This window comes from Rhodococcus sp. NPDC047139, from assembly GCF_040643435.1.
Lineage (GTDB): Bacteria > Actinomycetota > Actinomycetes > Mycobacteriales > Mycobacteriaceae > Rhodococcus.
Window position 1 is genome coordinate 343,356 of record NZ_JBEYUH010000001.1, and the last position, 56,232, is coordinate 399,587.

Sequence of the window (56,232 nt, forward strand, 5' to 3'; positions counted from 1 at the left end):
GTCAGCGCTGTGAGGAAGGAATTGGCCGAGACCGGTGCGAGTTCACCCCCCGCCGCGCGTCGGTGCAACTCCTCGATCGCCGCGCGCGGGTCGTCTCCCAGGGCGCAGTCGAGGTCGGCGCACTGCCGAGCGAATGCGTCGACCGCTGCCTCTGCGCCGCGGGCCTGCGACTCGGCCATGATCTCCGCGTCCGCGGTGGCGGGCGCGGGGGAGTCCAGGACGAGACGCCCCACCGCACCGGGATAGGCGGCGGCGTACGCGAGTGCCACCGTCGCGCCATTGCCCACTCCGAGGATGCCGATCCTGTCCACCTCCCAGACCTGCCGGAGACGTTCGATGTCGTCGGCGGCGTGAGAGGCGCCGAACATCAGCTGTTGCGGTTGAAGGTAGTCGGTACAGGAGATGGTCGCCTGGCGTCCCAGTTCCGCAACACGATCGGCTGCATCGCCGCTGCGGCCGAATTGGCCGAGATCGCCCAGGCCCCGTTGATCTGCGGGGAATATGCAGTCGATCGCGAGCGAGTTGCCGATGCCGCGGCGGTCCACGGCCACGATCGGCCGCATCGCCAGTGCACCGGACATCGGGCCGGTGGCCAGCCCGGTGAGGGCGCGCGTCGACGCGGTATCGGCGCCCGTGGTGAGGACGAGGGGAGCCGCGTCGCCGGGGGTGTCGGCCAGCCTGGCACGCATGACGGCGAGGGGGAAGGTGCCCGGCACGGTGCCGGCAACATCGATCGGGGTGACGACCTCGGCGCACTCGAGAACCAGGCCCGCGGGGCCGGGTGGGGCGTCGAAAGCGGAGATCGTCTCGGCCGTGCAGTCCCGCCAGGCGGGTTCGGTCGCCGGAGCCGGCAGCTCCGGCACGACGGTCTCGTCCTCGGTGGACCGGTCGCCGGAGACGCCCGGATCGTCGCGCACGACGGCGACTTCGGGACGTATCGACGGTCCTGCCCCGCACGCGGTCGACACCGCGGCAACTGCGATCCACACCGCGGCGAGCACACCCGTTCTGCGCATGCGCACAGCCTGCCAGGTTCGGCGGCGACGGCGCGCAGCCGGTGGCCGAAGACCCGCCGGAAGTGTCCTCCCTCCGCATGACGCACAGGTGACGGGCATGTGAAGTAGGTCGCATTCCGCATCCGAGTGAGGATCGAACCATCGCGCGGTCGTACGCTTGACGAATGCACGAACGTCTCGTCGACCGCAATCCGGTGGTGCCTGCAGACCAATTGGTGGCGCAGATGGTGCCTCCCGCGATGTTCGACGAGGTGAGTTTCGACTCGTACATTCCTGATCCGAACGAACCCAGCCAGGCGGCGGCGGTGAAGACCGCGGCGGAGTTCGTCGGCAAGATCGGGAAGATCCGCGGTGGTAAGCGCGGGCTGTTCGGACGCCGATCGCAGCAGCAGGGCGCCGGTCTGTATCTCGACGGCGGTTTCGGCGTGGGCAAGACCCACCTGCTCGCCTCGATCTTCCACAGTGCCCCCGCGCCCAAGGCATTCGGCACATTCGTCGAACTGACTCACGTGGTAGGCGCGCTCGGCTTCAACAAGGCAGTCGAGGAACTGTCGAACCACAGCGTGCTGTGTATCGACGAGTTCGAACTCGACGACCCGGGCGACACCATGCTCGTTTCACGTTTGCTGACCGAACTGTCGGCTCGCGGCGTCTCGATCGTCGCGACCTCCAATACCCTTCCCGGTCAGCTCGGTGAGGGCAGGTTCGCGGCTCAGGACTTCCTGCGGGAGATCAAGAAGCTCGCGTCGATCTTCGAGACCATCCGCGTCGACGGGCCCGACTATCGTCACCGCGACCTCCCGCCGGCCCCGGATCCGATCGACTCGGCCGAACTCGTCGAGCGTGCCGAGGCGACTCCGGGTGCGACACTCGACGATTTCGACGAGTTGTGCGCACATTTGAGCACCTTGCATCCCTCTCGCTACGGCAAGCTCGTCGAGGGCGTGAGCGCGGTCTTCCTCGACGGGGTTCATCCCGCGAAGGATCAGTCCGTAGCGCTGCGGCTGGTCGTTCTCGCCGACCGGATGTACGACGCAAGCATCCCGGTGACCGTTGCCGGCGCGAAGCTCGACGAGATCTTCACGCCCGAGATGCTCGCGGGCGGGTACCGCAAGAAGTACCTGCGGGCGACCTCCCGTCTGCTCGCGCTGTCGCGCTTCGAGGTCGCCGCCGGCTGATCGTCCCCGGCGTGCACGCACCCCGGTGCCGCCGACGGATCACAACGTGCGCTGCATGACGAAATCGTCGTGTGTCTGCGCGCCGACGACGAACGTGCGCACGCCCACCACTGTGAACCCGTGCTTCTCGTAGAAGCGCCGGGCGCGCGCGTTCTTCTGGTTGACGCCCAGCCACAGCCCCGCCCGCCCGAGTGAGGTGGCCCGGGCGATGATCGCTTCCATCAGTGCCGACGAGACGCCGGAACCCTGGTGGCCCGGCATCACGTACATCTTGCTGATCTCGATCGCCGGTCGTGCCGTGACCACTTCGGCCACCGCGGGATCCTCGGGGGCGGCATCCACCGCCATGAGGTACCCGACGATCTCGCCGCCCGTGCGGGCCTCGAGGACTGTGCGCTCGGGGGACGACAGGTACTCGGCGAACTTCTCGGCGCTGAGGGTGCGCTCGATGAAGTCGGCGATGTCGTCCTCACCGGCTTCCGGGGGACAGGCGAGTGGGAAGGTGGTCGCGGCAACCTGAGCGATCGCTTCGGCATCCCAGATGCCTGCCTCGTCGACGGTGACCGATTCATCGAGTGGTGGCATGGACATGCACACAAGTGAAGCACCGGACGAGACGAATCTCCGACCGGCCCCCGGTCGGGCGAGACCCGAAATGGTTGAACCCCAGCCTTGGATGGGGGGTCATGGCTGGGGTTCGACACCATCGGGGGGATGGCACCATTCACGCTACCCGAGGGATTCCTCAGGTTCCAGCCGCACCGGTCACGGTTCCGTCACGCGGCGCGCCGGCCGTGGCTTGCGTGAAACCTCCGTGCGTTGTACCGTCGCCGTCATGAAGCGCGTACTCGTAGTTCACCGCCGTAGCGGGGTCTGATTCGGACCGACCCCTCGCTGCGGGTCGTTGAGCTACGCGTCGGTCCTTCCTTCTCGCGGAAGACCATTACGAACGATGAACGCCTTCATTTCCTTCTCCGGTATCGCACCGATGTTTCCCTGCGGCACGGACGCCGCCGATCCCTTCTTCGCCCGTTACGGGCGCCCCCTTCCTCGTGGACTGCGTGAGGAAGCCGCAGGTATGACCTGGGCGGAATTCGAGTCGACCTACGGGGCCCAGCACGGCCCGGTGCGGCTCGGCGGCTGGACGGCGACAGCCCTGGGAGCAGGGCGCAGTGCATTCGAGGCGACCATCGCGATCGGAGACACCATCCACACTGCATCCGCGACCACCTGCGGGCCGATCGCCGCGATGACCGCGATGCTGTACGACCTCGGACTGAACATCGAAATCCTGTCGTTCCACCGGCACGAGATCGACGGAATGTCCGCAACCTTCCTGCGTTGCCGGTCCGGCGATCGCACGGATTGGGTGATGGGTACCGGCGCGACCGGCAACGAGTCGTCCTTGCGCGCGATGATTGCGGGGATCAACAAGCTCGGTGCGTGAAAGAGGACCCTGATCCGTCGCGGGGAGCCCCGCGACGGATCACCCTCCGCAGGCGAGGAACGCAAATCGCCACGCGAACGAGTGAAGGCCCCTTCGGATTTCCGAAGGGGCCTTCACTTTCTGTGCGCGATACTGGGATTGAACCAGTGACCTCTTCCGTGTCAGGGAAGCGCTCTCCCGCTGAGCTAATCGCGCCGGCATTGTCGTCGCCGGAGTGGAGCGGATGACGGGATTCGAACCCGCGACCCTCACCTTGGCAAGGTGATGCGCTACCAGCTGCGCTACATCCGCATGTGCACGTTGTTTCGGTGAACCGGTTCGACCCACGTGCAGGTCGAACCTGGTGCGCGATACTGGGATTGAACCAGTGACCTCTTCCGTGTCAGGGAAGCGCTCTCCCGCTGAGCTAATCGCGCGAGGTGGAGACGGGAATCGAACCCGTGTGCACGGCTTTGCAGGCCGTTGCCTCACCACTCGGCCACTCCACCGTAAAAGGTCGAGTCCAACCTCTCGAGCGGATGACGGGATTCGAACCCGCGACCCTCACCTTGGCAAGGTGATGCGCTACCAGCTGCGCTACATCCGCATTCGCACCGTTCGGCGTCTTGCTCTCCGTGGTGCGGTTCAAAACACTAGCCGAGCGTCCACGAAACACACAAATCTGCAGGTCAAGGCGGGAAAATCGACGGATCTCGCGAAGATCATCGGCGGGATGGCCCCGTGGTGAGGCCGAGCGCGACTCTCGTCGGAGCCCGCATGCACGCCGCACCGCCTCGCCGCCCCGCCGGAAGGACGGCATGGTGCTGCGCAGTCCTGTCGTGTGCACGCGTCTGGCGAAACGGTGTGGACCAGGGGATTCGTCTTCGTGGCGGGAGCGTGTTAATGTTCCATCTCGTTCGAGCCGCTGCGAAGCGGCCCGGTCCCGTGGCTCAGTGGAAGAGCGTCCCGTTCACACCGGGGAGGTCGCTGGTTCGATCCCAGCCGGGACCACCGAGAAACAACAGTGATGAAGGGCACCCCCACGGGGGTGCCTTTTTTCGTACCCTGATGAAATCGTCGAGCACATGCGTGGCGCCCGGTCGGGCGGGCTGCCCGCGAACGCATGTCTCCTTCGAACCGTAACGACTCCGGTCGGTGCAGGTGGCGTGTGCGCACAGCGGTGGTGCTTGTGGCCTAAGTGTGGGTAGTGATGGCAGGATCGTGGTCGTCGAGGAGGACACGTCCGGATGAGCGTTGCGGACAGCGAATGGCCGGTCGTGGGGGCGACCGGAGCGAGATTCGGATCCGGTCGGTCCCGTCGACGGCGGCAGCCGGCGGACAACGCCGTGCCGTCACGGCTTCACCACGAGTCGGATCCCGCCGAAGGCGAGGTCGCGGAGACCGCGGTGCACCGGCCCGCAATGGAGACAGCCGACCGGAGCGCGGGCGCCGGGACCAGTCTGGAAATCGAGGACATGAACCAGCCAGAGACGTCGTCGTTCGTGCGCCCGTTCGTGCGTAGTGGCGGACGCACCCGGGCCGAGGTCGAGCTGCCTCTCGAGGCGCTCGTATCGGCCGTGCCATCAGCCATGGGCAGTGAGTCCGGTCCGGCGGTGGAGGAGCACCGGATGGTCCTGGCCCTGTGTGTCCAGCCCAGGTCGATCATGGAGATCGCGGCACTCGCGCAGATTCCGTTGGGTGTCGCGCGGGTGCTCGTCGGCGATCTCGCGGCGACCGGTGAGATCACCGTGCACCGCACTGCCGATCGGGTCGGACCGAATGTCGAACTGCTCGAGCGGGTACTCACCGGCCTCAGTCACCTCTGAGCTTTCGATCGGCTCCCTGTGTTCGCCGCCGGGGCGGATGTCGATAGCATGATGAAGTTACCGTGCGCTGTGCGGTTGCTGACCGCAGCACGTGCCCGGCGACGACCCACACATCAGGCATCGAGCCGAGGAGCCCGCCACAGTGAGCACGCCCGCATCCGCGAAACCAGCCACGATCGTCCTGGTACCCGCGGGGACCACTGCGGGCGCGGCGGTCCGCGACGCAGGTCTGCCCACCAAGGGGCCTGAAACGATCGTGGTCGTCCGTGACTCGGAGGGCGCGCTGCGTGATCTGGCCTGGACGCCGGACGAGGATGTCGAGGTGGAGGCCGTCGGCGCCGACACCGAGGACGGGCGCAGCGTCATCCGCCACTCGGCCGCCCACGTGCTCGCGCAGGCCGTGCAACAGGAATTTCCCGAGGCGAAACTCGGCATCGGCCCGCCGATCCGCGACGGCTTCTACTACGACTTCCAGGTCGAGCGTCCCTTCACGCCGGAGGATCTCGCGAAGCTCGAGAAGCGGATGAAGAAGATCGTCAAGGATGCGCAGCGCTTCTCGCGTCGCGTCGTCGACAGTCTCGAGGATGCTCGTGAGGAACTCGAGAACGAGCCCTTCAAGCTCGAGCTGATCGATGACAAGTCCGGAATCGACGACCCCGAGGTGATGGAGGTCGGCGGCAAGGAACTGACGATCTACGACAATCTCAACCCTCGCACGGGTGAGGTCGTCTGGAAGGACCTGTGCCGCGGCCCTCACGTGCCCACCACCAAGTTCATCCCGGCCTTCAAGCTCACCCGCAGCTCTGCGGCGTACTGGCGCGGAGACCAGGACAACGCGGGCCTGCAGCGCATCTACGGCACGGCATGGGAATCTGCCGAGGCACTCGACGCGCACCTCGAACTTCTCGCCGAGGCCGAGCGTCGCGACCACCGTAAGCTCGGCACCGAGCTCGACCTGTTCTCCTTCCCCGACGAGCTCGGCTCGGGACTGCCGGTCTTCCACCCGAAGGGCGGGATCATCCGCCAGGAGATGGAGAACTACTCGCGTCAGAGGCACGTGGAGGCCGGATACGAGTTCGTGTACTCCCCGCACATCACCAAGGGACAGCTCTACGAGGTCTCGGGCCACCTCGACTGGTACCGCGACGGCATGTTCCCGGCGATGCACATCGACGAGGAGCTCAACGAGGACGGCACGGTCCGCAAGCCGGGGCAGGACTACTACCTCAAGCCGATGAACTGCCCCATGCACGACCTGATCTTCCGGTCGCGGGGGCGCTCGTACCGCGAACTGCCGTTGCGCATGTTCGAATTCGGCTCGGTCTACCGCTACGAGAAGTCGGGCGTGATCCACGGACTGACCCGTGTGCGTGGCATGACGCAGGACGATGCGCACATCTTCTGTACTCCGGAACAGATGCGCGACGAACTCGCCAGCGTCCTGAAGTTCATCCTCGATCTGCTGAAGGACTACGGCCTCGACGACTACTACCTCGAGCTGTCGACGAAGAACCCGAAGAAGTTCGTCGGCAGCGACGAACTGTGGGACATCGCGACCGACACCCTGCGCGAGGTCGCCGAGGGCTCGGGCCTGCACCTCGTCCCGGATCCGGGCGGCGCGGCCTTCTACGGACCGAAGATCTCGGTGCAGGTCAAGGACGCGCTCGGCCGGAACTGGCAGATGTCGACGATCCAGCTCGACTTCAACCTGCCCGAGCGCTTCGAACTCGAGTACACCGGACCCGACGGGGCGAAGCATCGGCCCGTCATGATCCACCGTGCGCTCTTCGGATCGATCGAGCGGTTCTTCGGCGTGCTCACCGAGCACTACGCCGGTGCCTTCCCCGCGTGGCTCTCGCCCGTCCAGGTCGTCGGCATCCCCGTCGCAGCCGACTTCGAAGACCACCTCTTCGACGTCGTGGGCAAGTTGAAGGCTCAGGGCATCCGCGCCGAGGTCGACGTCTCCGACGACCGCATGCAGAAGAAGATCCGGACCCACACCACGCAGAAGGTGCCGTTCATGCTGCTCGCCGGCGAGCGCGACGTCGCGGCCGGCGCGGTCAGCTTCCGATTCCGCGACGGTACCCAGATCAACGGTGTGCCGGTCGACGAGGCCGTGCGCCTCGTGACGGACTGGGTCCGACGCCGGGAGAATGCCTCACCCACCGCCGAACTGGTCGGCTCCGGTGGGGAAGGCGACCGGTCGTGACGGGCGATCGCACTCCGGGGCCGGCCGACATCCCGGCCACGGAGGACAATCCCGCATCGCTGGTCGACCGGGGTGTGGGAGAGTCCGACCACCTGCAGCGGCTGTGGTCGCCGCACCGGATGTCGTACATCACGGAGTCCCCGAGGGGGCGCGACGAGCCGTACGAACCCTTCACCGACATCCCCAAGATGTCCGATGAGGAGGGCCTCGTCGTCGCCCGCGGCGAACTGGTGTACGCGGTCCTGAATCTCTACCCGTACAACCCCGGGCATCTGATGATCGTGCCGTACCGCAGGGTCGCGAATCTCGAGGATCTCACGCCCGACGAGAGCGCCGAGCTCATGCAGTTCGCCCAGCGTGCACTTCGCGTGATCAAGCGCGTGTCGCGCCCGCACGGTTTCAATGTCGGTCTCAACCTCGGTGCCGCCGCGGGCGGCTCGCTGGCCGAGCACCTTCACCTGCACATCGTGCCGAGGTGGGGTGGCGACGCCAACTTCATCACGGTGCTCGGCGGGTCGAAGGTGATGGTGCAACTGCTGCGCGACACCCGTGCCCTGCTCGCCTCGGCATGGGAAGAGTGAGGACGCTTCCCGAGCTGCCGAGACCGCAGAGCGCCGTGCACGGTTCCCTCGCTTCCGGAGCCGCTGCCCACCACCCGCGCAATTGCGGCATGTCTCGTGGCAGGATCGGAGCCCGGACACATCGGTCGGACGGGAAGACAGGGGTCGCGGGATGCTGAGCTTCTTCGGGCGGGCGTCGGTGTCGAAGGCCACCGCGCCGCTCGGCAAGGCACTGATCCGTACCGGTCTCTCTCCGGATGCGGTCACCCTGATCGGCACGGTCGCCACGATCGCCGCCGCCCTGACCTTCTTCCCCTTCGGTCAGCTGTTCTGGGGAACCCTCGTCATCTGGCTGTTCGTGATGTTCGACATGCTCGACGGTGCGATGGCGCGGGCCCGCGGTGGGGGAACCCGATTCGGGGCCGTGCTCGACGCGACCTGCGACCGAGTGGCCGACGGTGCGATCTTCGCCGGACTGGCGTGGTGGGCGATCTACGACGAACAGAGCCGCCCGCTGCTCGTCGCCACACTGATCTGCCTCGTGTCGTCGCAGGTCATCTCGTACGCGAAGGCACGTGCGGAGGCCAGCGGGCTGTCCGCCGACGGCGGTCTGATCGAGCGACCGGATCGCCTGATCATCGTGCTGGTGGGTGCCGGCCTGACCGGGCTCGGACTCGACTGGGCGATCCACATCGCAATGTGGTTGCTTGCGGCAGGATCGGTGATCACGGTCTTCCAGCGCGTGCTCGCGGTCCGCAATTCCCCCGGCGCACGGGATCTGCTGCCACTCTCACCCGCCCCGCGCCCGGTCGACTCGGACGATGACGGGGGAGCGCGATGAGCATCGCCGAACGCGCCACCGATCTCGGCTACGCGGCGGGATGGCGGCTCGTGCGGGCGCTGCCGGAAGCGTTCGCACGCAGACTGTTCGACGCCGGGGCCGACTATGCGGCCCGTCGCGGGGGAGGACCTCGGCAACTCAGGTGCAATCTCGCGCGTGTCCTCGGCGTGGCACCGCACGAGGTGCCCGACGATCTGATCGTCCGGTCCGTGCGTTCCTATGCGCGCTACTGGCGTGAGGCCTTCCGCCTGCCGTCGATGGACCTCGACGCGACCGCCGCATCGATCGATTCCTCGATCGAAGGCCGCGAGAACATCGACCGGGCGCTCGCGGAGGGACGGGGTGCCATCCTCGCGTTGCCGCACAGCGGGAACTGGGACCTTGCCGGGGTGTGGTGTGTCCGCACCTACGGCGGCTTCACCACGGTCGCGGAGCGATTGCGGCCGGAATCTCTCTATCGGCGGTTCGTCGAATACCGCGAGGGCCTCGGCTTCGAGGTCTTCCCGGCGAGCGGCGCGGAGTCCTCCCCGTTCGACGTGCTGGCCGCCCGGCTGCAGGACAACAAGATCGTGTGCCTGCTCGGCGAACGTGATCTCGCACGCAAGGGAGTGCCCGTCACCTTCTTCGGCGAACCCACCCGTATGCCGGCCGGTCCCGCGAAGCTCGCGATCGACACCGGAGCCGCATTGCTACCGGTTCACTGCTGGTTCACGAGCACCGGCTGGGGATTTCGCGTCGATCCCGAGATCGATGTGAGCCTCGGACTCGACGCTGCCACGCAGGCGCTCGCCGACCGTTTCGCCACGAACATCGCCGCGCACCCCGAGGATTGGCACATGCTGCAGCCCCTGTGGCTCGACGATCTGTCCGAGACCCGCCGGGCCAGGATGGAGGCGTAGGTGAGGATCGGGATGGTCTGCCCGTACTCCTTCGATGTTCCCGGCGGAGTGCAGGCCCACGTAGTGGATCTCGCGGAGGTGCTCATCGCACGGGGGCACGAGGTGAGCGTGCTCGCGCCGGCCTCGGAGATCACGTCGTTGCCCGACTTCGTGGTCTCGGCCGGCCGCGCGGTCGCGATCCCGTACAACGGATCCGTCGCACGGCTGAGTTTCGGGCCGGTTTCCTACGCCCGGGTCCGCCGCTGGATCAACGACAACGACTTCGACGTCCTGCACATTCACGAACCGAATGCGCCCAGTCTGTCGATGCTCGCGTTGAAGGTGGCCGAAGGGCCGATCGTGGCGACCTTCCACACATCGACGACGAAATCCTTGGTGCTCAGCACCTTCCAGGGTGTCCTTCAGCCCTATCTCGAGAAGATCAGCGGGCGGATCGCGGTGTCCGAACTCGCACGACGCTGGCAGGTCACCTCTCTCGGCGCCGATGCCGTGGAAATCCCCAACGGCGTCGACGTGCCGTTCTTCCGGCACGCTCCGCTGCTGCCGGGCTATCCGCGACCTGGCCGCACGGTGCTGTTCCTCGGCCGGTACGACGAACCGCGCAAGGGCATGGACGTTCTGCTCGGTGCGCTGCCCGCCCTGGTCGCGCACCATCCCGATATCGAGATTCTCGTGGTCGGGCGCGGTGACGAGGACCGGTTGCGTAAGGAAGCCGGGCGGTATGCCGGACACATCCGCCTCCTCGGCCAGGTCGACGACGACGACAAGGCGTCGGCGATGCGCAGCGCCGATGTGTACTGCGCACCGAACCTCGGCGGTGAGAGTTTCGGCATAGTGCTCGTCGAGGCCATGGCGTCGGGGACGGCGGTCGTCGCGTCCCAGCTCGACGCGTTCCGGCGTGTGCTGCGAGACGGGCAGGCCGGTGTCCTCGTTCCCGTCGGCGACGCCGATGCGCTCGCGAGGGGCATTCTCGAGGTCCTCGGCGACGAGAGCCGGCGGCGAGCGCTGGTCGACTCCGGGTCCTCGGTGGTCGAGGCATACGACTGGCCGGTCGTCGCCGAGCAGATCCTGCGCGTCTACGAGACCGTCACGGTCGGTGCCGGCCGGGTGCGGGAGGTCCGGTCGTGACCCTCAGCGCCGTGACGATTCTGGTCCTGTCGCTGGTAGCCGCCATCGTGGTGGCAATCGGGGTGTGGGCCTACTCCACCGCGAACCGCCTCGACCGGCTCCACGTGCGTTCCGATCTGTCCTGGCAGGCACTCGATGCTGCCCTGGCTCGCCGTGCCGTGGTGGTGCGGAGTATCGCCGCGTCGCTCCCGATATCGGATGGACGTGCCCTCGCGCTGCTCGCCGACACCGCCGAGCGAGCCGATCGCGATCGGCGCGAGGAGGCCGAGAACGCGTTGTCGGCCGCGCTGACCCGACTCGACGCAGGGCGTCTGCGACCCCAGCTCGTGGCCGAACTCGCCGACGCGGAAGCTCGTGTCCTCATCGCCCGGCGCTTCCACAACGACGCGGTGCGCGACACACTGGCGTTGCGCACCCGCCGGTCGATCCGCTGGTTGCACCTCGGGGGCACCGCACCGTTGCCCACCTACTTCGAGATCGCCGAGCGTGCAGGAGGAACCGCCACCGCGGCTCCTGCCGCCCCGGTGCCGGACAGCACGCCGACGTCCCGTACCGGCCCGGTACCGGATCGGGCGCGCACGTCCGCGAGGGTGGTACTGCTCGACGAGCACGGCCGTGTTCTGCTTCTGCGCGGGCACGACCCGGCGGCGCCCCACAGGCACTTCTGGTTCACGGTCGGCGGCGCGGTCGAACCCGGTGAGGATCTGGTGACGGCCGCGCAACGGGAGATCGCCGAAGAGACCGGGCTCCGGATCGAGCGGGAACGTCTGTGCGGGCCGATGTGGCGCCGAGTGGCGGTCTTCCCGTTCAACGGCGAGGTACTTCATTCGGAGGAACTGTTCTTCGCCGTCCGGGTGCCGTCGTTCGAACCCGCATCCGACGGCTTCACCGACCTCGAACGGAGCATGCGCCTCGAACATCGATGGTTCGACGACGAGGAACTGCAGGCACTGGTCCGCTCCGACAGTGCGGTCTATCCACAGGACCTGCCGGAGTTGCTCGAAGAGGCCCGGCAGGTCGCGGCGCGGCAGCGTGAGCCGGAGATCCGCGCGATCCACTGAGTCCTCCCGCGAAGTGCCGGTGGACCCGGATGAGCAGTCCACTTTCTGTCAACTGGCTATCGGTTCGGCGTGGTCGTCCGTCCTAGTCTGAGGACTCGCCGCGTGCCCGCCCGTGCGTGCGCGGTGTTCGCCGACCATCCGCAGTGGAGGACAAATCATCGTGACCAGCACCGATACCTCATCCGTTACCGGTACCGCCCGCGTCAAGCGCGGTATGGCCGAAATGCTCAAGGGTGGGGTGATCATGGACGTGGTCACGCCCGAGCAGGCCAGAATCGCGGAGGACGCCGGAGCGGTGGCCGTCATGGCCCTCGAACGCGTGCCCGCCGATATCCGCGCGCAGGGCGGGGTGTCGCGCATGAGCGATCCCGACATGATCGACGGCATTATCGAGGCAGTCTCGATTCCCGTCATGGCGAAGGCTCGGATCGGCCACTTCGTGGAGGCTCAGATACTCCAGTCCCTCGGCGTCGACTACATCGACGAATCGGAGGTGCTCACGCCCGCCGACTACGAGAACCACATCGACAAGTTCGCATTCACGGTGCCGTTCGTATGCGGCGCCACCGACCTCGGTGAAGCACTGCGCCGCATCAACGAGGGTGCCGCGATGATCCGGTCCAAGGGGGAGGCCGGCACCGGCGACGTCTCCAACGCGACGACCCACATGCGTCGGATCCGCCAGCAGATCCGACGGCTGACCTCCCTCCCCGACGACGAGCTCTATGTCGCCGCGAAGGAACTGCAGGCACCCTACGACCTCGTCGTCGAGGTCGCCCGGGCCGGTAAACTGCCCGTTACCCTGTTCACCGCAGGTGGTATCGCCACCCCCGCCGACGCCGCGATGATGATGCAGCTCGGGGCGGAGGGCGTGTTCGTCGGATCCGGAATCTTCAAGTCGGGAAACCCGGCCCAGCGTGCCGCCGCGATCGTCAAGGCAACCACCTTCCACGACGATCCGGATGTGCTCGCGAAGGTCTCGCGCGGTCTCGGCGAAGCGATGGTGGGCATCAACGTCGACGAGATCGCTCAGCCCCACCGGCTCGCCGAACGCGGTTGGTGACCCTCCGGCCCCGCTGCGCGCTCGGGGGACCGCGTGGCGTTCATGTATCGAAGGGCGACCTCGGCCACCTGCCGACTTGCCGGGGACGTGGCGAGCAGTGCTCGTCCGTGCAGTTAGCCTTCTTCCGTACGGCGGACAGAAGGAGTTCCCATGGCGAAGATCGAGCAGATCCTGGCGCTCGAGCAGATCGAGAACGACATCTTCCGGGGTATCGCGACCGAGACGTTGCTGCCTCGGACGTTCGGTGGTCAGGTGGCAGCCCAGGCGCTCGTGTCGGCGGTGCGGACGGTCGCGCCCGATTACGGGGTGCACTCGCTGCACGGCTACTTCCTGCGTCCGGGAAACCCCACGATGCAGATCGTCTATCTCGTCGACCGCATCCGCGACGGCCGCTCCTTCTGCACCCGCCGGGTGACGGCTGTGCAGGACGGCAAGGCGATCTTCATGATGTCCGCCTCGTTCCACGTGCGCGACGAGGGCATCGAGCATCAGGACACGATGCCGCGAGTGCCCGCTCCGGAGGACCTTCCGGATCCGGAAACCATGATCGACGACGACACGATGGCCTGGGCCAAACGGGAATGGGCCGAATGGGACTTCCGTTTCGTCCCTCGCGACCGGATGGACGCCTCGCGCAGGATGGCAGCGCAGCAGCAGGTGTGGTTCCGCTCGCGCGAGGTGCTGCCCGACGACCCGGTCTTCCACGTCTGCACCCTCGCGTACATGAGCGACATGACGCTGCTCGGTTCGGCAAGCGTGGGACACGCCGACGAACGGACGCAGGGTGCTTCCCTGGACCACGCGATGTGGTTTCTACGGCCGTTCCGCGCCGACGACTGGCTGCTCTACGACCAGACGTCACCCTCGGCCGGGCTGGGCCGGGCACTGACCCAGGGGCGGATCTTCGATCGCCACGGCAACATGGTCGCGGCGGTGGTGCAGGAAGGACTCACGCGTTACCTGCGCGATTCCTGATCGGGAAGTTCTCGGACCGCACTGCCCGCACCGGCGACCCCCTTCGGACGGACAGGCAACGGTGACGGCTGTGACGGCTTCTTCTCCCACGATCGGCGTTCTGGCACTGCAGGGCGATGTCCGCGAACACCGGAGCGCGCTCGAAGCGGCGGGGGCGCGGACGATCACGGTTCGCCGCGAACGCGAACTCGACGAGGTGGACGGAATCCTCCTGCCGGGCGGCGAGTCCACCACGGTGAGCCGTCTGCTGCGCGTGTTCGACCTGCTCGAGCCGTTACGGACCCGGCTGAAGGCCGGGCTGCCCGCCTACGGTTCGTGCGCCGGGATGATCCTGCTCGCCTCACAGGTGCTCGACACCACCGACGACGCGGAACACCTCGACGCACTCGACATCGCTGTCCGCCGCAACGCTTTCGGCAGGCAGGTGGACTCCTTCGAGACCGACCTCCACATGGCCGGCATCGACGACGGCCCGGTCCGCGCGGTGTTCATCCGCGCCCCCTGGGTAGAACACGCCGGTCCCGGTGTCGAGATCCTCGCCAGGGTGCCGGACGGACCGGCGGCAGGCCGGGCGGTCGCGGTGCGCCAGGGCGTCGTGATCGCGACCTCCTTCCATCCCGAGATCACCGGTGACCATCGCGTGCACCGGTTGTTCGTGGAGATCGTGCGCTCGGCGACCGGCGGCCGCGCGGAATCCCACAGCAGAGGCGGGTAGAATCGGCGCTCCGACCTGTCGGTTGACGCCGACCACACTTCGCCGGAAGGGGCTCGAAGCGAATGAGCGGCCACTCCAAATGGGCCACCACCAAGCACAAGAAGGCGGTCATCGACGCCAAGCGCGGCAAGATGTTCGCGAAGCTGATCAAGAACATCGAGGTGGCGGCTCGGACCGGCGGTGGCGACCCGGCGGGTAACCCGACCTTGTTCGACGCCATCCAGAAGGCGAAGAAGAGCTCGGTTCCCAACGACAACATCGAGCGTGCGCGCAAGCGCGGCGCCGGCGAGGAAGCCGGTGGAGCCGACTGGCAGAACATCACCTACGAGGGCTACGGACCCAATGGTGTCGCGCTGCTCATCGAGTGCCTGACCGACAATCGCAACCGCGCTGCCGGCGAGGTACGCACCGCGATGACCCGTAACGGCGGCAACATGGCGGATCCGGGCTCGGTCGCCTACCTGTTCAGCCGCAAGGGCGTGGTCGTCCTCGAGAAGAACGGCCGCGGCGAGGACGAGATCCTCGAGGTCGTTCTCGAGGCGGGTGCCGAGGAGATCAACGACCTCGGTGACTCGTTCGAAATCGTCTCCGAGGCGGCCGACCTGGTTGCGGTGCGTACGGCACTGGTCGACGCCGGAATCGACTACGACTCCGCAGATCCGGACTTCCGGGCCTCCGTCGAGGTCCCTGTCGATGCCGAAGGTGCCCGCAAGGTCATGAAGCTGGTCGACGCGCTCGAGGACTGCGACGACGTGCAGAACGTCTACACGAACGTCGACATCTCCGACGACGTGCTCGCCGAGCTCGACGCCTGAGCGAACTCGCGTCGTACCCGTCTGCAGCGGCCGGGGTCGCGTGTCGGTGACCCGGCACCCGGCCCCGGCCGTTATGCTCTCGAACAGGCGTTCGCAAACCTGCGAAACAGGGCCGAGGTCCGTCCGGACCGGCTGTATTCGGGTGTCGAGAGGTGAGTCGGGTGCGCGTGATGGGTGTCGACCCCGGTCTGACCCGCTGCGGTCTGGGAATGGTGGACACCGGACGGGGACGCGACGTGCTCCCCGTGGCGGTCGGCGTCATCCGCACCACCCCCGATCTCGACCTGGCGCACCGCCTCCTCGAGGTGTCCGATTCGGTCGAGGAATGGATGGAGCGCTATCGGCCCGACGTCGTCGCGATCGAGCGGGTGTTCTCTCAGCACAACGTCCGTACGGCGATGGGTACCGCGCAGGCCGGTGGTGTCGTCGCGCTCGCCGCGGCACGTCGTTCGATTCCGGTCATGTTCCACACCCCGAGCGAGGTCAAGGCCGCGGTCACCGGCAACGGCACAGCCGACAAGAAGCAGGTGACCGCGATGATCACCAAGATCCTGAAGCTCGATGCCGCGCCGAAACCGGCCGATGCTGCCGATGCGCTCGCCCTGGCCGTCGCGCACTGCTGGCGGGCTCCGCTGATCGCCAGACTCGCGGCCGCCGAGGCTGCGGCTGCCCAGCAGAAGAAACGGTACGAGGAACGGCTGCGCGAACAGTCGGCCGCACGGAAGGCAGGTAGCCGGTGATCGCCTCGGTACACGGCGAGGTACTCGACATAGCCCTCGATCATGTGGTGATCGAGGCGGGTGGGATCGGTTATCGCATCAACACCACACCCGCGACGCTCGCCGGTCTCAGGCGCGGTGAGCAGGCGCGACTGGCGACGGCGATGATCGTGCGTGAGGACTCCATGACGCTCTACGGCTTCGTGGATTCGGAGGCACGCGAGCTGTTCGGTCTGCTGCAGACGGTCAGCGGTGTCGGTCCCCGGCTCGCGATGGCCACGCTCGCCGTCCTCGAACCCGATGCTCTGCGTGCCGCTCTCGCGGACGGCAACACCGCAGCCCTGACTCGGGTGCCCGGCATCGGCAAACGCGGCGCCGAACGGATGATCGTGGAACTGCGCGACAAGGTGGCAGCCGTCGGCGCGACGGGAGCTGTGCCCGCCGCGGCCGGCGCTTCGCCGCTGCGCGAGCAGATCGTCGAGGCGCTGGTCGGTCTCGGGTTCACTGCCCGTCAGGCCGAACCGGCCGCCGACAAGGTCCTCTCCGAGGATCCGGACGCCGACGTCTCGACGGCTCTTCGCTCCGCACTCAAACTGCTGGGCAGGTCGCGGTGACCGACGAGTACCGGGAGTTCGACGCTGCGGGAACCGACCGCGAGCGGTCACCGGTTACGGCCGAGCATCTGGCCTCCGACAGCGATATCGAGACGAGCCTGCGCCCCACCAGCCTCGACGACTTCATCGGGCAGCCGCGGGTCCGTGAGCAACTGCAGCTCGTCCTGCGAGGTGCCAAGCTCCGTGGCGGGACGCCCGATCACATTCTGCTGTCGGGCCCACCCGGCCTCGGTAAGACCTCGATGGCGATGATCATCGCCGCCGAACTCGGAACCTCGCTGAGGCTGACGTCGGGGCCCGCCCTCGAGCGCGCCGGCGATCTGGCCGCGATGCTGTCGAACCTGGCCGAGGGCGACGTGCTGTTCATCGACGAGATCCATCGCATCGCCCGGCCTGCCGAGGAGATGCTGTATCTCGCGATGGAGGACTTCCGGGTCGACGTGGTCGTGGGCAAGGGGCCCGGTGCCACCTCGATTCCTCTCGAGGTCGCCCCCTTCACCCTCGTCGGCGCGACCACCCGCTCCGGCGCCCTCACCGGTCCTCTTCGCGATCGCTTCGGTTTCACCGCGCACATGGACTTCTACGACCCGCCGGAACTGCAGCGCATTCTGCAGCGGTCCGCGTCGATCCTCGGTATCGATCTGCGCGACGACGCGGCTGCGGAGATCGCCGGACGCTCCCGCGGCACCCCGCGGATCGCCAACCGATTGCTTCGGCGTGTCCGCGACTATGCAGACGTTCGGGCCGACGGTGTCGTGACCCGCACCGTCGCGCAGGCAGCGCTCGAGGTGTACGACGTCGACCCGATCGGTCTCGACCGGCTCGACCGCGCGGTCCTCGGCGCACTCGTGCGCAGTTTCGGAGGTGGCCCGGTCGGCGTGTCCACGCTGGCCGTTGCAGTGGGGGAGGAGCCCGCCACCGTCGAGGAGGTGTGCGAGCCCTTCCTGGTCCGTGCCGGCATGGTCGCTCGCACACCCCGCGGCCGTGTCGCCACACAGGCCGCCTGGCTGCAACTCGGACTCACCCCACCTCCGGAGGCCGCGACCGGCGGCATCGAAGTGCGCGCGCGTGAACCGCAGCTCGATCTCTTCGACCCCGGACCCGACCCCGACACGGGCCTTCCGGACAGCCCCGATCCGTCCGACCCGGACGATCCGGACGCGCGGCGGTAGGACACTCGCCCCGGGAATGGCACACTGGTCTACTGCATCGGTCCATGGAGACCGATCCCGACGTCGTGGTGTCGCCTCCGTCATCACGACCCGCTGGTGTCGCATGCGTCACCACCACCGATAACGACCGAGGACTGACTTCAACGATGGAACTGCTCTTCCCTCTCCTGATCCTGGCCCTGCTCGTCCCGACCTTTCTCGGCGTGCGGCGTCAGAAGAAGGAGATGCAGAAGGTGTCGGAGCTGCAGGATTCCCTGCGCATCGGCGACCGCGTGATGACCACCGCGGGGCTGCACGCCACGGTGTCTGCGCTCTCCGACGACACCGTCGACCTCGAGATCGCCCCTGGCGTCGTGACGACCTGGTCGCGCCTGGTGATCCGGGAACGTGTCGAGCCGGTGACTCCCCAGGAGCCGGATCTGCTTCGCAAGGACGACGATGCGAACCCGCCGGAGGGACGTCCGACCGAGTACTGACAGTCGCCTTTCGGCGAGGTTGGCGGCATCGGGCATTCCCGGTGCCGACACCGAGTGCCGCGCGACTGCACCCGACCATCACTCACTCGCATCGAGGAGACTGACAGACCGTGGCACCTTCCAACGGATCGGTGCATCCCGTGCGCGCTCTCGCCCTGTTCGGGGTGATACTCGCCGCGTTGTATGCGCTGGTCTTCTTCACCGGGGACAAGTCGCCCACCCCGAAGCTGGGCATCGACCTGCAGGGCGGCACTCGTGTCACCCTCACCGCACGAACCCCCGACGGGAGCAGCCCGAGTCCGGACAGCCTCCGCCAGGCCCAGCAGATCATCGAGACCCGCGTCAACGGCCTCGGTGTGTCGGGTTCGGAAGTGATCATCGACGGCGACAACCTCGTGATCACGGTGCCCGGTGAGGACAGTGCCCAGGCCAGGACGCTGGGCCAGACGGCCCGCCTGTACATCCGGCCGGTGATCGGTGGCCCCATCGACGCCTCCCTCACTGCAGAAGATCTCGCAGAGCAGTCCGGTGGCACAGGTGAGCCCGATGCCGGTCTACCCGCCGAACCCGCACCGGAGGAAGTCGAACCGGCTCCGCCTGCGGAGGCTCCCGAGCCGCAGGGGCGCCCGTTCCCCGCGCAGGATCCCACCGCCCCGACCGACGTACCGGCACCGGCCGAAACCACCGAGGCGCCGGCGCCTGCTCCGGAGAACGACGAATCGCTCACCCCGCAGGAACAGGCAGCCGCGGACATCGCAGCAGCCAAGGCGGCGCGCCAGAGCGAGGACCCCGCAGTCCAGCAGCAGGCCGCACTCGCACTCGACTGCTCGGCAGCCGACCCGCTCGCGGGCAACGACGATCCGGCACTGCCGCTGGTCGCGTGTTCGACGGACGGCGCGGCGATCTACCTGCTCGGGCCGAGCATCATCGACGGTCAGCAGATCGAAGACGCGACCTCCGGCTTCAACCAGCAGCAGTCGCGCTACGAGGTCAGCCTGACCTTCGACAGCGAGGGCAGCACCACGTGGGCGCAGTTCACCGCCGCGAACATCGGTCAGCAGGCCGCCTTCGTCCTCGACTCGAAGGTCGTCAGCGCTCCCGTCATCCAGGGTGCGACCCCCGCGGGTAGCGCCACCTCGATCACCGGCCAGTTCACGAACACCCAGGCCGCCGAGCTCGCGAACACCCTCAAGTACGGTTCGCTGCCGCTGTCGTTCGTGGCATCCGAAGCCGAGACCGTCTCGGCGACTCTCGGTCTCGCCTCACTGGAAGCGGGCCTGATCGCCGGCGCGGTCGGTCTGTTCCTCGTGCTCCTGTTCTGCCTCGTGTACTACCGCATGCTGGGATTGCTCACCGCACTGTCGCTCGTGCTGTCGGGCCTGGCCGTGTACGCGATCATGGTGCTCCTCGGCAGATACATCGGATTCACCCTCGACCTCGCCGGCGTCGCAGGTCTCATCATCGGTATCGGCATGACGGCCGACTCGTTCGTCGTGTTCTTCGAACGGATCAAGGACGAGATCAGGGAGGGACGGAGCTTCCGCTCCGCGGTGCCACGTGGTTGGGCGCGTGCCCGGAGGACCATCCTCTCCGGTAACGCGGTGAGCTTCATCGCCGCCGCTGTGCTCTACGTCCTGGCCGTCGGTCAGGTCCGCGGCTTCGCATTCACCCTCGGTCTGACCACGATCCTCGACGTCGTCGTGGTGTTCCTCGTCACCTGGCCACTCGTGTTCCTGGCGTCGAAGTCGAAGTTCTGGTCCAGGCCGAGCATGAACGGTCTGGGCGCAATCCAGCAGGTGGCGGACGAGCGGCGCTTCGCTGCCGCGACCGCTGCGAAGGAGGCGTGACGATGACGGACACGACCACGACGACAGCGTCCGCACCACAGCACGGCCGCCTTTCCCGCCTGTACACCGGAACCGGTGCGTTCGAGATCGTCGGCCGGCGCAAGCGGTGGTACCTCGTGACCGCTGCGATCGTGCTGATCGCCCTGCTCGGCATGCTCTTGAGAGGATTCAGCTGGGGGATCGACTTCGAGGGCGGCACGCGCATCCAGATGCCGGCCGTGGCGGGCGTTTCCGTCGACGAGGTCGAGACGGTCTACAGCGACACGGTCGGCTTCGAACCCGAGGCGGTGCAGACGGTCGGCGCCGGCGACGGCGCCACGGTGCAGATCCGCTCGGAAACACTCGACCAGGCGCAGGTCGACGCGCTGCAGACCGCGCTGTTCGAGGAGTTCCAACCAGCCGGTCCGGACGGAGAACCGTCCCGGAACTCGATCAGCGTCGCGGACGTCAGCGAGACGTGGGGAAGTCAGATCACCAACAAGGCGCTCATCGCGCTGGTGGTGTTCCTGGTCATCGTGAGTATCTACATCACCGTCCGATACCAGCGGAGCATGGCGATCGCGGCGATCGCGGCGCTGTTCTTCGACATCATCGTGACGGCCGGTGTGTACGCGCTGGTCGGCTTCGAGGTCACTCCGGCCACCGTCATCGGCCTGCTCACGATCCTCGGTTTCTCGCTGTACGACACGGTCGTGGTCTTCGACAAGGTCGAGGAGAACACCCGAGGCATCCTGCACCTGCATCGCCGCACCTATGCGGAGCAGGCGAACCTCGCCGTGAATCAGACCCTGATGCGTTCGATCAACACGACCATCATCTCCGTATTGCCGGTGCTCGCACTCATGGTCGTCGCGGTGTGGCTCCTCGGTGTTGGCACGCTGAAGGATCTCGCGCTCGTCCAGCTGGTCGGCATCGTCGTCGGTGCCTTCTCGTCGATCTTCTTCGCGACCCCGTTGCTGGTTACCCTCGAGGAGTGGCGCGGTCCGGTGGCGAAGCACACTCGCAAGGTGCTCGCGAAGCGGCAAGAGGCTGCCGCCCGTGCATCGGGAGCGCAGTCCGCATCGCAGGTGACCGATACGGATACGCGCGGGAGCAGGGCGGTTCCGTCCGTGGGGGGCGCCGTTTCCGTACCGGACAGGGCGGCCATCCGTCGTGGACCCGCTCCCGGAGCGCGACCGACCGGAAAGCGCGCCAAGAGAAGGTCGTGACATGGCGGTGACCCAACGGAACGACGCGACGCCCAGGCGGCGTCGCACGATCCTCGCGTGCGCGGCGATGGCCTCGGCGGTTGCCTTCTCCACAGCGGCGTGCGCTGCGGAGGAGGAACCGCTGCACTCGATCGGGTACGCGATCGACAACACGGTGACGACATACAACGCCAACACCGTCGACGGCGCGGCGTCCGGGGCCCGGCAGGCGTTCGTCCGGGTCCTGCCCGGTTTCGGCTACGTCGGCCCTTCGGGACGGGTGATCGCGGACACGGACATCGGCACGGCCTCGGTCGTGCCGGGCGAGACCCTCACCGTGCAGTACCGCTTGTCCCCGCAATCGGTCTACTCCGACGGCGTGCCGATGTCCTGCGACGATCTCGTCCTGACCTGGGCGGCGTCGAGTGGCCGCTTCACCGTCCCGGACGAGTCCGGAGGGCAGGTCCAGCTCTTCGACGCCTCACGCAGGGGCGGTTACGCCGACATCGACCGGGTCGACTGCCAACCCGGATCGAAGGAGGCCACCGTCTTCTTCCGACCCGGCCGGGAGGACACCGACTGGAGGTCGCTGTTCGGCGCGACCGAACTGATGCCCGCTCACGTGGCGGCGGAGCGGTCCGGCGTGCCCGATCTCGTCGGTGCGATCACGACGAACGACACCGACGCCGTCCGGCGCATCGCCGAGTTCTGGAACACCGGTTGGGCTCTCACACCGGGTGAGATCGATCCCGGTCTCTTTCCTTCCGCAGGCCCGTACCGCATCGAGTCGTACAGCGCCGAAGAGGGACTGACCCTCGTCGCGAACGACCTGTGGTGGGGGAACGCGCCGGGCACCGATCGCATCGTGGTCTGGCCGCGCGGCACCGATACGTCCGCGGCTGCCGAGGACGGGCGCATCCACGTCGTCGACGTGGCGGAGGGGTCCGTCGGGCACAGCGATCTCGGCGACGGGGCGACGATCTCCACAGTGGTCTCGCGCAATCTCGAACAACTGGTCTTCGCCACGAAGGGGGTCTTCCAGGACCCCGCGGCGCGTCGCGCGGTAGCACTGTGCGTGCCCAGGACCCAACTGTTCGACGAACTCGGGGCTTCGGACGAATCGTTGGGCGTCACGGGGCCCGTCACGTCGCGGCTTCTGGCCACCGACTCACCGCTGTACCCTCAGACGGCGGAGCCGGCGGGACGCTACTCCCAGGTCGATATCGACGCCGCACGCACGGAGCGCGAAGCCTCGGGGCAGGATCGGATGCAGGTGCGGATCGGATATCTCGGGCCGGACGAGCGCCGGGCGCGCACAGTCGAGTCGATCGGTGAGTCCTGCCGGGAGGCCGGCATCGACATCGTCGACGCCGGTTCGGAGACCTTCGTACCGTCGCAGCTGAAGGCGGGCGAGGTCGACGCCATCCTGGTGGGCACCGCCGATGCCCTGGGAGCAGGCGGTACAGCCGATATGCAGGACGCTCGCGGAGCGCTGCACACCGGTGCCGGCAGCAACGTCGGAGGTTATTCCGTCGGACGTGTCGACGAACTGCTCGACGGGTTGCTCGTCGCCCGCGACAACGCCGCGGTCGCCGGACTCGCGATAGAGGCCGAGCGCATCCTGTGGGGCGACATCCCGACGCTGCCGCTGTTCGCGCAACCACGCACGATCGGGTTCGCGGGCGGAATGCACGCAGGGCTACCGAACCCGACGACCGCGGGTGCGGGCTGGAATATGGATCGGTGGATACTCAGAGGATGAACGCTCAACGGATCGGCGAACCGCAACTCGTCGAGGAAGCTGCCGTCGCTGTGGCCGAGCACACCCGGTGGGTGGACGATTTCCCGACCGCAGGTGTTCGGTTCGCCGACCTGACGCCGGTCTTCGCGGACGGGCCCTCCTTCTCGGCGATCATCGCGGCGCTGGCGTCCGCGGCCCCCGATGCCGAACTCGTCGCCGGCATCGATGCGCGCGGTTTCCTCCTCGGAGGTGGCATCGCACGGAGCCTCGGTATCGGTGTGCTCGCCGTCCGTAAGGCCGGCAAGCTCCCGCCGCCCGTGCAGACCTGCGAATATCGCCTCGAATACGGCACGGCGGCGATCGAGATCCCCGGTGACTGGCTGCACCTGCAGGGCCGGAAAGTGCTGGTGGTGGACGATGTTCTCGCCACCGGTGGCACCCTCTCGGCCACCGTCGAACTACTCGAACGCGTCGGCGCCGAAGTGATCGGAATCACCGTCGTCACGGAGATCGAAGCCCTCGGCGGCCGGGCGCGACTGCAGAAGTACCCGCTGACGTCGCTCGTGCGGATCTGAGAGTTAGAGTTGCGACAGGTGCCGGTGAACCCGCCGGGCCGGTACGGTCCGGACATGCGCACCGGTAACGCGCCGGGTTCGCAGCCGCGACGGGAGGTGGACGCATGACCCAGAATCTCGACCGGTCCCACAATTCCGGTCAGAATCCGGCGCCCACAGCGGCGTCCACGTCCGCCTCGAGGCGTGTACGTGCCCGCTTGGCTCGGCGCATCACCGGCCAGCGGGGCACCAACCTCAAGCCGGTGCTCGAACCGCTGGTCACCATCCACCGGGAGTTGTACCCGAAGGCCGACCTCTCACAGTTGCAGCGGGCCTACGACGTCGCCGAGGAACGGCACGCGAGCCAGAAGCGCAAGTCCGGCGACCCTTACATCACCCATCCGCTGGCGGTCGCCACGATCCTCGCCGAACTCGGCATGGACACCACGACGCTCGTCGCAGCATTGCTCCACGACACCGTCGAGGACACCGGATACACGCTCGAACAGCTCACCGCCGAGTTCGGTGAGGAGGTCGCCCATCTGGTCGACGGCGTCACCAAGCTCGACAAGGTCGTGCTCGGCTCGGCTGCCGAAGGCGAGACGATCCGCAAGATGATCATCGCGATGGCGCGCGACCCTCGAGTGCTCGTCATCAAGGTGGCCGACCGGCTCCACAACATGCGGACCATGCGCTTCCTCCCTCCCGAGAAGCAGGCCCGCAAGGCGCGCGAAACCCTCGAGGTGATCGCGCCGCTCGCACATCGTCTGGGTATGGCGACGGTCAAGTGGGAGCTCGAAGATCTCGCCTTCGCGATCCTGCATCCCAAGAAGTACGAGGAGATCGTCCGGCTCGTCGCGACGCGCGCGCCGTCTCGCGATACCTATCTGGCCACCGTCCGTGACGAGATCGGGCGGACGCTTGCGGCGTCCCGCATCGACGCGGTCGTCGAGGGCCGGCCCAAGCACTACTGGTCGATCTACCAGAAGATGATCGTCAAGGGCCGCGACTTCGACGACATCCACGACCTCGTCGGCGTGCGGATCCTGTGCAACGAGATCCGCGACTGCTATGCGGCTGTCGGTGTCGTGCACTCGCTGTGGCAGCCCATGGCGGGACGTTTCAAGGACTACATCGCGCAGCCCCGCTACGGCGTCTACCAGTCGCTCCACACGACGGTCATCGGCCCGGAGGGCAAGCCGCTCGAGGTGCAGATCCGTACGCACGAGATGCACCGCACCGCCGAGTTCGGCATCGCCGCCCACTGGCGGTACAAGGAGACGAAGGGGCGCCATTCGGGCGATGTCGCCGAACTCGACGACATGGCCTGGATGCGGCAACTGCTCGACTGGCAGCGGGAAGCGGCGGATCCGGGCGAGTTCCTCGAGTCGCTCCGCTACGACCTGGCAGTGAAGGAGATCTTCGTCTTCACTCCGAAGGGTGATGTGATCACCCTTCCGTCGGGGTCGACCCCGGTGGACTTCGCGTACGCCGTGCATACCGAGGTCGGGCACCGCTGCATCGGCGCCCGCGTCAACGGCCGGCTCGTCGCGCTCGAACGGAAGCTGGAGAACGGCGAGGTCGTCGAGGTCTTCACCTCCAAGGATCCCAACGCCGGCCCGAGCCGCGACTGGCAGTCGTTCGTGGTCTCGCCCCGCGCCAAGGCGAAGATCCGGCAGTGGTTCGCCAAGGAACGCCGCGAGGAAGCGCTCGAGTCCGGCAAGGATGCCATCGCCAAGGAGGTCCGCCGCGTCGGCCTGCCGCTGCAGCGCCTGATGAACGCCGACCTGATGGTCGCGGTGGCCAAAGAGTTGCGGTACGCCGACGTGTCGGCGCTGTACACCGCGGTCGGCGAGCACCACGTCTCGGCTCACCATGTCGTTCAACGGCTGGTCGCGCTGCTCGGTGGGGTCGGTGGCGTCGAGGAAGAACTGGCCGAGCGGTCCACGCCGTCGACGATCCCGACCAGGTCCAGGCACAGCGGCGACTCCGGTGTCCTCGTCCCGGGCGCACCGGGGACGGTCTCGAAGCTCGCAAAGTGCTGCACCCCGGTCCCCGGCGACGAGATCATGGGCTTCGTGACCCGCACCGGCGCGGTGAGCGTGCACCGAACGGACTGCACGAATGCCGGCTCGTTGCGGGAGCAGTCCGAGCGGATCATCGAGGTGCAGTGGGCACCCTCGCCGTCGTCGGTCTTCCTGGTCGCGATCCAGATCGAAGCGCTCGACCGGCATCGGTTGCTGTCGGACGTGACGAAGGCGCTCGCCGACGAGAAGGTCAACATCCTGTCGGCGTCCGTGACGACCACGGGCGACCGGGTGGCGGTGAGCAGGTTCACCTTCGAGATGGGCGACCCGAAGCATCTCGGTCACGTGCTGAACGTCGTCCGTAACGTCGAGGGCGTCTACGACGTGTACCGGGTGACCTCGGCAGCCTGAGAGCCCGTCACATCATCGGATCGTCCCGATCACCAGCGGTGTGACGGGCACGCCGCCCCCGAGCGGACTCGAATCGTCGTGTCCGTGCGCAGCCGCCGCATCGAGCACCGGCATCCCGGCATCGGCGATGCGGCCGAAGGCGGTGAAATCGGGTCGCAGCAGCGAGTCGCCCAACAGCAGGAAGAACTGGCTTCCGTTGCTGTTCTTCAACCCTGCGTTGGCCATCGCGATCGTTCCGCGCGGATACAGCACAGCCGGCGGGAGATAGGACGTCGCGGCCTCCTCCGCGAACTGCGGCACCGGATACTCATCGGCGAAGGTGTAACCCGGTCCGCCGGAGCCTGTTCCGGTCGGGTCGCCGCACTGGTACAGCTGACCGCCCGGATCGGTGGCGAGCCGGTGACACGACGTGCCGTCGTAGAAACCGCGGCGGGCGAGATCGACGAAGCTGTTGACCGTACACGGAGCCTGGGTTCGGTCGAGCACGAGGGGGATCGCACCGATCGATGTGTCGAGGATCAGCTCTGCGATGCCCACCGTCGACGCGCTCGAGGGTGGAAGCGTACCGCCTCGGCCGACGTAGTCGCAGGTGACGGTCGGAGCGGTCGGCGCGGGAACGTCGGGAAGACCGCGGTAGATCGACAGATCCTGCGGAGGGGCCGAGCGTGGCTTCGCGACCTCGGTGACCGTCGCCGTTGAGGACTCGGTCTCGTGCGAACAACCGCTCACGAACGCAGCGATTGCGAGGAACAGCGGAACGACGACGCGGAGGCGGAACGCGAAGCCCCGATAAGTGGTGTGGATCACAGGATCGGGACGTTAGCGGAATGGAACACAACCGGATAGAGGCCGGGAGCGGTTCGGTGAACAATCACCCCCGAGATCACCCTCCAGGCGGTGCTCGCGACGGGTGTTGTGAAACCGGAACGTCCCGCCCCGGAGTTCCGGGACGGGACGTCGTGCGCGCTGTGTGAGCGAGAGGTGTTACGGGGCTTCGGGCCCCACGGTCACCGACTCGATCTGCACGGAGCGGTTGGGTGCACCACCGCCGGCGGCCATCGAGCCGTCGTCGCCCTCCGCCGCGACCTCCTCGATCACGGCGAGCCCGGCCTCGTCCACGGTCCCGAAGACCGTGTAGGTGGGCGGAAGCTGCGAATCCGCGTATACGAGGAAGAATTGGCTGCCGTTGCTGCCGGGGCGGCCGGTGTTCGCCATCGCGACCGTGCCGCGCGGGTAGATCACCGCCTGCCGAAGCTGGGCGTCTCCGGCCGCGTAGAGGTTCTCCGGATACTCGGTGTCGAATCCGTAACCGGGGCCGCCGGTGCCGGTGCCCGTCGGATCGCCGCACTGCAGCACCTGCAGGCCGGGCGAGGTCACCAGCCGGTGGCAGGGGGTGTCGTCGAAGTAACCCTGCTCGGCGAGCGAGACGAAACTGTTGACCGTGCACGGTGCCGCAGCCCGGTCCAGATCGACGCCGATGACGCCGCCGCTCGTGGCGATCTGCGCTGTGGCAGCACCACTGGTGGCGACATCCTCCGAGGCGGGGGGCGTCACCTCCCGTGCGCCGTCACCGGTGGGCGTGTAGCTGCACGAGACGGGATCGCCGCCGGAGGGACGTTCCGGCAGCTCGCCCGTGTAGGCCGGGGACTGCCGGTCGTCGGCGATCGCCGAGCTCGAGGAGGCCGCAGCGGTATCGGTGGATGCGTCGTCGGAACACCCGGTCAGCAGGAGTGTCAGGCCGGCGACCGCGGCGAGGGTGGTGCGCAATCGGATCATCAGTCCATCCTGACCGACGTGATCGTGGTCTCCAGCGCGGGGGCACCGTCGGCGGCTCCGCCTTCGACTCCTGCCGCTGCGATCTTGTCGAGAGTGGCGAGGCCCGTTTCGTCGATCGTGCCGAAGACCGTGTACTGCGGAGGCAGCACCGAGTCGCCGTACACGAGGAAGAACTGGCTGCCGTTGGTGTCCGGACCGGCGTTGGCCATCGCGAGGGTGCCACGCGGATAGACCACCGGTTCCTGTGCGGCAGGGTCGTCGGTGGGGAACTGGTCGGTGGGGAACTCGTTCGCGAACTGGTAGCCCGGTCCACCGGAGCCGCTGCCGGAAGGGTCACCGCATTGCAGGACCTGCAGCGACGGGGACGTCGTCAGCCGATGGCAGGTCGTGCCGTCGTAGAAATTCTGCGAGGCGAGCGACAGGAAGCTGTTGACGGTACACGGCGAGTCGTCGTTGTGCAGGATCAAACCGATGTTCCCCTGGTTCGTCTCCATGCTGACACTGATGTCCGTGTTGCCCTCACCGGTGGTGAGGATGCCTTCGGTGCGCGGTGGCTGCGCCGGTTTCGACGGTTCGCGACCGTCTGCGGGATATGCGCAGTTCACCGTCTCGGGCAGCGGTTCGGTCCGGCCCGCGGGGAGAGCGGCGTACTCGGATCCGGACTCGCTCTCGGTGACTTCACCACCGGAGGCCTCGGAGGCGGTGTCGTCGCCGCGGTTCACCGCCCACAGGGCGACTCCCGCACCGAGGACCACGATCACTCCGAGAGCGGACAGCGCGATCGTCGTGCGGCGCCGCCTGCGCTCGCGTTCGGCGCGACGCTCGAGTTGCCGTTCGAGTTTGCGTTTCGCGGCCTGGCGCCGTTGTGCGTTGCTCGGCACTGCAGTAGTCCTCCCGTGAACGATCGATGTGGTCCAACCGACTTCGAAGCCGATTCGAGTCTGCCACCCGGGACCGGAAAGACCGCGGACAGGGCGCAGCGCATAGTCTGTAGGAGACCTCGAAGGCTCACACCCGTAGGAGCGATACCCGTGCTCGTGACCGGATTCCCTGCCGGGATGTTCCAGACCAATTGCTACATCCTCGCGCAGGACAACGCCAAGGAGTGCGTCGTCGTCGATCCCGGCCAGGACGCGGTCGAACCGCTCGTGGAGTTCCTCACCGGATCCGATCTCACGCCCCGGGCGGTACTGCTCACTCACGGTCACCTCGACCACATGTGGTCGGCGCAGCCGGTGGCCGATCGATACGGCATTCCGGTGTACATCCACCCCGACGACCGGATGATGCTCACCGATCCGCTGCAGGGTATGGGGTCGAGTCTCGCTCCCTTTCTCGACGGCGTCGAGTTCACCGAGCCGCAGCAGGTGGTGGAGTTCGTCGATGGAGACGAGATCGAGCATGCCGGAATCGAATTCGTCGTCGACCACACTCCGGGGCACACGCGGGGCTCGGTGGTCCTGCGCACCCGCACCACCACTCCCGACGGCGTGGCATTGAACGTCGCGCTCACCGGCGACACCCTGTTCCAGGGATCGATCGGGCGGACCGACCTGCCGGGTGGGGATCATCAGCAGCTGCTCGACTCCATCGCCCGCAAGCTGCTCGTGCTCGACGACACCACCAACATTCTCCCCGGTCACGGAGGGTCGAGCACGATCGGACGGGAGCGCCTCTCGAACCCGTTCCTCGAGGGCCTGGCAGAATCCCGCTGACGCGCGAATGCCGCGATCCGTCCGGTGACCAACCAAGAGAATTCCGAGAGAAGGCAGTACCAGTGAGCAAGGCCTCCACGTTTTCGGCGCCGAAAGGTGTGCCCGATTACGTTCCCCCTCAGTCGGCGGAGTTCGTTGCGGTGCGGGACGGTTTGACCCGCGCAGCGCGACTGGCCGGGTACGGGCACGTCGAACTGCCCATCTTCGAGGACACCGGCCTGTTCGCTCGGGGCGTCGGCGAATCCACCGATGTCGTCACCAAGGAGATGTACACCTTCGCCGATCGGGGTGAACGCTCCGTCACACTGCGGCCCGAGGGAACCGCGGGTGTGATGCGCGCCGTGATCGAGCACGGGCTCGACCGCGGACAGCTCCCCGTGAAACTGTCGTATTCCGGCCCGTTCTTCCGGTACGAACGCCCTCAGGCCGGTCGCTACCGCCAGCTGCAGCAGGTCGGTGTCGAGGCGATCGGGATCGACGATCCCGCGCTCGATGCCGAGGTCATCGCGGTCGCCGACGCCGGCTTCCGGTCGCTCGGCCTCGACGGATTCCGCCTCGAGATCACCTCCCTCGGCGACGAGACGTGCCGTCCGCAGTACCGGGAGAAGCTGCAACAGTTCCTGTTCGCGCTTCCGCTCGACGAGGAGACCCGCCGCCGCGCCGAGATCAACCCCTTGCGTGTCCTCGACGACAAGCGCCCGGAGGTCCGGGAGATGACCGCCGATGCGCCGCTGATGCTCGACCACCTCTCCGACACCGCCCGGGCCCACTTCGACGAGGTGCTCGCCCACCTCGATGCGATCGGCGTGCCCTACGTCGTCAACCCGCGCATGGTGCGCGGGCTCGACTACTACACGAAGACGACCTTCGAGTTCGTGCACGACGGGCTCGGAGCCCAGTCCGGTATCGGTGGGGGAGGCCGTTACGACGGACTCATGGAACAGCTCGGGGGTCAGCCGCTCTCGGGCATCGGTTTCGGGATCGGTGTCGACCGCACGGTGCTCGCGCTCGCGGCGGAAGGTAAGTCCGCAGGCAACCCCGCACGTTGCGAGGTCTACGGCGTACCGATGGGTGATGCGGCCAAGAGTGCGCTCGTGCCGATCGCGCACGAGCTGCGCGCCGCCGGCATCCGCGTCGACCTCGCCTACGGCGGACGAGGTCTCAAGGGCGCGATGAAAGCGGCCGACAAATCGGGTGCCGTCGTCGCCCTCGTCCTCGGTGACCGCGAACTCGAGGCAGAAGAGATCGTCGTCAAGGATCTGCGCAACGGCGAACAGCACAGCGTCGCACTCACCGGCGTCGTCGCCCGCGTGGGTGAGGTCCTTGCCGGGCTCTGACGACCGGGACGGTGCCGCCGTCCCGCTCGATCTGATTCCGGTCCGGCTCCTCCGGCCGCGGGCACGGAGGATCGCGCTGCTCTCGTGCGCCGTCGGAATCGTCCTCGGTGTCCTCGTCTGGATCGTCGCGCCCGGCTGGGTTGCCCTGCTCGTCGGCGTCGTCTTCGCGTTGCCTCCGGCGATCGGCGCGTTCCTGGTTACGCGACGGCACCTGGTGTTGCGCGGCACCGTGGTCACGCTCGGGGGAGTGTTCCGTTCACGCAGTGTCGATCTGGCGCAGCTCGCCGGGGTCGAACTGCTCGTCCGGGTCGCCGGGGTCTCGCAGGCTGTCCTTCGCGTCAACGACGGCGAACACAATCCGGTGTCCGTGCCGTTGGCCCTGTACGCGAACGGCGGCGGTCGTGAACTCGACGTGCTGGCCCTGAGGAAACTCGCCGACGCACTCGCCACCAGCGAGATCGCACCTGCCGCAGCGATTGCGTCGGTGCTCGTGGAGCAACTGCGGGCCGAGGCCCGAGACGCCGCGCTCGGCGAACGCCCGCTCTACCGGGCGATCGAACTCGCGCGCGCCGCAGGCCGGGTGCCGCAGACGACGCTCGCGGATCATGAGGTGGCCTCGCTCGTCGAATGACGCCCGGCCGCGCGGCTGTAAGGTCTGCGCCGCCGTTCACCGGTCGTCGGGGGAGCCGATCACCGCGGGAACGACCAGCGGCAGTTCCCCGACCACCTCGGTGCCCACGCCGGCGGCACTCAGAAGACGCGTGGGGGAGCGGTGCTCGTCGTCCACGGCGCCGCGGGTGGGCATCGCGGGGATCATTCCTCCGGTCGCCGATGGCCTCCCGGCCGGGGCCGCTGCTGGCGTCGCGGGTGAACCTCCACCGGAACTCGACACCGCGGAGATCGGCGCGGTCCCGAGAAGAGGTGTGGCCCCGAGGGCGCTTCCTGCTGCGGCATGACCGACGGTCACCCCGGCGGAGACCGTTCCGGCCGCTGCCGTCACGCCGACGCCGGACGTCGCGATGGTGGCGGCGTGAGCAGTGGGCACTGTGGCCGCGTACGCGGTGGGAACGGTGGTGGCGGGAGCAGCAGTGGTGAACGGGGCGGCGGCACTCGACGCCACTTCCGTCGCGGCGCCGGTGAGCGTGCGCACTTCGTGTGCGCCCGCCGACGCCACCGGCGGGGGGATGGGAACGGGCGTGGTCAGGGCGGTCATCGCTGCGGTGTGCACTGCGAGTTCACCCCGTGTCCGCGCTACGACGGCCAGGGCGGCCTGAAGATGTTGGGCGGCCGAGGCCAGTAAGGCGGCCTGCCCCGGGGGTGTCGCCAGAGCGGGTGCGGCCGCGACTGCACTGGTGATGAACGACTGTGCGATGCCGGTCAATTCGACATTGCCGCGTTCGACGCTCGCGGTGGCGGCCCGCGTGACGTCGCCGATCCGGTCGCCCCGTTCGGCCAGTTCGACTGTGGCCTGCTGGGCGCGCACGCCGTGGCCGGCGGCCTCGTCGGCGGTCGCGCCCTCCCAGCACTCCGGAAGTGCGTGCAGCGCACTGCGTCCGAGAGCGGTCGCCGCGTCGAGCAAGCGCGAGCCCTGATGCAGGAACGCCGCGGGATCCAGGGAGTCGAGAACGCCGGTGCCGAACATCGCGCCGAGTTCGGTCAGCGGTCGCACGATCGCGTCGAGGTCGGGTAGAGCGGGTACCGGAATCGATTCGAGCAGTTCCACGATCGAGTTCGGCTCGGGGGGAGACAGGCCGGGCTCGAGGAGAACCGGCTCCGGCAGCGCGGGCAGCGGGGCGTCCAGGACCGGCCCGATCGGCGATGCGCGGAGCGCGTCGAGGACGGTCGGTGAGGTGGCCGGCGCTGCCGTGCCGTCTGCGACCGATCCCCGCATCACAGCCCTTCCGCAGCGTATGCAAGAGCCGAAGCTGTTCCGGTATCGGCGGTTTCGTAACCCGCCGCAGCTTCGAGTGCTGCGGCGCCGTTGGACGCGTAGGCCGCCGAGAGCCGGGCGACGGCGTGCGTGTGTTCGGACTGCGCGGCTGCGAAAGCCGCGAGGAATTCTCCGCCGATCACTCCCAGCGCCGGACTCAGCGCGGAAATGTTGGCCTGGAGGTCGAGTGCCCCCGCCTGTGCGACGTGTTCGGCCGCGCGAAGATTCGTGGCCCCGAACGCTCGAATTCCGTCGGGCACCACCCGGATTCTCGCATCGTGGAACAAACCGCTCATCGAACCCCCCTCGAAGATCAGTGTGGCGAGCACTGTAACTCGAGGGAAGTAGTGGGACCAGTGGGGCGTCGCCTGCCTGTGGACAACGTCATCCGAATCGGCGGTGCATTCTTTGCACCATGGATGCATCGCCGCTCGAGCACATCCGAAGGCGGGATCGGTTGACAGGAATTAGCACATATGTTCGACTTCTGGCATGCGGTGGGCGGCTCAGGTTGTGGATGCTGACGAGGGAGCCCTGCCCGGTCTCGAGCGGGCCGGGCTCGTCCGCAGTGTCCGGACCCCCGACTTCGAGGGCATCACCTTCCACGAGGTGCTGTGCAAGAGCGCCCTGAACAGGACGCCGGAGGTATCCCGTCTTCCGTTCCGGTACACCGTCAACACCTTCCGCGGGTGCAGCCACGCCTGCCGGTACTGTTTCGCGCGACCGACACACGAATACCTCGATCTCGATGCCGGCCACGACTTCGACTCGCAGGTGATCGTCAAGACCAACGTCGCGGCCGTCCTCCGGCGCGAGCTCGCGCGGCGGTCATGGACGAGGGAGCATGTCGCGCTCGGTACCAACACCGATCCCTACCAGCGGGCAGAGGGTCGTTATCGGCTGATGCCGGGCGTCATCCGAGCATTCACCGAATCCGGTACCCCGTTCTCGATCCTCACGAAGGGCACCCTCCTTCGCCGGGACCTGCCCCTGCTGTCCCTCGCGGCGCGGCAGGTCGGCGTTTCGGTCGCAGTCTCGCTCCCGATCGGCGATCCGGAACTCGCCGCGCAGATCGAGCCCGGTACGCCGTCGCCGAAAGCGCGTCTCGATCTCGTGAGGGCCGTCGTCGGCGCCGGATTGCCGTGTCACGTGATGGTCGCGCCTGTGCTGCCCTGTCTCACCGACTCGCGGCAGCACCTCGGCGAACTGTTCGACTCGATTGCTGCAGCCGGTGCGTCGGGAGCGACCGTCATCCCCCTGCATCTGCGCGGATCGACGCGCGGCTGGTTCATGTCGTGGCTGGCCCAGCAGCATCCTGCCTTGGTGCGACGTTATCGGCGGTTGTACGGGCGAGGCGCATATGTCGCTGCCGAGTACTCGCAGTGGCTGAACGAGAGGGTGGCTCCGCTTCTCGAACGCCACTGCCTGTCGGCACGGGAATCCGTGCTTCGCGATGCGGGCGGTGCACGTCCTGCGAACGACCGGGCTTCGGAAACGGAGCCGGCTCTCACCTTGTTCTGATCCTCATGCGGGGATCACTGCGGGTATGCGAGCCGGAACTTCTCGAGCGCGATGCGCGAATCCTCGGGAACGGGGCGCGATCCTCCTTGGGCCGCGGTGCTCACATCCACCGAATCGGCGAGTGCGACGCACCTGTCGCGCTGGAACAGTGCCGAACCGATCACGAGCGATGACGTGCCGATGTGGTGCACGCCCGTAGCAATGACGATCTCGTGGGGATAGAACACCTCGGCCAGGAAATTGATCTCGATCTTCGCGAGTACCGCCCGCTCGAACGGGTGCCTGCCGTCGAGAGCCGACGAGACGGCCTCCATCACCAGTACCCGCGCCTGTTCGAAGTACCTCGCGATGGAGACGTTGTTGATGTGCCCGAGTGCGTCGGTATCACCGAAAAGCGGGGTGATCGTGCGCCGCACCGGATACAGGTCGAGCGAGGTGCGTCGTGGGTCGTAGCGCATCGGTGTACCGCCTCGGGAAGTCGTGAATGTGACCCGGTCAACATATCGATGTGGTGGTGCCGGAAACGTCGGGAGGGGGTGCGGACCGCGATCTAGGAGGCGGGCGTCGGCCGGCGAGCGTCGAGCATGCGACTGCGCATGCGGTCGAAGGCATCGGTCATGGACGAGATGTCTTCGGGCGAGAGCAGGTCGAACATGTTCTCGCGGACGGCCTCGACGTGACCGGGACCGGCTGCCGCCAGCTTCGCGAAGCCGGTTTCGGTCAGTTCTGCCCACGCGCCACGCCGATCCGATTCGCATTCCACACGTCGTACCCAGCCCGCGTTCTCCATGCGGGAGACCGCCCGGGTGATGCCGCTGCGGGTCGTGGTGCTGGCGTCCGCGAGGTCGCGCATCCGCATCCTTCGTTCGGGCGCCTCGGACAGCAGGACCAGGATCTCGAAGTCGGTGAAGGAGATGTCGGAATCCCGCAACAGCTGCTTGTCGAGACTCTGGATCAGCAGGCGGCTCGCTTCCAGATAGGCGCGCCACAGCCGCTGTTCGTCATCGTCCAACCACTTCACGTCTTCCATGACGCCCAGTGTACCCGCATTAGTTGACTGAGCAATCAAATGTGCCACACTGGAGGACAAGGCCCGCGACAACCGAGAGGACTCGACCGGCATGAGCAACACAGACAGTCGGCCCGACGAGATCCACTGCCGGACGGAGGGCCTTCCCGCCGGGAACGCCCGCCGTCCCCTGGTGGAGATCATCACCGCACGCGAGGTTCCCCTCGGCGGTCCCCGGGCGATGTCCGTCCGCCGAACGCTTCCGCAGCGGCAGCGTTCGCTCATCGGGGCGTGGTGTTTCGTCGACCATTACGGCCCCGACGACGTCACCCGGACCGGGGGGATGGATGTCGCGCCGCACCCGCACACCGGGCTGCAGACGGTGTCGTGGCTCTTCACGGGTGAGATCGAACACCGGGACAGTCACGGTGTGCATGCCCTGGTGAAGCCGGGGGAGGTGAACCTCATGACCGGGGGTCACGGAATCTGCCATTCCGAGGTCTCCACCCCGACGACGAGCACGCTGCACGGCGTGCAGCTGTGGGTGGCTCTGCCCGACGCGCACCGCGATGCGCCTCGTGACTTCCAGCATCACGTACCGCCCGTCGTTGCGATGCCGGGAGCTGCAGTCAGGGTCTTTCTCGGTTCGCTCGCGGGCCGGAGTTCTCCTGTGGAGACCTACACGCCGCTCCTCGGGGCGGAGATCGTTCTCGAGCCTGCTGCGACCATCACCCTCGACGTCGATCACTCCTTCGAGCACGGGGTGCTCGTCGACACCGGCGCGGTCGCGTTGTTCGACGCCGTGCTCGAACGTTCCACGCTCGGTTGTATCGGAACCGGCGTGCCCGCACTCGAACTGACCAACACGACCGACGAACCGGCGCGCGTCGTCCTGCTCGGCGGAACACCGTTCGGTGAGGAGATCGTGATGTGGTGGAACTTCGTCGGCCGTGACCACGACGAAATCGTCGCCTTCCGGGACGAGTGGGAGCGCGAGTCGGACAGGTTCGGCAGTGTCGCAGGCTATACCGGCAAGGTCGATCGCCTCCCGGCACCGCCTCTACCCCACGCGCGCATCCGTCCGCGTCGCAACCCACCCACCACAGATCCGACCCGCCAGACAGAGGACCTCTCATGATTACCGCACCCGATCTCGACGTCCGCCGCGCGAACGACCGCCTCCACACGAAGATCGACTGGCTCGATTCCCGGCACTCCTTCTCGTTCGGTCACCACTACGACCCCGAGAACACGCATTTCGGCATGCTCATGGTCAACAACGACGACATCGTCCGTCCCGGAGCCGGATTCGACACCCACCCGCACCGCGACATGGAGATCGTCACGTGGGTGCTCCGAGGCTCGCTCGTGCACCAGGATTCGACCGGGCATTCCGGGGTGATCTATCCCGGACTCGCACAGCGAATGAGCGCGGGGACCGGGATCCTCCATTCCGAGAAGAACGACTCGTGGCGGCATTCCGGCGCCACCGGCGCATATGCCACCGAGCACGACGAGCCGGTGCGTTTCGTCCAGATGTGGGTGCTGCCCGACGAGCCGGGTGTCGACCCCGGATACGAGCAACTCGAGATCGACGACGAACTACTCTCCGGCGGGCTCGTGCCGGTCGCATCGGGTATGAATGCCTACGCCGACCATTCCGCTGTCCGCATCCGCAACAAGTACGCGGCGATGCACGTCGCACGGATGCAACCTGCTCGTCCCGTGGCGTTGCCGGATGCCCCCTTCCTGCACGTGTTCGTCGCCCGCGGCGAAGCCGTGCTCGAGGGGGCCGGTCACCTCGCGGAAGGAGACGCGGTGCGCATCACCGGCGGTGGCGGCCGGCAGATCACCACGGCGTCCGGCGCGGAGATCATCGTCTGGGAGATGCACGCCACCCTCGGCCGTTCCTGAACGGCCGACCGAACGCGAGACGACGACACAGGGCCGTCCCGGACATTCCGGGACGGCCCTGCCGGTCGTGTGCCTGGATGTCCGCGTCAGGCCGCAGCGCCGCTGATCGGCAACAGCCGGTCCAGCACGTCCGAGAGCGTGATCAACCCGACGATCCGGTCGTCCGACGTCACGGTCACCAGATGATTCCTGGTCTCCCGCATCGTGGTCAGTGCCTCGTAGACCGGCGTCGCGGCGTCGATCGTCAACGCCGGACGCATCAGTTCGGCCGCGGTGATTCCGGGCGCGGCGTTCAGGCTGTCCCGAACGTGCACAACTCCCAGGACATGCCCGCCGGCACGCACGAGCAGCCGCAGATGCCCTGTGCGGTCGGCGGTCTCGCGGATCTGCGCACCGGTCGACGTCGGCTCGACGCTGCTCGGTTCGGCTCGGGGAGTGACGATGTCTCCGAGGGTGAGGGTCTCCAGCTCCAAAGCGCTGCTCAGATGCCCGTGATAGCGCTCGTCGAGCGTGCCGACCGTCGCCGAGTGCTCGACGAGGTGGCGCAAGGCGTCGGGATCCTGGCCTTCGGCGACCTGATCGACCGGGTCCACTCCGAGCTTCCTCAGGCACCAGTTCGCCATGTGGTTCAGTCGGACGAGCAGCGGCCGGGTCACCCACATGAACGCGCGCATCGGGAGCGCCAGCATCGTGGCCGATTTCTCCGGATGGGCGATGGCCCACGACTTCGGCGCCATCTCACCGACGACGAGATGGAGGAACGTCACGACGATCAGGGCGAGGATGAAGCCGACCACGTCTGCGAGCCACAGGGGTGCCCCCCAGGACTCGAACACCGGCGTGAGCCAGTGGTGCACCGCAGGCTTCGTCGTCGCCCCGAGTGCGAGCGTGCACACCGTGATGCCGAGCTGGGATCCCGCGAGTAGGACCGACAGCTCGGATGCGCTGCGCAGGGCTGCGCGGGCCGAGCGGCTCGACGGCGCGGCATCCTCGAGCCTGTGCCGCCGGGCCGCGATGAGCGCGAACTCGACCGCGACGAAGAAGGCGCTGGCGGCGATCAGGGCAATCGTCACCACTGCGACCACGAGGGGACTACTCATCGCCGGTCACCTCGCCGGTCAGGACGGACAGGCGTACGGATGACGGTACGTGCTTGTCGATTTCACGTACTTCGGCCACGAGAATCCGGTGCGTCGGCCCCTCCTGATGCACGAGTTCGGCCGGGTCCGGATCCAGTGCCACCCGGACGGTGTCGCCCACCTCTGGGAGCCCACCGAACTCGGTGATCACCAGACCCGCGAGCGTCTCGTAGTCACCTTCCGGAAGATCGTGGTCGAGGGTGCGGGCCACTTCATCGATGTGGGCGTCGCCTCGGACGAGCCAACCGTCGCCGTCCGGGCGGATGACCTCGGTGGCCACCGCTGGGTCGTGCTCGTCGGCGATCTCGCCGACCAGTTCCTCCGCGATGTCCTCGAGTGTCACGACACCGGCGAAACCGCCGTACTCGTCGATCACCAGCGCCATCTCGTCGCCGGCCCGGGTCAGTTCGGTGAGGACCTCCGGAAGTGTGAGCGTCGCCGGCACGATCACCGGTGGTCGGCAGACGGTCGCGGCCGTGCCCGCCGGAGTGTTCGGGCCGAGCAGGTCGTGCAGATGCACGACACCGCGCAGATCGTCGGAAGAGGTACCCACCACCGGATACCGTGTATGGCCTTTGCTCATCCTGTCGAGGATCGCGGTGACCGGATCGTCCAACTCGACGACGTCGACTCGCGAACGCGGAATCATTGCGTGTTCGGCTGTCCGGGTGGGGAACTCGAGGATCCGGTCGAGCAGGGTGGACAGTTCCGGAGGGAGTTCGCCGGCCTCGCGGGACGCGGCGACGATGTGCTCCAGGTCGCGCGGTGTGGCGGAGTGCTCGACGTCGTGTACCGGTTCGATGCGCAGGGCACGCAGAAGGAGGTTCGACGACGCGTCGAACAGCCGGATCAGCCAGCCGAACAGGGCGAGATATGCGCTTGTCGACAGTGCCAGCCATCGGGCGACCGGTTCGGGGCGGGCGATGGCGAGGTTCTTGGGGACGAGTTCTCCGAAGACCATCTGGACGACTGTCGAGAACAGCACGGCGAGCACCGTGCCGACCGCGATACCCACGGTGGTGGGGATGCCGACGCCGCCGAGCAGTTGACCGAGCCCGCTACCGATCAGCGGTTCGGCAACGTAGCCGACGAGCAGGCCGGTGACCGTGATGCCGAGCTGAGCGCCCGAGAGCATGAAGGATGTGCGGCGGGTGACTGAGAGTGCGCGGGCAGCGGCCGTGTCGCCTGACTCGGCCCTTGCCTTGAGGCGAGAGCGGTCCACCGCCATGTACGCAAACTCTTGTGCGACGAAGTAGCCGGTCAGTGCGGTGATGGCAAGGACGACAAGGATGCCGAGGCCGATTCCGAGCGCGGTCAGCATCTGCGGGACCGGGCGTGGGGGACGAGGAGGTCGTCACCACGGGGCGGGGCGGGTCTTCGAGGTTTTCGTTTGGGGCGTTTCATGACTCCCTCGGGGGTCGGAACGATCGGGGCACTCACAGGATAGGACGGAGGGGGAGAGACGGAAGTTCCACCTGCCCTGGTGGGCTATGGTCACGAGATCGTCTCCGATCACTGAACAATGAGTGGATTGCCCGCTTCGGGTATTCCGAACTTATTGCGACATATCCGGCCCGTTGATCGAATGACAATCTACGTTTTGCCCGGTAGAAGAATTTTGTGGTGCGGATTACGCTCTTCGCGCTGCGTCTGGGTCGAATTCGGGTAACAATTGGTGCGCTGTCGACACGTGTCGACACAATTCTGTTGTAGTTCTGTGAGGGGAGAAACACATGCCTGCACTCGAGTTCCTTGTCGACTTCTTCGGCAACGTGACCGACCTGTTCAGCGTGCTGAACTTCTTCACCGGCTCCGCTGACGCGGCCGGCGAAGCGTTCGGCAGCAGCCAGGTCTGAGCCTGAGCGACTTCGAGGGGCCCGCGGGTAATGCCCGCGGGCCTTCTTCGTGCCCGGAGAAACCGACGTTTGGGTCCGAACGACCACGGCTACCCGGCGAGTGCAATTCGCACCATCCAACGCACACAACGTTCGGTGAGAGGACGCGAATCATGGCATCCCATTCTCCACAGCACACCCGGGGTTCGATGACTGCAACTCCGGTCCAGACCGCCTCTCTCGTGGTGGGCGCGGTCTTTCTTCTTGTCGGCATCCTGGGCTTCATCCCGGGTGTCACGTCCGACTACAGCCAACTCTCTGGCGCGGGCCATCATTCCGAGGCCATGCTTCTGGGGATCTTCCAGGTCTCGATCCTGCACAACATCGTGCACCTGCTGTTCGGTGTCCTGGGCCTCGCCGCGGCTCGGGCCGTCTCCACGGCCAGAAGCTTCTTGATCATCGGCGGTGCCGTCTACCTCGTGCTCTGGCTCTACGGCCTGATCATCGACCCGGACAGCAGCGCCAACTTCGTGCCCGTGAACTCCGCGGACAACTGGCTGCACTTCGTCCTGGGCGTCGTCATGATCGCGCTCGGTGTGGTCTTGACGCGCACACGAGCCGGCACGGGGGCCGTACGTCCCTGAGGTCCACCCGCCCGCTCACCATCAGTGCCCCTGCTGTCGAACAGGGCAGGGGAAGGTGCTCGCATCGCCGTGTCCGGTCGGCCGCTCAGGGGTATTCACCAGGTACGCATCTCGAGGAGGAATGATGAACGACGTTCGACCGCTGGCGCTGGTAACCGGCGCTTCCCGAGGCATCGGGCGGGAATTGGCGGCGCTGTTCGCGGCCGACGGATACGATCTCGTGCTGGCGGGTCGATCGGACGCTCTGGACTCGGTTGCCGCCGATCTGCAGGCTACCGGTGTGGCAGTGTCGCCGGTCCACGCAGATCTGCGTACCCTTGAAGGTGTTCGGGCGGTCCACGAAGCCGCTGTGGCCGGCGGGCGCGTACCGGCTGCCGCTGCGCTCAATGCCGGAGTCGGGGTCGGCGGGGCCTTCGTCGATGCCGACCTCGAGGACCTGCTCTCGGTTGTCGATGTCGATGTGCGTTCGACGGTGCATCTGGCGCATCTGCTGCTGAACGACATGGTGCGCGCGGGATCGGGTCGAATGCTGATCACGTCGTCGGTCGTGTCGAAGATGCCGGGGCCTTACCAAGCCGTGTACAACGCGTCCAAGGCCTTCGTGCAGTCCTTCGCCGACGGTATCCGGAAGGAACTCGAAGGTACCGGAGTCACCGTCACCTCGATGTTGCCCGGTGCCACCGATACCGACTTCTTCGCTCGGGCAGGGATGCTCGACACACTGCTCGGGAAGGGCCCCAAGGACGACCCCGCGCACGTCGCAAGGGACGGATACGCTGCGCTCATGCGCGGTGAGCGGAAGGTGGTGCCGGGCTCTGTGCTCGCGAAGTCGATAGCCGCCTTCGCGACGATGGCGCCCGACGCCGTCACCTCGGCCGTCCACCGGGTCCTTGCGAAGCCGCGATCAGGGGGATGATGCGCGAGCGGGGTTCTTGTCAGACGAATTTCTGCCGTGCCGCCGGGCGAGCGGGATGGTCGTAGCGCACGAGTATGTCCGGGTCCGTATCGACATGCTCGAGGAGTGCATCGATGGTCCAGTGATCCTCGGTGCGCGTTTGCCTTTCGAGTGCGCCTCGGGACATCGTCAGCACAACGGAGACGTCGAAGTCGAGGCCGCGGCCGAGGAGCATCGGACCGGCGACGAGAAGGATCTGATCGTCCGCAGCCGGGTGCAGGACTGCGCGTGCCGAACGGTCCGTGCCCTCATCCCACAGACGAGGCAGCCATCGGCCGTGTTCACGTAGCCCGCGCAAGACCTCCCTATCCAGTGCGGCGTAGTCGAACCATTCGTGCCGGTAACTGTCAGGATCGGTTCGTCCGTGCTCGAGCCGGAGGGAGGCAGGGCGGACGAAATCGTGGAGCGCGACGACATCCGAAGCGCGACCCCGAATCCTCAACTCCGTCGCGACCTGCTGCGCGAAAGTCATGGGGTCTGCGGCATCCGGCGCGCTCACGGCGACGCACACGCGTCCGCCGAGGGATGCCGCCCGATCGGCGACGGCGACGACCAGCGCCTCGGGGTCGACAGGACTGAACGACGGCATGGCTTGTCGTTCACGACCTTCCGCTGTCGGAACTCACCAGGACTCGTCGTCCCCGTCCGGCGCCGGTGTATCGAGGAGCCGATCGAGCCAGAGCACCGCCTCGATCAGCGCTTCCATCTGGGAGGCCCAGTCCATGGTGAAGACCACCTCGTCGAGATCGCTGCGGACCGCAACGGAGTCGCCGGCAAGCGCATCGACGACGGCTCTCAACACGGTGCTCTCCGGTTGTGGAAGCTCCTCCGGCCGGACGTGCCGGCCACTCTCGGTCCGGATGGTCAGCTCGAACGTCTCGCCCTCGTGTACCTGCGGTCCGATCTTGTCGACGACAACGTCGGCGATGGACGAGACCGTCCACCTCAGCACACCCCCGTAGAGCGGAGGAGTCGGTGGGGAAGCCGAGTCCGAACCGGAGTTCGACACCAGCGCCGCGACCTCTTCGGTCAGTTCGCTGTAGCCGTTCTCGTGTGCGAGTGCGAGAAGGCGTCCTCCCATGACGGCGTCGCTGCGGGGGTCTCCGGCTGGTTCCTCGGACATGGACAACGAATGCCCGGATGTGTACCGCATCACACATGCCGATGATCACTCATGTGAAACGACTGAATGCCGAGTGGTGAGGTAAGTCACAATAGAACGCTACTCTTGGGGGTATGAACCACATCTCCACTGGTCCGAAAGATGTCACGGTCGGCGTCGGGGACACGATCGAAGTACATGTTCCCGAAGGCACCTCTCGGGAGGTGTGCTGGTCGACCTCGCGGATCGGGAAAGGGCTCGTCCTGCACGACGTGCGGTTCGTGCCGTCGAAGAATCCGCTGCCCGGGGCGACCGGCGAACGGGTCTTCTACTTCAAAGCGCGCCGGCCCGGCACCTGGCCGATCTCCCTGCGTATGCGCCGGCATGAGGATCTGTGTGCCGCGCGCGCGAACATGACCGTCACGGTGGCATAACGGCTTCTCCGTGCCGTCTCCTCGCATCGGCCGCAGGGTCTCAGGGCAGCGCCGGCGGATTGTCGAGATCGCGTGCCGAATAGGTGTCGCACGCGTCGATCCGGCCGGTGCGATATCCCGTGAGGAACCATGCCTGTCGCTGCTCGGACGATCCGTGCGTCCAGCCCTCCGGGTTCACCCGGCCGGTCGCGGCCTCCTGGATCCGGTCGTCGCCGACCGCGGATGCGGCAGAGAGGGCGTCGCGGATGTCTTCATCCCCGAGCGGCATCAGGAAGGGCTCGCCCGTCGCGGGATCGGGCAACTTGTCGGCGTGGAAGGCCCACACGCCCGCATAGCAGTCGGCCTGCAGTTCGGTACGCACCGCACCGGATTCGGGGCCGCGCGGATCCGCCTGCGCACGCCCGAGGTCGCCGAGTTGGTTCTGCAGATGGTGTCCGAACTCGTGGGCGACGACATACTCCTGCGCGAGCGGACCGCCGCTGGCTCCGAACCGTGTTTCGAGTTCCCGGAAGAAGCTCGTATCGAAGTACGCGGTCCGGTCCGCGGGACAGTAGAAGGGGCCGATCTCGCTCGTCGCGTTACCGCATCCGGTGGATGTCGCCGAGGTGAAGAGCGCGACCTCGGGCCGTTCGTAGGCGACTCCGGTCTGGGCGGCGAACTGCTGCTCCCACACCGAGTCCAGCGAGCCGACGGTATAGAGAACTCGGCAGTCGATATTCGAGTTCGCTGCGGCACCGCCGATCTCGCACTCGTCGAGGGTGCTCTCCGCCTGCGGGTCACCCGAGCTGTCGGGGACCCCCGAGCCGAGAAGCGACGACGGGTCACCACCGATGAGCAGTACGAGGACGACCAGAATCAGGCCACCCGCCCCGCCGCCCAGCGCCATCTTGCCGCCGCGACCGCCGCCTCCGGTGCGGACGCGACCCGCATCCATCCGCGCGCCCTCGTTGAACGTCATCGTTCCCGCTTTCTGTCCGCAGTGCTCGAGCGGCACAAGCTTGGCACGACCGGGAGGGGACGGGTGTCCTCGGCCGGGCCGTGTCTTTCGTAGGATTACAGCCGACGAACCCGTCGCTGATCGTTTCGAAAGGAATTCCGTGCTGCGCACCCATCTGGCCGGCTCGTTGCGAGCCGAGCACGCCGAGCAGACTGTCACCCTCACCGGTTGGGTTGCCCGGCGTCGCGATCACGGCGGGGTCATCTTCATCGACCTGCGCGACGCCTCGGGGGTCGCTCAGGTGGTATTCCGCAATCCCGATGTCCTCGAGCAGGCGCACCGGCTGCGCGCCGAGTACTGCGTGCGGATCACCGGAAAGGTGGAGGTCCGGCCCGAGGGTAACCAGAACTTCGAGATCCCGACCGGCGCGATCGAGGTCGACGCATCCGAACTCGAGGTTCTCAACGAGGCTGCCCCGCTGCCGTTCCAGCTCGACGATCAGGTCGGCGAGGAGACCCGCCTGAAGTACCGCTATCTGGATCTGCGCCGCGAGCAACCGGGCAAGGCCATCCGGTTGCGCAGCAGGGTCAACGCCGCGGCTCGCGCCGTGCTCGCCCATCACGAATTCGTCGAGGTCGAGACCCCGACCCTGACCCGCTCGACGCCCGAGGGCGCCCGCGACTTCCTCGTCCCGGCCCGGCTGCAGCCCGGCAAGTTCTACGCACTTCCCCAGTCTCCGCAGTTGTTCAAGCAGTTGCTCATGACCGGTGGTATCGAGCGCTACTACCAGATCGCGCGCTGCTACCGCGACGAGGACTTCCGAGCCGACCGTCAGCCGGAGTTCACCCAGCTCGACATCGAGATGGCATTCGTCAGCCAGGACGACGTCATCCTGCTCGCCGAGGAGGTGCTGCACGCAGTGTGGCGCCTGGTGGGCTACGAACTCGAGACCCCGATCCCGAGGATGACCTACGCGGAGGCGATGCGCCGCTTCGGCACCGACAAGCCCGACTTGCGATTCGGCATCGAACTCGTCGAGTGCAAGGAGTTCTTCAAGGACACAACCTTCCGGGTCTTCCAGGCAGAGTACGTGGGTGCCGTCGTCATGCCCGGGGGCGCGAGCCAGCCGCGTCGTCAGCTCGACGCATGGCAGGAGTGGGCCAAGCAGCGCGGTGCCAAGGGGCTCGCGTACGTGCTCGTCGGTGAGGACGGAACGCTCAGCGGACCGGTCGCGAAGAACCTGACCGACGCCGAACGTGACGGTCTCGCCGAGCACGTGGGGGCCGAGCCCGGCGACTGCATCTTCTTCGCCGCCGGGGCCACCAAGCAGATGCGCGCCCTGCTCGGCGCCGCGCGCGACGAGATCGCCCGCAAGCTCGATCTCATCGACCCCGATGCTTGGGCGTTCGTGTGGATCGTCGACGCGCCCTTGTTCGAGCCGGCGGCCGACGCGACCGCCAGCGGCGACGTGGCGCTCGGCCACTCCGCCTGGACGGCGGTGCACCACGCGTTCACCTCACCCAAGCCCGAATACATGGACACCTTCGACACCGATCCCGGCTCCGCCCTCGCGTACGCCTACGACATCGTGTGCAACGGCAACGAGATCGGCGGCGGTTCGATCCGTATCCATCGTCCGGACATCCAGGAGCGGGTGTTCAAGGTGATGGGCATCTCGGAGGAGGAGGCGAACGAGAAGTTCGGCTTCCTGCTCGAGGCGTTCAAGTACGGCGCACCCCCGCACGGCGGCATCGCCTTCGGCTGGGATCGGATCACCGCGCTCCTCGCCGGTGTGGACTCGATTCGCGAGGTCATCGCGTTCCCCAAGTCCGGTGGCGGTGTCGACCCGTTGACCGATGCTCCGGGAGAGATCACTCCGGCGCAGCGCAAGGAGACCGGTATCGACTTCGTGCCGGAGCCTGCCCCCAAGTCCTGATCGGGAGTCGTCCGTGCCCGAGGTCGCGGTGCCGTGTCTCGACGGCACCGCGACCTCGGCATGTGCACGAGTGGTGGTGCCGGTGTGCGAAGGTTTGTGTGGACCGGCCTCGGGTACTCCGTCTGTCCGGCGCCACAGGGGCGGCGGATCGAGGAGGTATCGATGCCCGACGCACGTGTGATCGTCTACAAGCCGCTCGCTCTCGCAGCAAGCGTAGGAGGCGGCATTCTCGCCGGGGCCGTGTTCAACCAGGTGTGGAAGAAGGTCGGCAGCAGTGACGAACGGCCGGAACCCCAGGATCTGTCGCAGCGCACCCGCGATGTGCTCGTTGCGGCGGCTCTCCAGGGACTGATCTTCGGCGTCGTGAAGGCGGCTGTGGACCGGGGGACGGCCCGCGGTTTCCAGAAGGTCACGCACGTCTCGCCGGAATAGTCTTTCGTGTCCCGACCGTGACCCGCGGTGCGAGATCGGACGGAGAGCGGATGTGAGGGGCGACACGCCCGGAAGATCTGCGAATCTTTCGTACGAAGCGGACAAAAGGAGCAGGTGAGGCGGCCGCGCGTGAAGAAGGTCCCGGTAGATCCGAGTCCTGTGGACAACCTCCCCGTGACTCACAACCTGTAGATTGAGTAGTGATGACCGCAACATTGGCAGACCCCGTGTCCGAAGTGGTACACGCCGCCGAAGCGCTGCTCACGCGCCGTACCGGTGCCACGGTGACTCTCACCGATCCCGTGGATCTCGGCGGCAGTGGCCGTTCGGTGGTCGTACGGGTACGGGTGGCATCCAATCCGTTCTCCCTGCCTCGCACTCTCGTTCTCAAGCAGGTGCCGCCCTCCCGCGGCGCGGGTCACGTGGACTTTCGCGGTTCCGAGACCGACGAGCAGGTCGCCTTCCTGCGCGAAGCGGTTTCCTACCAGTTCACGACCGCGCTGGCGAAGGACCACCGGCCCGGTGCCGAATTGCTCGCCTACGATTTCGATGCCAGGTTGCTGGTGCTCAGCGACCTCGGTGACGCAACGACGATGGCGGAGGTGCTGCGCAACAGCGCCGAGGCTGCCGGCAACACGCTCATGGCGCTGGCGCAAGCTCTGGGACGTATGCATGCCGCGACCGTCGGCCGCGAGGAGGACTTCGCGGCGCTGCTGCGTCGCGCCGACGTCGCCAGAGTGGCCGATGCCGTATCGCAGCAGGCCCTCGATGCCGTCCGCGGCGTGCCCGAACTGCTCGAGGCGGACTTCGGCCTGTCGGTGCCCGAGTCGGTGCGCGAGCGCGCCGAACGTGCTTCCAAGCTCTTCACCGGCGGACGTTTCCGCGCGTTCAGTCCCTCCGATCTATGTCCCGACAACATCGTGGTCGGCGACGAAGGCGTGCAGTTCCTCGACTACGAGTGGGGCGGTTTCCGCGACGCGACGCTCGACATCGCGTACGCACTCAGTTCCTTCCCGCTGTGCCTGTGCTCGGTACCGCTTTCCGTCGACCGCATCCGTGCGATGGCCGACGCGTGGCGGGCCGAGGTCGTGGCCATGTGGCCGCAACTGGCCTACGACGAGGTGCTCGAAGAACGACTGCTCGACGCCCTCCTCGCGTGCATATGGTTGAGCACGCATCTGTTCCTTCCCGAGGACCACGCGCGTATTGCATCGGTACGGGAGCACGGATTGTCGGTCGCTCGCATTCCGGCGCTGCGCGCCCGCTGGTCGCTGCTCGCGGAGTTCGCCGCCGAAACCGGGCACGACGACGTCGCCGCACACGCAGGCGATGTGCTCGCCCACCTCGGGGACCGTGTCGCCGGTTAGTTCTCCAACGGAGGGGCGGGTTCGATCCTCGTGGCACCATCTGCCACTCGGTATCCCGCGACGCGCCGCGCGCCCGTGTTCGGATCCGCACGTTCGCCGATGAAGAACCACTCCATCTGCGTCGCATCGGGAGTCACGTCGAGCACCCCGTAGCCATGCGAATCGAGTTCGATGAACCGGACGTGACGATTGGTCGCGGTCGCCGTCGCCTCCAGCGCGGGCGACGCGCTCCTCGGCGGCACACCGAGCAGCTCGTCGATGTTCGCCGACGTCACCGACGGCACCACGAACTCTGTCGCGACGGTGCCCGCACCCGGATAGGCGGCGGCGTCGACGGGCACGTCCATCGCCCACGAGGTGTGAATGTCGCCCGTGAGGAAGACGACGTTCCGTAGACCGGCCGCCGTGATCGTGTCGAGCAGCCGTCGGCGGTCGGCCGTGTAACCGTCCCACTGGTCGGTGTTGAACGGCAGGCCTCCGGCCGGCACTCCGATGAGCTCGGTCAGTGCGCCGGTGGTCCGTGGATCGAAGGGTGGCAGCAGGATCGGCGAGAACATCACCGAATTACCGATCAGCTGCCACCGCGTGGGGGAGGTCGTCAGGCCGGCGGTGAGCCAGTCCATCTGTTCCCGGCCGGTCATCGTGCGCCCAGGATCGTCGACCCGGCGTCCCGCTCCGAAGATCTGCTGTGAGCGATAGCTGCGCAGGTCCAGCATCGAAAGCTCGGCGAGCCCGCCGAACCGCAGCCGGCGGTAGAGGCGTCCGCCGTTCATGCGGACCGGTATCCATTCGTCGTAGGCCTGCACGGATGCCGCTTTACGTCGTGCCCAGTCGCCCTCGACGAGTGGATCGTGGTTCTCCGCCCCGCCTGCCCACGAGTCGTTCGCCGACTCGTGATCGTCCCACACCACGATCCACGGCACCTTCGCGTGCAAGGCCCGAAGATCCGGATCGGTCTTGTACTGGGCGTGCCGGATGCGATAGTCGGCCAGGCTCACGATCTCGTGCGCCGGCAGATGCGAACGGACGGCCCGGTCACCGGCGACGGGAAACCTCCCGGCCGCGTATTCGTACAGATAGTCGCCGAGGTGCAGCACGGCGTCGAGATCGTCGCGCGCCGCGAGATGACGGTAGGCGGAGAAGAACCCGCCTTCCCAGTCCGAACACGACACGACCCCGAACCGGAGACGCCCGACCGAGGCGCCGGGCGCAGGCGCCGTGCGTGTCCTGCCCGTCGGTGAGACGGTCCCGGCGGCGCGAAAGCGATAGAAGTAGGTCGCGCCTGGCGCGAGGCCGCGTACGTCCACCTTCACGGTGTGATCGGATGTCGCTCTCGCCGTCACCGTGCCGCTCGAGACGACCGCGTCGAAGTCGCTGCTGCGGGCGAGTTCCCAGGTCACCGGAACGTCGGGTCCCGCCCCCGAACCGGGCGTGGCCTCCGGAGTCGGTGTCACGCGCGTCCACAGGATCACTCCGTCGGGCAGCGGATCGCCCGAGGCCACTCCATGGGCGAACACCACGGGGGATGCGTGCGCTGCGGGGGACATCGAAGTGAAGGCTGCAACACCGGCGACGAGCGACGAACGGAGCACGGTACGGCGAGACACATGATCGGCAGACCCTGTCGTGGCCACGGCTATGATCCGACCACAAAGTCGGACATTCGTCCCGGAATTCGCCATACCTGCCGGGAACCGGACGTCGGGCCGAGCTTGTAGCGTCGAGGGCGTGAGTGATCTTTTCGGGGCGAACGACCAGTCCGCCGAACCGGACGCCTTGTTCGAAGCGCCGCGCGAACCCGAAGCCGACGTCGAGCCGGAGCTCCGCCGGGCCTTCGGTGTACCCGGCGGCACGAACGCCCTGCCGTCCGCCACCGGGGCAACTGCGCCGCTCGCTGCGCGGATGCGGCCCGCGAGTCTCGACGAGGTGGTCGGACAGCAGCATCTGCTCGAACCGGGTGCGCCGTTGCGCCGTCTCGTCGAAGGATCGGGTGCTGCATCGGTGGTGCTCTACGGCCCACCCGGAACCGGGAAGACGACCCTGGCGTCACTGATCTCCGGGGCGACAGGACGCCGGTTCGAAGCGCTGTCCGCTCTCTCCGCAGGAGTCAAGGACGTGCGGGCTGTCATCGATCTCGCCCGGCGGCGGCTCACCCACGGCGAACAGACGGTGCTGTTCATCGACGAGGTCCACCGGTTCTCGAAGACCCAGCAGGACGCTCTGCTGGCGGCGGTCGAGAACCGCATCGTGCTGCTCGTCGCCGCCACGACGGAGAACCCGTCGTTCTCGGTCGTGGCGCCGTTGCTGTCCCGGTCCCTCGTGCTGCAACTGCAACCGCTCGGCCCCGGCGACATCCGCTCCCTGCTCGAACGCGCCCGGACCGACACGCGCGGACTCGCCGGTGCCGTGGAGATCACCGACGACGCCCTCGATCACCTCGTACGCCTCGCCGGCGGCGACGCCCGCCGTGCCCTCACGGCCCTCGAGGCATCTGCCGACACCGCCCTTGCCAGGTCGGGCGACGGCGAGGCGATCATCGACCTCGCGACGGTCGAGTCGAGCATCGACGAGGCAGCCGTCCGCTACGACCGCGACGGCGACCAGCACTACGACGTCGCGAGTGCATTCATCAAGTCCCTGCGGGGCTCCGACGTCGACGCCGCGCTGCATTACCTGGCGCGGATGATCGTTGCGGGGGAGGACCCGCGCTTCATCGCGCGCCGCCTGATGATCCAGGCGAGCGAGGAGGTGGGCATGGCCGACCCCACCGCACTGCAGACGGCGGTCGCGGCGGCGCAGGTGGTGCAGCAGGTCGGGATGCCCGAAGCTCAGCTGGCTCTCGCTCAGGCCACCATCCACATCGCGACCGCCCCCAAATCCGGGGCCGTCACCGCGGCGCTCGGCGCGGCGATCGCCGACGTCAGAGCAGGCAAGGCAGGTCCGGTACCGGCCCACCTGCGTGACGGCCACTATCAGGGGGCGCAGAAGCTCGGCAATGCGATCGGCTACAAGTACCCCCACTCGCATCCGGACGGCGTACTCGCGCAGCAGTACGCGCCGGACGAGCTGGTCGGCGTCGACTACTACGAGCCGACCGGGCGCGGGGTGGAACGGGAGTTGTCGGCACGCCTGCCCAAGCTGCGGCGCATCGTGCGCGGCGAGCGATGACCGCCGTAGGGCAGGCGCCGGGGACGGCGCGATAAGCTGAAGAACGGCCGATCGACCGGATCGACCGCCCGTCCGGGCAGTTCCACATCATCGCCAGACCACAAAGGACCATCGACGTGCAGACCCACGAGATCCGCAGGCGCTTTCTCGATCACTTCGTGAAGGCGGGACACACCGAGGTGCCGAGTGCGTCGCTGATCCTCGCCGATCCCAACCTGCTGTTCGTCAACGCCGGCATGGTCCCCTTCGTGCCCTACTTCCTCGGTCAGCAGACCCCGCCGTACTCGCGCGCCACATCGGTGCAGAAATGTGTGCGCACCCTCGACATCGAGGAAGTCGGCAAGACCACACGGCACAACACCTTCTTCCAGATGGCCGGCAACTTCTCGTTCGGCGACTACTTCAAGGAAGAGGCCATCACCTTCGCATGGTCGCTGCTCACCTCCTCCGTCGACGAGGGTGGTTACGGCATCGATCCCGAGAAACTCTGGGCGACGGTCTATCTCGACGACGACGAGGCCTACTCGATCTGGCGCGACGTGGTGGGTGTGCCCGAGGAGCGCATCCAGCGGCGTGGCATGAAGGACAACTACTGGTCGATGGGCATCCCGGGTCCCTGCGGGCCGTGTTCGGAGATCTTCTACGACCGCGGTCCCGACTACGGCGTCGACGGCGGCCCGGAGGCCGACGAGGACCGCTACATCGAGATCTGGAATCTCGTCTTCATGCAGAACGAGCGCGGCGAGGGCGGCGCAAAGGACGACTATCCGATCCTCGGCCCGCTGCCGAAGAAGAACATCGACACCGGCATGGGCGTCGAGCGTGTCGCCTTCCTCCTCCAGGGCGTCGAGAACGTCTACGAGACCGACCTGCTGCGTCCCGTGATCGACAAGGCCGCCGAACTGACCGGTGCGGTCTACGGCGCCGGCCACGAGGACGACGTGCGCTTCCGCGTCATCGCGGACCACGCCCGCACAGCGGCGATGCTCATCGTCGACGGCGTCAATCCCGGAAACGACGGTCGTGGCTACGTGCTGCGCCGGTTGCTGCGCCGCATCGTGCGCTCGGCGCGTCTGCTCGGCGCCGACAAGCCCACGATGCGAGAGTTCATGGCGGTCGTGCGAGACACGATGGCCCCGTCCTATCCCGAACTCGCCACCGAGTTCTCCCGTATCGAAACGGTCGCGGTGGGCGAGGAGACGGCATTCCTCAAGACGCTCGGTACCGGTAGCAAGCTGTTCGAAGGTGCCGTCGAGACGGTGAAGTCGCAGGGTAAGAGTGTGCTCGGCGGCACCGAGGCGTTCACCCTCCACGACACCTACGGCTTCCCCATCGACCTGACCCTCGAGATGGCCTCCGAAGCCGGTCTGACCGTCGACGAGGAAGGTTTCCGCTCGCTCATGGCCGAGCAGCGGCAGCGCGCCAAGGACGATGCCCGCGCGCGCAAGCACGCGCACGCCGACCTGACGGTCTACAAGGAGCTGCTCGACCGCGGGCCCACCGAGTTCACGGGCTTCAGCGAACTGGTCTCCGAAGCCCACGTACTCGCCGTCATCACCGGTGGTGAGCGTCTGCACGCTGCGAGTGCAGGCCAGGATGTCGAATTGATCCTCGACCGCAGCCCTCTCTACGCGGAGTCCGGCGGCCAGATCGCCGACATCGGCAGCATCACCGGGCCGGGTCTGAAGATCAAGGTCAACGACGTCCAGAAGATCGCGAAGCAGCTGTGGACCCACAAGGTCACCGTGCTCGAAGGTCAGGTCGTCGAAGGCGATGCGGTGCTCGTCCAGGTGGATCCGGAATGGCGGAAGGGTGCCACCCAAGGGCACTCGGGTACCCACCTCGTGCACGCAGCCCTGCGGGAGGTGCTCGGACCCAACGCGGTACAGGCAGGCTCGCTCAACAAGCCCGGATACCTGCGGTTCGACTTCTCCTGGCCCGGTGCGCTGTCCGAGCAGCAGAAGCAGGACATCGAAGGGGTGACCAACGAGGCTGTGGCGGCGAACTATCCCGTCAACACGTTCGTCACCGATCTCGACAAGGCCAAGAAGATGGGTGCGATGGCCCTCTTCGGCGAGAACTACGGCGACGAGGTGCGGGTCGTCGAGATCGGCGGACCGTTCTCGATGGAATTGTGCGGTGGCACGCACGTGCAGCACTCCTCGCACGTCGGCACCGTCACGCTCCTCGGCGAACAGTCGATCGGCTCGGGTGTGCGTCGCGTGGAGGCGTACGTCGGCCTCGACTCCTACCGGCACCTGGCGAAGGAACGCGCCCTGCTCGCAGGGCTGTCTTCGACACTGAAGGTTCCGTCCGAAGAGGTGCCCGGTCGTGTCGAGGCACTGCTCGACCGGCTCAAGGCCGCGGAGAAGGAACTCGAGAAGACCCGGGCGGCGAACGTCGCGGCTGCCGCCGGTACGTACGCGGCGAAGGCGCAGCGCGTCGGTGACGTGCTCGTCGTCGCCGAGTCGGCTCCGCAGGGCGTTGCCGGCAACGATCTGCGCACGCTCGCTGCGGACATCCGCGGCCGACTCGGCACCGAACCCGCCGTGGTGCTGCTGCTCGGTGACGCCGACGGCAAGGTGCCCTTCGTCGTCGCGACCACCAAGACCGCGCAGGACAAGGGCATCAAGGCCGGCGAACTCGTCGCAAGCTTCGGCTCCGCGATCGGTGGCCGAGGTGGTGGCAAGCCGGACATGGCCCAGGGCTCGGGTTCGGATCCTGCGGGAATCCCGGCTGCGCTCGACGCGTTCCGGGCCCGTCTGAACGAGCTGGCCGGCTGAGCGTGGCGGATCTGCCGCGCCCGGACCGTCCCGGTGTGGACGATCCCGGCCGTGGTCGCCGTATCGCCGTCGACGTCGGCAGCGTGCGGATCGGGGTCGCGTCGAGCGATCCCGACGGCATCCTGGCCACCCCCGTCGAGACGGTGCCGCGGGCCAAGGACCGAGGCCCGCGGACGCCCGATATCGAGCGCATTGTCCAGATCGTTAGGGAATACGAGGCCGTGGAGGTTATCGTCGGGCTGCCGCAGACACTGCGCGGTGAGCCCGGCAAGGCTGCGAAACTGGCGAGCGATTTCGCGCGTCGGCTCCGTCGCGTCCTTCCCGACGTTCCCGTGCGCCTGGCCGACGAACGATTCACTACGGTCACTGCGGCGCGTGCTCTCCGCGAGAGTGGGGTGAGTGCGCGAGGTGCGCGGCCGGTCATCGATCAGGCTGCCGCCGTGGCCATCTTGCAAGGTTGGTTGGACGAGCGGAGTTCGGGGATGAACGAGTCGGACGGGGACGTGGGGGGTAGCCGGTGAGCCGGCACGGACGCCACGACGACCATTCGGAGAACGCACAGGAGGGTCTGTTCGCGGATCCCTACGCCGGTGGGTACCGACAGCCTCCGGCCGGTCCCGCCGGCGGGACCGAGGATCCGCAACGGTACGACCCTCGATATCGGTACGACGACGGGTACGAAGCCGATCCTTACCGCCGCGACTCGGACTCGTACGGCGGTGATCCTTACGGCGAGGGCTTCACCGGCGAGCGGCGGTACGCCGGTCGCCCGAACCCGGACGATCAGGAGACCACGGTCCTGAACTTCGGCCCGGGAGCATTCGACGGGCCGCCGCCGGGCGCACGCGGTTACGACTCCCGCGACCCCTCGGGCCGCGCCGAGCAGGGTTACGTCGAGCAGGACTACGAGTACGACGACACCTCACGCGGTGGCGGCAACCGTGCCGACGACGATTACGGACGGGACGGTCGCCCCGACGAAGGTTACGTCGACGACGAGTACCCCGGCGGCTACTCCTACGCTGCGCGTATCGAGGACTACCGCGACGACGACGAAGAGGCGGAGGTCGACACCGCAGAGCAGCGCGCGATGCCCGCCGCGGTCGGCGGCCCGGACAGCGCCGAGACTCGCGACCCGAAGGCGGTCGGGCGCAAGAAGCGCGGACGAGTCGTAGGTGCGCTGGCGGCGGCGGTGCTCCTGCTCGTCGTTCTCGGTGGAGGTTATCTCGCATACGAGCGGTTCTCCGGCGCCGATCGTCCCCCGGACTTCACCGGCCCTGCCGGCCCCGCGGTGGTCGTCCAGGTCAATCCGGGCGACACCGCCGGGGAGATCGGCACCGAGTTCGTCGACAAGGGTGTCGTCGCGAGTTCCGCCGCGTTCTACGAAGCGGCCGTGCAGAACTCGGGGATGAACGCTCTGCATCCCGGCTTCTATCAGGTCCCCACCAACATTCCGGCCGTCGACGCCGTCGCGGCACTCGTCGATCCGGAGAGCCGGGTGGGAGCACTCGTGATCTCCGAGGGTCGCCAGCTCCACGACATCCGGGACGTCAACACGGGCGCGGTGCGCAAGGGCATCTACACGCTCATTGCCGAGGCGAGCTGCCACGGTGATCCCGCAGCCGAGAACTGTGTCACCTACGAGGAACTCGACGCGGCAGGGTCGACCCCGGACCTGCAGGCTCTCGGCGTTCCGGAGTGGGCGCGTGAGGCCGTCGCCAACGTGCCAGACCGCAGTCGGCAGCTGGAGGGTCTCATCGCGGCCGGCAGCTGGGACTTCGATCCGTCGGCCGAACCTGTCGAGATCCTCGCGCGTCTGGTGTCGGAGAGTGCTGCGA

54 protein-coding genes and 6 tRNA genes (2 of these 60 running past the window's edge) are annotated in these 56,232 nt (G+C 67.3%); 40 read left to right on the plus strand and 20 right to left on the minus strand.

Features of this window, described 5'->3' with window-relative positions; genetic code table 11:
- Positions 1-1,016, minus strand: partial view of an alpha/beta hydrolase gene (locus ABZ789_RS01625; protein WP_358417934.1) — the 5' portion only. Its footprint begins 544 nt before the window's first position; the window shows 1,016 of its 1,560 coding nt (coding positions 1-1,016); it begins with the start codon at positions 1,014-1,016; the stop codon falls past the left edge of the window.
- Positions 1,017-1,180: 164 nt separating this feature from the next.
- On the opposite strand from ABZ789_RS01625, the gene zapE reads away from it, so the two are divergent.
- Positions 1,181-2,194: a cell division protein ZapE gene (gene zapE / locus ABZ789_RS01630; RefSeq protein WP_358417937.1), complete on the plus strand. Its 1,014-nt coding sequence runs from the start codon at positions 1,181-1,183 to the stop codon at positions 2,192-2,194.
- 39 nt (positions 2,195-2,233) lie between these two features.
- Here the strand turns inward: zapE and ABZ789_RS01635 are convergent, their stop codons facing one another.
- Complete coding sequence (locus tag ABZ789_RS01635) at positions 2,234-2,785, minus strand: GNAT family N-acetyltransferase (protein WP_358417940.1); 552 nt, start codon at positions 2,783-2,785, stop codon at positions 2,234-2,236.
- A gap of 361 nt (positions 2,786-3,146) precedes the next feature.
- On the opposite strand from ABZ789_RS01635, the gene ABZ789_RS01640 reads away from it, so the two are divergent.
- Positions 3,147-3,641, plus strand: a complete 495-nt coding sequence (locus ABZ789_RS01640) for a 2-isopropylmalate synthase (RefSeq protein WP_358417943.1) — start codon at positions 3,147-3,149, stop codon at positions 3,639-3,641.
- 123 nt (positions 3,642-3,764) lie between these two features.
- On the opposite strand, the gene ABZ789_RS01645 is transcribed toward ABZ789_RS01640, so the two are convergent.
- The 5 genes from ABZ789_RS01645 to ABZ789_RS01665 all read right to left on the minus strand — a co-directional run bounded on the left by ABZ789_RS01645 (position 3,765) and on the right by ABZ789_RS01665 (position 4,227).
- Positions 3,765-3,836, minus strand: a tRNA-Val gene (locus ABZ789_RS01645).
- A 20-nt stretch (positions 3,837-3,856) separates the two neighbouring features.
- Positions 3,857-3,932: transfer RNA gene (locus ABZ789_RS01650), tRNA-Gly, on the minus strand.
- 50 nt (positions 3,933-3,982) lie between these two features.
- Positions 3,983-4,057, minus strand: a tRNA-Val gene (locus tag ABZ789_RS01655).
- 1 nt (position 4,058) lies between these two features.
- Positions 4,059-4,129 (minus strand) — tRNA-Cys (locus ABZ789_RS01660).
- 25 nt (positions 4,130-4,154) lie between these two features.
- A tRNA-Gly gene (locus ABZ789_RS01665) sits at positions 4,155-4,227 on the minus strand.
- 332 nt (positions 4,228-4,559) lie between these two features.
- Between ABZ789_RS01665 and ABZ789_RS01670 the strand changes: the two genes are divergently transcribed.
- From ABZ789_RS01670 to ABZ789_RS01770, 21 genes are all read left to right on the plus strand, one after another.
- Positions 4,560-4,631, plus strand: a tRNA-Val gene (locus ABZ789_RS01670).
- A gap of 236 nt (positions 4,632-4,867) precedes the next feature.
- Positions 4,868-5,446: a DUF742 domain-containing protein gene (locus tag ABZ789_RS01675; RefSeq protein ID WP_358417946.1), complete on the plus strand. Its 579-nt coding sequence runs from the start codon at positions 4,868-4,870 to the stop codon at positions 5,444-5,446.
- 142 nt (positions 5,447-5,588) lie between these two features.
- Positions 5,589-7,655: a threonine--tRNA ligase gene (gene thrS / locus ABZ789_RS01680; RefSeq protein ID WP_358417949.1), complete on the plus strand. Its 2,067-nt coding sequence runs from the start codon at positions 5,589-5,591 to the stop codon at positions 7,653-7,655.
- Positions 7,652-8,236 carry an HIT domain-containing protein gene (locus tag ABZ789_RS01685; protein ID WP_358417952.1) on the plus strand — a complete coding sequence of 195 codons (585 nt, stop codon included), beginning with the start codon at positions 7,652-7,654 and terminating at the stop codon, positions 8,234-8,236. Before thrS ends, ABZ789_RS01685 begins: the two co-directional genes overlap by 4 nt.
- Before the next feature lie 151 nt (positions 8,237-8,387).
- Positions 8,388-9,056 carry a phosphatidylinositol phosphate synthase gene (gene pgsA / locus ABZ789_RS01690; protein ID WP_358417955.1) on the plus strand — a complete coding sequence of 223 codons (669 nt, stop codon included), beginning with the start codon at positions 8,388-8,390 and terminating at the stop codon, positions 9,054-9,056.
- Positions 9,053-9,955: a phosphatidylinositol mannoside acyltransferase gene (locus tag ABZ789_RS01695; RefSeq protein WP_358417957.1), complete on the plus strand. Its 903-nt coding sequence runs from the start codon at positions 9,053-9,055 to the stop codon at positions 9,953-9,955. The genes pgsA and ABZ789_RS01695 overlap by 4 nt, the downstream gene beginning before the upstream one ends.
- Positions 9,956-11,083: a glycosyltransferase family 4 protein gene (locus ABZ789_RS01700; protein ID WP_358417960.1), complete on the plus strand. Its 1,128-nt coding sequence runs from the start codon at positions 9,956-9,958 to the stop codon at positions 11,081-11,083.
- Positions 11,080-12,144 carry an NUDIX domain-containing protein gene (locus ABZ789_RS01705; RefSeq protein WP_358417963.1) on the plus strand — a complete coding sequence of 355 codons (1,065 nt, stop codon included), beginning with the start codon at positions 11,080-11,082 and terminating at the stop codon, positions 12,142-12,144. The genes ABZ789_RS01700 and ABZ789_RS01705 overlap by 4 nt, the downstream gene beginning before the upstream one ends.
- Positions 12,145-12,304: 160 nt before the next feature.
- Complete coding sequence (gene pdxS / locus ABZ789_RS01710; protein WP_358417966.1) at positions 12,305-13,207, plus strand: pyridoxal 5'-phosphate synthase lyase subunit PdxS; 903 nt, start codon at positions 12,305-12,307, stop codon at positions 13,205-13,207.
- Positions 13,208-13,357: 150 nt separating this feature from the next.
- Positions 13,358-14,182, plus strand: coding sequence for an acyl-CoA thioesterase II (locus ABZ789_RS01715; protein WP_358417969.1), 825 nt, complete (start codon positions 13,358-13,360; stop codon positions 14,180-14,182).
- Positions 14,183-14,252: 70 nt separating this feature from the next.
- Positions 14,253-14,897 carry a pyridoxal 5'-phosphate synthase glutaminase subunit PdxT gene (gene pdxT, locus ABZ789_RS01720; RefSeq protein ID WP_358417972.1) on the plus strand — a complete coding sequence of 215 codons (645 nt, stop codon included), beginning with the start codon at positions 14,253-14,255 and terminating at the stop codon, positions 14,895-14,897.
- 62 nt (positions 14,898-14,959) lie between these two features.
- A complete protein-coding gene (locus ABZ789_RS01725; protein ID WP_358417975.1) occupies positions 14,960-15,712 on the plus strand; it encodes a YebC/PmpR family DNA-binding transcriptional regulator in 753 nt (250 codons plus the stop codon).
- A gap of 161 nt (positions 15,713-15,873) precedes the next feature.
- A complete protein-coding gene (gene ruvC / locus ABZ789_RS01730) occupies positions 15,874-16,452 on the plus strand; it encodes a crossover junction endodeoxyribonuclease RuvC (RefSeq protein WP_358417977.1) in 579 nt (192 codons plus the stop codon).
- A complete protein-coding gene (ruvA, locus tag ABZ789_RS01735) occupies positions 16,449-17,045 on the plus strand; it encodes a Holliday junction branch migration protein RuvA (RefSeq protein ID WP_358417980.1) in 597 nt (198 codons plus the stop codon). The genes ruvC and ruvA overlap by 4 nt, the downstream gene beginning before the upstream one ends.
- The gene (gene ruvB / locus ABZ789_RS01740; protein ID WP_358417983.1) at positions 17,042-18,217 is read left to right on the plus strand and encodes a Holliday junction branch migration DNA helicase RuvB; all 1,176 of its coding nucleotides are present in this window, start codon (positions 17,042-17,044) and stop codon (positions 18,215-18,217) included. The genes ruvA and ruvB overlap by 4 nt, the downstream gene beginning before the upstream one ends.
- 146 nt (positions 18,218-18,363) lie before the next feature.
- Positions 18,364-18,693 carry a preprotein translocase subunit YajC gene (gene yajC, locus ABZ789_RS01745; protein ID WP_358417986.1) on the plus strand — a complete coding sequence of 110 codons (330 nt, stop codon included), beginning with the start codon at positions 18,364-18,366 and terminating at the stop codon, positions 18,691-18,693.
- Positions 18,694-18,803: 110 nt separating this feature from the next.
- Positions 18,804-20,540 carry a protein translocase subunit SecD gene (gene secD / locus ABZ789_RS01750; protein WP_358417989.1) on the plus strand — a complete coding sequence of 579 codons (1,737 nt, stop codon included), beginning with the start codon at positions 18,804-18,806 and terminating at the stop codon, positions 20,538-20,540.
- Positions 20,541-20,542: 2 nt separating this feature from the next.
- Positions 20,543-21,748: a protein translocase subunit SecF gene (secF, locus tag ABZ789_RS01755; protein ID WP_358417992.1), complete on the plus strand. Its 1,206-nt coding sequence runs from the start codon at positions 20,543-20,545 to the stop codon at positions 21,746-21,748.
- Position 21,749: 1 nt separating this feature from the next.
- The gene (locus tag ABZ789_RS01760) at positions 21,750-23,489 is read left to right on the plus strand and encodes an ABC transporter substrate-binding protein (protein WP_358417994.1); all 1,740 of its coding nucleotides are present in this window, start codon (positions 21,750-21,752) and stop codon (positions 23,487-23,489) included.
- Positions 23,486-24,043, plus strand: a complete 558-nt coding sequence (locus ABZ789_RS01765) for an adenine phosphoribosyltransferase (RefSeq protein WP_358417996.1) — start codon at positions 23,486-23,488, stop codon at positions 24,041-24,043. The genes ABZ789_RS01760 and ABZ789_RS01765 overlap by 4 nt, the downstream gene beginning before the upstream one ends.
- A 104-nt stretch (positions 24,044-24,147) precedes the next feature.
- On the plus strand, positions 24,148-26,460 hold the full coding sequence (locus tag ABZ789_RS01770; protein ID WP_358417999.1) for a RelA/SpoT family protein: 2,313 nt from the start codon (positions 24,148-24,150) through the stop codon (positions 26,458-26,460).
- A gap of 12 nt (positions 26,461-26,472) precedes the next feature.
- Here the strand turns inward: ABZ789_RS01770 and ABZ789_RS01775 are convergent, their stop codons facing one another.
- The 3 genes from ABZ789_RS01775 to ABZ789_RS01785 form a co-directional block, all read right to left on the minus strand.
- Positions 26,473-27,267, minus strand: coding sequence for a peptidylprolyl isomerase (locus ABZ789_RS01775; protein WP_358418001.1), 795 nt, complete (start codon positions 27,265-27,267; stop codon positions 26,473-26,475).
- Between the two features lie 177 nt (positions 27,268-27,444).
- Entirely contained in the window at positions 27,445-28,236 is a 792-nt protein-coding gene (locus ABZ789_RS01780; protein WP_358418004.1) for a peptidylprolyl isomerase, read from the minus strand.
- Positions 28,236-29,117, minus strand: a complete 882-nt coding sequence (locus ABZ789_RS01785) for a peptidylprolyl isomerase (protein ID WP_358418007.1) — start codon at positions 29,115-29,117, stop codon at positions 28,236-28,238. The genes ABZ789_RS01780 and ABZ789_RS01785 overlap by 1 nt, the downstream gene beginning before the upstream one ends.
- Positions 29,118-29,267: 150 nt before the next feature.
- Between ABZ789_RS01785 and ABZ789_RS01790 the strand changes: the two genes are divergently transcribed.
- From ABZ789_RS01790 to ABZ789_RS01800, 3 genes are all read left to right on the plus strand, one after another.
- Positions 29,268-29,951: an MBL fold metallo-hydrolase gene (locus tag ABZ789_RS01790; RefSeq protein WP_358418010.1), complete on the plus strand. Its 684-nt coding sequence runs from the start codon at positions 29,268-29,270 to the stop codon at positions 29,949-29,951.
- 62 nt (positions 29,952-30,013) lie between these two features.
- Entirely contained in the window at positions 30,014-31,288 is a 1,275-nt protein-coding gene (gene hisS, locus ABZ789_RS01795; RefSeq protein ID WP_358418013.1) for a histidine--tRNA ligase, read from the plus strand.
- Positions 31,275-31,919, plus strand: a complete 645-nt coding sequence (locus tag ABZ789_RS01800) for a hypothetical protein (RefSeq protein WP_358418016.1) — start codon at positions 31,275-31,277, stop codon at positions 31,917-31,919. Before hisS ends, ABZ789_RS01800 begins: the two co-directional genes overlap by 14 nt.
- A 36-nt stretch (positions 31,920-31,955) precedes the next feature.
- Here ABZ789_RS01800 and ABZ789_RS01805 read toward each other — a convergent pair whose 3' ends face one another.
- Both ABZ789_RS01805 and ABZ789_RS01810 read right to left on the minus strand, forming a co-directional pair.
- Positions 31,956-33,179, minus strand: a complete 1,224-nt coding sequence (locus ABZ789_RS01805) for a hypothetical protein (protein WP_358418019.1) — start codon at positions 33,177-33,179, stop codon at positions 31,956-31,958.
- Positions 33,179-33,514, minus strand: a complete 336-nt coding sequence (locus tag ABZ789_RS01810; protein ID WP_358418021.1) for a type VII secretion target — start codon at positions 33,512-33,514, stop codon at positions 33,179-33,181. Before ABZ789_RS01810 ends, ABZ789_RS01805 begins: the two co-directional genes overlap by 1 nt.
- A 196-nt stretch (positions 33,515-33,710) precedes the next feature.
- Here ABZ789_RS01810 and ABZ789_RS01815 point away from each other — a divergent pair, with 196 nt between their 5' ends.
- Positions 33,711-34,739, plus strand: a complete 1,029-nt coding sequence (locus ABZ789_RS01815) for an Rv2578c family radical SAM protein (protein ID WP_358418024.1) — start codon at positions 33,711-33,713, stop codon at positions 34,737-34,739.
- A gap of 14 nt (positions 34,740-34,753) precedes the next feature.
- Here the strand turns inward: ABZ789_RS01815 and ABZ789_RS01820 are convergent, their stop codons facing one another.
- Entirely contained in the window at positions 34,754-35,197 is a 444-nt protein-coding gene (locus tag ABZ789_RS01820) for an acyl-CoA thioesterase (RefSeq protein WP_358418027.1), read from the minus strand.
- Positions 35,198-35,289: 92 nt separating this feature from the next.
- On the minus strand, positions 35,290-35,769 hold the full coding sequence (locus ABZ789_RS01825; RefSeq protein ID WP_358418029.1) for a MarR family transcriptional regulator: 480 nt from the start codon (positions 35,767-35,769) through the stop codon (positions 35,290-35,292).
- A gap of 91 nt (positions 35,770-35,860) precedes the next feature.
- Here ABZ789_RS01825 and ABZ789_RS01830 point away from each other — a divergent pair, with 91 nt between their 5' ends.
- Complete coding sequence (locus ABZ789_RS01830; RefSeq protein WP_358418032.1) at positions 35,861-36,886, plus strand: pirin family protein; 1,026 nt, start codon at positions 35,861-35,863, stop codon at positions 36,884-36,886.
- A complete protein-coding gene (locus ABZ789_RS01835; RefSeq protein WP_358418035.1) occupies positions 36,883-37,662 on the plus strand; it encodes a pirin family protein in 780 nt (259 codons plus the stop codon). Before ABZ789_RS01830 ends, ABZ789_RS01835 begins: the two co-directional genes overlap by 4 nt.
- Positions 37,663-37,748: 86 nt before the next feature.
- Here the strand turns inward: ABZ789_RS01835 and ABZ789_RS01840 are convergent, their stop codons facing one another.
- Positions 37,749-38,762, minus strand: coding sequence for a hemolysin family protein (locus ABZ789_RS01840; RefSeq protein ID WP_358418038.1), 1,014 nt, complete (start codon positions 38,760-38,762; stop codon positions 37,749-37,751).
- Positions 38,755-40,122 carry a hemolysin family protein gene (locus ABZ789_RS01845; RefSeq protein ID WP_358418041.1) on the minus strand — a complete coding sequence of 456 codons (1,368 nt, stop codon included), beginning with the start codon at positions 40,120-40,122 and terminating at the stop codon, positions 38,755-38,757. Before ABZ789_RS01845 ends, ABZ789_RS01840 begins: the two co-directional genes overlap by 8 nt.
- A 412-nt stretch (positions 40,123-40,534) precedes the next feature.
- Here ABZ789_RS01845 and ABZ789_RS01850 point away from each other — a divergent pair, with 412 nt between their 5' ends.
- The 3 genes from ABZ789_RS01850 to ABZ789_RS01860 all read left to right on the plus strand — a co-directional run bounded on the left by ABZ789_RS01850 (position 40,535) and on the right by ABZ789_RS01860 (position 42,196).
- Positions 40,535-40,657 (plus strand): hypothetical protein, encoded by a 123-nt coding sequence (locus ABZ789_RS01850; protein ID WP_358418044.1) that lies wholly within the window; start codon positions 40,535-40,537, stop codon positions 40,655-40,657.
- Between the two features lie 188 nt (positions 40,658-40,845).
- Positions 40,846-41,280, plus strand: coding sequence for a DUF4383 domain-containing protein (locus ABZ789_RS01855; protein WP_358418047.1), 435 nt, complete (start codon positions 40,846-40,848; stop codon positions 41,278-41,280).
- A 124-nt stretch (positions 41,281-41,404) separates the two neighbouring features.
- On the plus strand, positions 41,405-42,196 hold the full coding sequence (locus ABZ789_RS01860; RefSeq protein WP_358418050.1) for an SDR family NAD(P)-dependent oxidoreductase: 792 nt from the start codon (positions 41,405-41,407) through the stop codon (positions 42,194-42,196).
- A 19-nt stretch (positions 42,197-42,215) separates the two neighbouring features.
- Here ABZ789_RS01860 and ABZ789_RS01865 read toward each other — a convergent pair whose 3' ends face one another.
- Both ABZ789_RS01865 and ABZ789_RS01870 read right to left on the minus strand, forming a co-directional pair.
- Entirely contained in the window at positions 42,216-42,824 is a 609-nt protein-coding gene (locus ABZ789_RS01865) for a hypothetical protein (protein ID WP_358418053.1), read from the minus strand.
- Positions 42,825-42,857: 33 nt separating this feature from the next.
- Positions 42,858-43,358 carry a hypothetical protein gene (locus ABZ789_RS01870; RefSeq protein WP_358418056.1) on the minus strand — a complete coding sequence of 167 codons (501 nt, stop codon included), beginning with the start codon at positions 43,356-43,358 and terminating at the stop codon, positions 42,858-42,860.
- A 113-nt stretch (positions 43,359-43,471) separates the two neighbouring features.
- Here ABZ789_RS01870 and ABZ789_RS01875 point away from each other — a divergent pair, with 113 nt between their 5' ends.
- Positions 43,472-43,771 carry a protease inhibitor I42 family protein gene (locus ABZ789_RS01875; protein WP_358418059.1) on the plus strand — a complete coding sequence of 100 codons (300 nt, stop codon included), beginning with the start codon at positions 43,472-43,474 and terminating at the stop codon, positions 43,769-43,771.
- 40 nt (positions 43,772-43,811) lie between these two features.
- Here the strand turns inward: ABZ789_RS01875 and ABZ789_RS01880 are convergent, their stop codons facing one another.
- Complete coding sequence (locus tag ABZ789_RS01880) at positions 43,812-44,729, minus strand: neutral zinc metallopeptidase (protein WP_358418062.1); 918 nt, start codon at positions 44,727-44,729, stop codon at positions 43,812-43,814.
- Between the two features lie 139 nt (positions 44,730-44,868).
- On the opposite strand from ABZ789_RS01880, the gene aspS reads away from it, so the two are divergent.
- From aspS to ABZ789_RS01895, 3 genes are all read left to right on the plus strand, one after another.
- A complete protein-coding gene (gene aspS, locus ABZ789_RS01885; RefSeq protein WP_358418065.1) occupies positions 44,869-46,644 on the plus strand; it encodes an aspartate--tRNA ligase in 1,776 nt (591 codons plus the stop codon).
- 162 nt (positions 46,645-46,806) lie between these two features.
- Positions 46,807-47,076: a DUF4235 domain-containing protein gene (locus ABZ789_RS01890; protein WP_358418068.1), complete on the plus strand. Its 270-nt coding sequence runs from the start codon at positions 46,807-46,809 to the stop codon at positions 47,074-47,076.
- A gap of 203 nt (positions 47,077-47,279) precedes the next feature.
- On the plus strand, positions 47,280-48,443 hold the full coding sequence (locus ABZ789_RS01895; RefSeq protein ID WP_358418070.1) for a kinase: 1,164 nt from the start codon (positions 47,280-47,282) through the stop codon (positions 48,441-48,443).
- Here ABZ789_RS01895 and ABZ789_RS01900 read toward each other — a convergent pair.
- Positions 48,440-50,077 carry an alkaline phosphatase D family protein gene (locus ABZ789_RS01900; protein WP_358418073.1) on the minus strand — a complete coding sequence of 546 codons (1,638 nt, stop codon included), beginning with the start codon at positions 50,075-50,077 and terminating at the stop codon, positions 48,440-48,442. The genes ABZ789_RS01895 and ABZ789_RS01900 overlap by 4 nt on opposite strands.
- A 94-nt stretch (positions 50,078-50,171) precedes the next feature.
- Between ABZ789_RS01900 and ABZ789_RS01905 the strand changes: the two genes are divergently transcribed.
- From ABZ789_RS01905 to ABZ789_RS01920, 4 genes are all read left to right on the plus strand, one after another.
- A complete protein-coding gene (locus ABZ789_RS01905) occupies positions 50,172-51,611 on the plus strand; it encodes a replication-associated recombination protein A (protein ID WP_358418076.1) in 1,440 nt (479 codons plus the stop codon).
- A gap of 116 nt (positions 51,612-51,727) precedes the next feature.
- Positions 51,728-54,394, plus strand: coding sequence for an alanine--tRNA ligase (alaS, locus tag ABZ789_RS01910; protein ID WP_358418079.1), 2,667 nt, complete (start codon positions 51,728-51,730; stop codon positions 54,392-54,394).
- A 2-nt stretch (positions 54,395-54,396) separates the two neighbouring features.
- Positions 54,397-54,915 carry a Holliday junction resolvase RuvX gene (gene ruvX / locus ABZ789_RS01915; RefSeq protein WP_358418082.1) on the plus strand — a complete coding sequence of 173 codons (519 nt, stop codon included), beginning with the start codon at positions 54,397-54,399 and terminating at the stop codon, positions 54,913-54,915.
- On the plus strand, positions 54,912-56,232 hold the 5' portion of the coding sequence (locus tag ABZ789_RS01920; RefSeq protein ID WP_358418085.1) for an endolytic transglycosylase MltG. The gene runs 458 nt beyond the window's last position; 1,321 of the gene's 1,779 nt are visible here — the first part of the coding sequence; it begins with the start codon at positions 54,912-54,914; its stop codon lies beyond the right edge, outside the window. Before ruvX ends, ABZ789_RS01920 begins: the two co-directional genes overlap by 4 nt.

What these genes read in the sequence shown, in the direction of transcription:
- ABZ789_RS01860 (WP_358418050.1), top strand. Translation starts at nt 41,405, where the DNA reads ATGAACGACGTTCGACCGCTGGCGCTGGTAACCGGCGCTTCCCGAGGC.
- ABZ789_RS01760 (WP_358417994.1), top strand. Translation starts at nt 21,750, where the DNA reads ATGGCGGTGACCCAACGGAACGACGCGACGCCCAGGCGGCGTCGCACG.
- ABZ789_RS01695 (WP_358417957.1), top strand. Translation starts at nt 9,053, where the DNA reads ATGAGCATCGCCGAACGCGCCACCGATCTCGGCTACGCGGCGGGATGG.
- zapE (WP_358417937.1), top strand. Translation starts at nt 1,181, where the DNA reads ATGCACGAACGTCTCGTCGACCGCAATCCGGTGGTGCCTGCAGACCAA.
- yajC (WP_358417986.1), top strand. Translation starts at nt 18,364, where the DNA reads ATGGAACTGCTCTTCCCTCTCCTGATCCTGGCCCTGCTCGTCCCGACC.
- ABZ789_RS01825 (WP_358418029.1), bottom strand. Translation starts at nt 35,769, where the DNA reads ATGGAAGACGTGAAGTGGTTGGACGATGACGAACAGCGGCTGTGGCGC.
- secF (WP_358417992.1), top strand. Translation starts at nt 20,543, where the DNA reads ATGACGGACACGACCACGACGACAGCGTCCGCACCACAGCACGGCCGC.
- pgsA (WP_358417955.1), top strand. Translation starts at nt 8,388, where the DNA reads ATGCTGAGCTTCTTCGGGCGGGCGTCGGTGTCGAAGGCCACCGCGCCG.
- ABZ789_RS01840 (WP_358418038.1), bottom strand. Translation starts at nt 38,762, where the DNA reads ATGAGTAGTCCCCTCGTGGTCGCAGTGGTGACGATTGCCCTGATCGCC.
- ABZ789_RS01640 (WP_358417943.1), top strand. Translation starts at nt 3,147, where the DNA reads ATGAACGCCTTCATTTCCTTCTCCGGTATCGCACCGATGTTTCCCTGC.
- ABZ789_RS01880 (WP_358418062.1), bottom strand. Translation starts at nt 44,729, where the DNA reads ATGACGTTCAACGAGGGCGCGCGGATGGATGCGGGTCGCGTCCGCACC.
- ABZ789_RS01875 (WP_358418059.1), top strand. Translation starts at nt 43,472, where the DNA reads ATGAACCACATCTCCACTGGTCCGAAAGATGTCACGGTCGGCGTCGGG.
- ABZ789_RS01765 (WP_358417996.1), top strand. Translation starts at nt 23,486, where the DNA reads ATGAACGCTCAACGGATCGGCGAACCGCAACTCGTCGAGGAAGCTGCC.
- ABZ789_RS01725 (WP_358417975.1), top strand. Translation starts at nt 14,960, where the DNA reads ATGAGCGGCCACTCCAAATGGGCCACCACCAAGCACAAGAAGGCGGTC.
- ABZ789_RS01895 (WP_358418070.1), top strand. Translation starts at nt 47,280, where the DNA reads ATGACCGCAACATTGGCAGACCCCGTGTCCGAAGTGGTACACGCCGCC.
- ABZ789_RS01715 (WP_358417969.1), top strand. Translation starts at nt 13,358, where the DNA reads ATGGCGAAGATCGAGCAGATCCTGGCGCTCGAGCAGATCGAGAACGAC.
- ABZ789_RS01770 (WP_358417999.1), top strand. Translation starts at nt 24,148, where the DNA reads ATGACCCAGAATCTCGACCGGTCCCACAATTCCGGTCAGAATCCGGCG.
- ABZ789_RS01835 (WP_358418035.1), top strand. Translation starts at nt 36,883, where the DNA reads ATGATTACCGCACCCGATCTCGACGTCCGCCGCGCGAACGACCGCCTC.
- ABZ789_RS01780 (WP_358418004.1), bottom strand. Translation starts at nt 28,236, where the DNA reads ATGATCCGATTGCGCACCACCCTCGCCGCGGTCGCCGGCCTGACACTC.
- ABZ789_RS01805 (WP_358418019.1), bottom strand. Translation starts at nt 33,179, where the DNA reads ATGCGGGGATCGGTCGCAGACGGCACGGCAGCGCCGGCCACCTCACCG.
- ABZ789_RS01810 (WP_358418021.1), bottom strand. Translation starts at nt 33,514, where the DNA reads ATGAGCGGTTTGTTCCACGATGCGAGAATCCGGGTGGTGCCCGACGGA.
- ABZ789_RS01820 (WP_358418027.1), bottom strand. Translation starts at nt 35,197, where the DNA reads ATGCGCTACGACCCACGACGCACCTCGCTCGACCTGTATCCGGTGCGG.
- ABZ789_RS01845 (WP_358418041.1), bottom strand. Translation starts at nt 40,122, where the DNA reads ATGCTGACCGCGCTCGGAATCGGCCTCGGCATCCTTGTCGTCCTTGCC.
- ABZ789_RS01865 (WP_358418053.1), bottom strand. Translation starts at nt 42,824, where the DNA reads ATGCCGTCGTTCAGTCCTGTCGACCCCGAGGCGCTGGTCGTCGCCGTC.
- ABZ789_RS01855 (WP_358418047.1), top strand. Translation starts at nt 40,846, where the DNA reads ATGACTGCAACTCCGGTCCAGACCGCCTCTCTCGTGGTGGGCGCGGTC.
- ABZ789_RS01635 (WP_358417940.1), bottom strand. Translation starts at nt 2,785, where the DNA reads ATGTCCATGCCACCACTCGATGAATCGGTCACCGTCGACGAGGCAGGC.
- ABZ789_RS01815 (WP_358418024.1), top strand. Translation starts at nt 33,711, where the DNA reads ATGCGGTGGGCGGCTCAGGTTGTGGATGCTGACGAGGGAGCCCTGCCC.
- ABZ789_RS01850 (WP_358418044.1), top strand. Translation starts at nt 40,535, where the DNA reads ATGCCTGCACTCGAGTTCCTTGTCGACTTCTTCGGCAACGTGACCGAC.
- ABZ789_RS01830 (WP_358418032.1), top strand. Translation starts at nt 35,861, where the DNA reads ATGAGCAACACAGACAGTCGGCCCGACGAGATCCACTGCCGGACGGAG.
- ABZ789_RS01870 (WP_358418056.1), bottom strand. Translation starts at nt 43,358, where the DNA reads ATGTCCGAGGAACCAGCCGGAGACCCCCGCAGCGACGCCGTCATGGGA.
- ABZ789_RS01890 (WP_358418068.1), top strand. Translation starts at nt 46,807, where the DNA reads ATGCCCGACGCACGTGTGATCGTCTACAAGCCGCTCGCTCTCGCAGCA.
- ABZ789_RS01675 (WP_358417946.1), top strand. Translation starts at nt 4,868, where the DNA reads ATGAGCGTTGCGGACAGCGAATGGCCGGTCGTGGGGGCGACCGGAGCG.